Source organism: Lentzea xinjiangensis, from assembly GCF_900110955.1.
Lineage (GTDB): Bacteria > Actinomycetota > Actinomycetes > Mycobacteriales > Pseudonocardiaceae > Lentzea > Lentzea xinjiangensis.
In genome coordinates, this window is record NZ_FOFR01000009.1 from 1 (window position 1) to 57,671 (window position 57,671).

The 57,671-nt window shown below is 69.5% G+C and carries 53 protein-coding genes and 1 tRNA gene; 21 read left to right on the forward strand and 33 right to left on the reverse strand.

Features of this window, described 5'->3' with window-relative positions:
• Positions 1-305: integrase core domain-containing protein (locus BMW88_RS19935; protein ID WP_143116159.1), on the forward strand; the 305-nt coding region annotated here is incomplete at its 5' end.
• Between the two features lie 28 nt (positions 306-333).
• On the opposite strand, the gene BMW88_RS19940 is transcribed toward BMW88_RS19935, so the two are convergent.
• The 3 genes from BMW88_RS19940 to BMW88_RS19950 form a co-directional block, all read right to left on the reverse strand.
• Positions 334-1,032 (reverse strand): SDR family oxidoreductase, encoded by a 699-nt coding sequence (locus BMW88_RS19940; protein ID WP_089952743.1) that lies wholly within the window; start codon positions 1,030-1,032, stop codon positions 334-336.
• A 129-nt stretch (positions 1,033-1,161) separates the two neighbouring features.
• Positions 1,162-1,920 carry an enoyl-CoA hydratase-related protein gene (locus BMW88_RS19945; protein WP_089952745.1) on the reverse strand — a complete coding sequence of 253 codons (759 nt, stop codon included), beginning with the start codon at positions 1,918-1,920 and terminating at the stop codon, positions 1,162-1,164.
• 17 nt (positions 1,921-1,937) lie between these two features.
• On the reverse strand, positions 1,938-3,932 hold the full coding sequence (locus tag BMW88_RS19950) for a protein meaA (RefSeq protein ID WP_089952748.1): 1,995 nt from the start codon (positions 3,930-3,932) through the stop codon (positions 1,938-1,940).
• A 103-nt stretch (positions 3,933-4,035) separates the two neighbouring features.
• On the opposite strand from BMW88_RS19950, the gene BMW88_RS19955 reads away from it, so the two are divergent.
• The gene (locus BMW88_RS19955; RefSeq protein WP_089952750.1) at positions 4,036-4,323 is read left to right on the forward strand and encodes a hypothetical protein; all 288 of its coding nucleotides are present in this window, start codon (positions 4,036-4,038) and stop codon (positions 4,321-4,323) included.
• On the opposite strand, the gene murA is transcribed toward BMW88_RS19955, so the two are convergent.
• Positions 4,320-5,585, reverse strand: a complete 1,266-nt coding sequence (gene murA / locus BMW88_RS19960) for a UDP-N-acetylglucosamine 1-carboxyvinyltransferase (protein WP_089952753.1) — start codon at positions 5,583-5,585, stop codon at positions 4,320-4,322. The genes BMW88_RS19955 and murA overlap by 4 nt on opposite strands.
• Positions 5,586-5,620: 35 nt before the next feature.
• Here murA and BMW88_RS19965 point away from each other — a divergent pair, with 35 nt between their 5' ends.
• A complete protein-coding gene (locus tag BMW88_RS19965; protein WP_089952755.1) occupies positions 5,621-6,193 on the forward strand; it encodes a cob(I)yrinic acid a,c-diamide adenosyltransferase in 573 nt (190 codons plus the stop codon).
• A 49-nt stretch (positions 6,194-6,242) separates the two neighbouring features.
• Here the strand turns inward: BMW88_RS19965 and BMW88_RS19970 are convergent, their stop codons facing one another.
• Positions 6,243-6,674 carry a DUF2550 domain-containing protein gene (locus tag BMW88_RS19970; RefSeq protein ID WP_089952757.1) on the reverse strand — a complete coding sequence of 144 codons (432 nt, stop codon included), beginning with the start codon at positions 6,672-6,674 and terminating at the stop codon, positions 6,243-6,245.
• Between the two features lie 22 nt (positions 6,675-6,696).
• The gene (locus BMW88_RS19975; RefSeq protein ID WP_089952760.1) at positions 6,697-7,062 is read right to left on the reverse strand and encodes a F0F1 ATP synthase subunit epsilon; all 366 of its coding nucleotides are present in this window, start codon (positions 7,060-7,062) and stop codon (positions 6,697-6,699) included.
• 107 nt (positions 7,063-7,169) lie between these two features.
• Between BMW88_RS19975 and BMW88_RS19980 the strand changes: the two genes are divergently transcribed.
• Positions 7,170-7,658, forward strand: coding sequence for a SigE family RNA polymerase sigma factor (locus BMW88_RS19980; RefSeq protein WP_089952762.1), 489 nt, complete (start codon positions 7,170-7,172; stop codon positions 7,656-7,658).
• Positions 7,649-8,869: a hypothetical protein gene (locus BMW88_RS19985; protein WP_089952764.1), complete on the forward strand. Its 1,221-nt coding sequence runs from the start codon at positions 7,649-7,651 to the stop codon at positions 8,867-8,869. The genes BMW88_RS19980 and BMW88_RS19985 overlap by 10 nt, the downstream gene beginning before the upstream one ends.
• Here BMW88_RS19985 and BMW88_RS19990 read toward each other — a convergent pair.
• The 13 genes from BMW88_RS19990 to BMW88_RS20050 form a co-directional block, all read right to left on the reverse strand.
• A complete protein-coding gene (locus BMW88_RS19990) occupies positions 8,866-10,596 on the reverse strand; it encodes an ABC transporter ATP-binding protein (RefSeq protein ID WP_089952766.1) in 1,731 nt (576 codons plus the stop codon). The genes BMW88_RS19985 and BMW88_RS19990 overlap by 4 nt on opposite strands.
• Positions 10,593-12,104 (reverse strand): ABC transporter transmembrane domain-containing protein, encoded by a 1,512-nt coding sequence (locus tag BMW88_RS19995; RefSeq protein WP_089952768.1) that lies wholly within the window; start codon positions 12,102-12,104, stop codon positions 10,593-10,595. Before BMW88_RS19995 ends, BMW88_RS19990 begins: the two co-directional genes overlap by 4 nt.
• A gap of 15 nt (positions 12,105-12,119) precedes the next feature.
• Positions 12,120-13,286 (reverse strand): MFS transporter, encoded by a 1,167-nt coding sequence (locus BMW88_RS20000; protein ID WP_089952770.1) that lies wholly within the window; start codon positions 13,284-13,286, stop codon positions 12,120-12,122.
• Positions 13,287-13,516: 230 nt separating this feature from the next.
• The gene (gene atpD, locus BMW88_RS20005; RefSeq protein ID WP_218148147.1) at positions 13,517-14,953 is read right to left on the reverse strand and encodes a F0F1 ATP synthase subunit beta; all 1,437 of its coding nucleotides are present in this window, start codon (positions 14,951-14,953) and stop codon (positions 13,517-13,519) included.
• Complete coding sequence (locus BMW88_RS20010; protein ID WP_089952774.1) at positions 14,946-15,860, reverse strand: F0F1 ATP synthase subunit gamma; 915 nt, start codon at positions 15,858-15,860, stop codon at positions 14,946-14,948. Before BMW88_RS20010 ends, atpD begins: the two co-directional genes overlap by 8 nt.
• Positions 15,861-15,868: 8 nt before the next feature.
• Positions 15,869-17,515 carry a F0F1 ATP synthase subunit alpha gene (atpA, locus tag BMW88_RS20015; RefSeq protein ID WP_089952777.1) on the reverse strand — a complete coding sequence of 549 codons (1,647 nt, stop codon included), beginning with the start codon at positions 17,513-17,515 and terminating at the stop codon, positions 15,869-15,871.
• A gap of 38 nt (positions 17,516-17,553) precedes the next feature.
• Complete coding sequence (locus BMW88_RS20020; protein WP_089952779.1) at positions 17,554-18,381, reverse strand: F0F1 ATP synthase subunit delta; 828 nt, start codon at positions 18,379-18,381, stop codon at positions 17,554-17,556.
• A 9-nt stretch (positions 18,382-18,390) separates the two neighbouring features.
• Entirely contained in the window at positions 18,391-18,936 is a 546-nt protein-coding gene (locus BMW88_RS20025) for a F0F1 ATP synthase subunit B (protein WP_425434671.1), read from the reverse strand.
• A gap of 30 nt (positions 18,937-18,966) precedes the next feature.
• Positions 18,967-19,209, reverse strand: coding sequence for an ATP synthase subunit c family protein (locus BMW88_RS20030; protein ID WP_089952781.1), 243 nt, complete (start codon positions 19,207-19,209; stop codon positions 18,967-18,969).
• Between the two features lie 64 nt (positions 19,210-19,273).
• Entirely contained in the window at positions 19,274-20,056 is a 783-nt protein-coding gene (atpB, locus tag BMW88_RS20035) for a F0F1 ATP synthase subunit A (protein WP_089952783.1), read from the reverse strand.
• Between the two features lie 150 nt (positions 20,057-20,206).
• Positions 20,207-20,653, reverse strand: a complete 447-nt coding sequence (locus tag BMW88_RS20040; RefSeq protein ID WP_089952785.1) for a Cg1360 family ATP-synthase-associated protein — start codon at positions 20,651-20,653, stop codon at positions 20,207-20,209.
• 184 nt (positions 20,654-20,837) lie between these two features.
• Complete coding sequence (locus BMW88_RS20045; RefSeq protein WP_089952787.1) at positions 20,838-21,977, reverse strand: glycosyltransferase family 4 protein; 1,140 nt, start codon at positions 21,975-21,977, stop codon at positions 20,838-20,840.
• Between the two features lie 80 nt (positions 21,978-22,057).
• The gene (locus tag BMW88_RS20050; RefSeq protein WP_089952788.1) at positions 22,058-22,708 is read right to left on the reverse strand and encodes an L-threonylcarbamoyladenylate synthase; all 651 of its coding nucleotides are present in this window, start codon (positions 22,706-22,708) and stop codon (positions 22,058-22,060) included.
• 279 nt (positions 22,709-22,987) lie between these two features.
• Between BMW88_RS20050 and BMW88_RS20055 the strand changes: the two genes are divergently transcribed.
• From BMW88_RS20055 to BMW88_RS20090, 8 genes are read left to right on the forward strand one after another with little or no spacing between them, the layout of a single operon-like run.
• On the forward strand, positions 22,988-23,371 hold the full coding sequence (locus tag BMW88_RS20055; RefSeq protein ID WP_143116160.1) for a hypothetical protein: 384 nt from the start codon (positions 22,988-22,990) through the stop codon (positions 23,369-23,371).
• Positions 23,368-23,901 carry a DUF3558 family protein gene (locus tag BMW88_RS20060; RefSeq protein ID WP_089952792.1) on the forward strand — a complete coding sequence of 178 codons (534 nt, stop codon included), beginning with the start codon at positions 23,368-23,370 and terminating at the stop codon, positions 23,899-23,901. Before BMW88_RS20055 ends, BMW88_RS20060 begins: the two co-directional genes overlap by 4 nt.
• A gap of 22 nt (positions 23,902-23,923) precedes the next feature.
• Positions 23,924-25,153: a hypothetical protein gene (locus BMW88_RS20065; protein ID WP_089952794.1), complete on the forward strand. Its 1,230-nt coding sequence runs from the start codon at positions 23,924-23,926 to the stop codon at positions 25,151-25,153.
• On the forward strand, positions 25,150-25,896 hold the full coding sequence (locus BMW88_RS20070) for an ESX secretion-associated protein EspG (protein WP_089952796.1): 747 nt from the start codon (positions 25,150-25,152) through the stop codon (positions 25,894-25,896). Before BMW88_RS20065 ends, BMW88_RS20070 begins: the two co-directional genes overlap by 4 nt.
• Positions 25,893-26,384, forward strand: coding sequence for a YbaB/EbfC family nucleoid-associated protein (locus BMW88_RS20075; protein ID WP_089952797.1), 492 nt, complete (start codon positions 25,893-25,895; stop codon positions 26,382-26,384). The genes BMW88_RS20070 and BMW88_RS20075 overlap by 4 nt, the downstream gene beginning before the upstream one ends.
• Positions 26,381-26,689: a type VII secretion target gene (locus BMW88_RS20080; protein ID WP_089952799.1), complete on the forward strand. Its 309-nt coding sequence runs from the start codon at positions 26,381-26,383 to the stop codon at positions 26,687-26,689. The genes BMW88_RS20075 and BMW88_RS20080 overlap by 4 nt, the downstream gene beginning before the upstream one ends.
• Positions 26,686-27,927 (forward strand): hypothetical protein, encoded by a 1,242-nt coding sequence (locus BMW88_RS20085; RefSeq protein WP_143116161.1) that lies wholly within the window; start codon positions 26,686-26,688, stop codon positions 27,925-27,927. The genes BMW88_RS20080 and BMW88_RS20085 overlap by 4 nt, the downstream gene beginning before the upstream one ends.
• A complete protein-coding gene (locus BMW88_RS20090) occupies positions 27,924-28,529 on the forward strand; it encodes a hypothetical protein (RefSeq protein ID WP_089952803.1) in 606 nt (201 codons plus the stop codon). The genes BMW88_RS20085 and BMW88_RS20090 overlap by 4 nt, the downstream gene beginning before the upstream one ends.
• Before the next feature lie 107 nt (positions 28,530-28,636).
• On the opposite strand, the gene BMW88_RS20095 is transcribed toward BMW88_RS20090, so the two are convergent.
• Positions 28,637-29,593 (reverse strand): TIR domain-containing protein, encoded by a 957-nt coding sequence (locus tag BMW88_RS20095; protein WP_089952805.1) that lies wholly within the window; start codon positions 29,591-29,593, stop codon positions 28,637-28,639.
• Between the two features lie 218 nt (positions 29,594-29,811).
• On the opposite strand from BMW88_RS20095, the gene BMW88_RS20100 reads away from it, so the two are divergent.
• Positions 29,812-31,488, forward strand: coding sequence for a hypothetical protein (locus BMW88_RS20100; RefSeq protein WP_089952807.1), 1,677 nt, complete (start codon positions 29,812-29,814; stop codon positions 31,486-31,488).
• Complete coding sequence (locus BMW88_RS20105) at positions 31,485-31,808, forward strand: hypothetical protein (RefSeq protein ID WP_089952809.1); 324 nt, start codon at positions 31,485-31,487, stop codon at positions 31,806-31,808. Before BMW88_RS20100 ends, BMW88_RS20105 begins: the two co-directional genes overlap by 4 nt.
• Here the strand turns inward: BMW88_RS20105 and prmC are convergent.
• The 5 genes from prmC to rpmE form a co-directional block, all read right to left on the reverse strand.
• Complete coding sequence (prmC, locus tag BMW88_RS20110) at positions 31,805-32,674, reverse strand: peptide chain release factor N(5)-glutamine methyltransferase (RefSeq protein ID WP_089953199.1); 870 nt, start codon at positions 32,672-32,674, stop codon at positions 31,805-31,807. The two genes, BMW88_RS20105 and prmC, sit on opposite strands and share 4 nt — an antisense overlap.
• A gap of 20 nt (positions 32,675-32,694) precedes the next feature.
• Positions 32,695-34,080 carry a dihydrolipoyl dehydrogenase gene (gene lpdA / locus BMW88_RS20115; RefSeq protein ID WP_089952812.1) on the reverse strand — a complete coding sequence of 462 codons (1,386 nt, stop codon included), beginning with the start codon at positions 34,078-34,080 and terminating at the stop codon, positions 32,695-32,697.
• A gap of 9 nt (positions 34,081-34,089) precedes the next feature.
• Positions 34,090-35,298: an acyl-CoA thioester hydrolase/BAAT C-terminal domain-containing protein gene (locus BMW88_RS20120; protein ID WP_089952813.1), complete on the reverse strand. Its 1,209-nt coding sequence runs from the start codon at positions 35,296-35,298 to the stop codon at positions 34,090-34,092.
• 23 nt (positions 35,299-35,321) lie between these two features.
• Positions 35,322-36,386, reverse strand: coding sequence for a peptide chain release factor 1 (gene prfA / locus BMW88_RS20125; RefSeq protein WP_089952815.1), 1,065 nt, complete (start codon positions 36,384-36,386; stop codon positions 35,322-35,324).
• Between the two features lie 89 nt (positions 36,387-36,475).
• Entirely contained in the window at positions 36,476-36,688 is a 213-nt protein-coding gene (gene rpmE, locus BMW88_RS20130; RefSeq protein ID WP_089952817.1) for a 50S ribosomal protein L31, read from the reverse strand.
• 255 nt (positions 36,689-36,943) lie between these two features.
• Here rpmE and BMW88_RS20135 point away from each other — a divergent pair, with 255 nt between their 5' ends.
• Positions 36,944-37,408 (forward strand): hypothetical protein, encoded by a 465-nt coding sequence (locus BMW88_RS20135; RefSeq protein WP_143116162.1) that lies wholly within the window; start codon positions 36,944-36,946, stop codon positions 37,406-37,408.
• Positions 37,409-37,976: 568 nt separating this feature from the next.
• On the opposite strand, the gene rho is transcribed toward BMW88_RS20135, so the two are convergent.
• From rho to argS, 6 genes are all read right to left on the reverse strand, one after another.
• Positions 37,977-39,977, reverse strand: coding sequence for a transcription termination factor Rho (rho, locus tag BMW88_RS20140; RefSeq protein WP_089952820.1), 2,001 nt, complete (start codon positions 39,975-39,977; stop codon positions 37,977-37,979).
• 321 nt (positions 39,978-40,298) lie between these two features.
• Positions 40,299-41,156, reverse strand: coding sequence for a homoserine kinase (thrB, locus tag BMW88_RS20145; protein ID WP_089952822.1), 858 nt, complete (start codon positions 41,154-41,156; stop codon positions 40,299-40,301).
• On the reverse strand, positions 41,153-42,220 hold the full coding sequence (gene thrC, locus BMW88_RS20150) for a threonine synthase (RefSeq protein WP_089952824.1): 1,068 nt from the start codon (positions 42,218-42,220) through the stop codon (positions 41,153-41,155). Before thrC ends, thrB begins: the two co-directional genes overlap by 4 nt.
• Before the next feature lie 26 nt (positions 42,221-42,246).
• Positions 42,247-43,539, reverse strand: coding sequence for a homoserine dehydrogenase (locus tag BMW88_RS20155; RefSeq protein ID WP_245777925.1), 1,293 nt, complete (start codon positions 43,537-43,539; stop codon positions 42,247-42,249).
• A gap of 31 nt (positions 43,540-43,570) precedes the next feature.
• Positions 43,571-44,989 (reverse strand): diaminopimelate decarboxylase, encoded by a 1,419-nt coding sequence (gene lysA, locus BMW88_RS20160; protein ID WP_089953201.1) that lies wholly within the window; start codon positions 44,987-44,989, stop codon positions 43,571-43,573.
• Positions 44,989-46,617 (reverse strand): arginine--tRNA ligase, encoded by a 1,629-nt coding sequence (gene argS, locus BMW88_RS20165; protein WP_089952828.1) that lies wholly within the window; start codon positions 46,615-46,617, stop codon positions 44,989-44,991. The genes lysA and argS overlap by 1 nt, the downstream gene beginning before the upstream one ends.
• A gap of 169 nt (positions 46,618-46,786) precedes the next feature.
• Between argS and BMW88_RS20170 the strand changes: the two genes are divergently transcribed.
• From BMW88_RS20170 to BMW88_RS20185, 4 genes are all read left to right on the forward strand, one after another.
• Positions 46,787-47,614 carry a thioredoxin-like domain-containing protein gene (locus BMW88_RS20170; protein ID WP_089952830.1) on the forward strand — a complete coding sequence of 276 codons (828 nt, stop codon included), beginning with the start codon at positions 46,787-46,789 and terminating at the stop codon, positions 47,612-47,614.
• Positions 47,614-48,306 (forward strand): DUF305 domain-containing protein, encoded by a 693-nt coding sequence (locus tag BMW88_RS20175; protein WP_089952832.1) that lies wholly within the window; start codon positions 47,614-47,616, stop codon positions 48,304-48,306. Before BMW88_RS20170 ends, BMW88_RS20175 begins: the two co-directional genes overlap by 1 nt.
• A 165-nt stretch (positions 48,307-48,471) precedes the next feature.
• Complete coding sequence (locus BMW88_RS20180; RefSeq protein WP_089952834.1) at positions 48,472-50,346, forward strand: acyl-CoA dehydrogenase family protein; 1,875 nt, start codon at positions 48,472-48,474, stop codon at positions 50,344-50,346.
• Positions 50,347-50,805: 459 nt separating this feature from the next.
• Positions 50,806-55,038 carry a GH92 family glycosyl hydrolase gene (locus tag BMW88_RS20185; RefSeq protein WP_089952836.1) on the forward strand — a complete coding sequence of 1,411 codons (4,233 nt, stop codon included), beginning with the start codon at positions 50,806-50,808 and terminating at the stop codon, positions 55,036-55,038.
• Between the two features lie 262 nt (positions 55,039-55,300).
• Here the strand turns inward: BMW88_RS20185 and BMW88_RS20190 are convergent, their stop codons facing one another.
• Together BMW88_RS20190 and BMW88_RS20195 are read right to left on the reverse strand one after the other, a co-directional pair.
• Positions 55,301-56,209, reverse strand: a complete 909-nt coding sequence (locus BMW88_RS20190) for a cation diffusion facilitator family transporter (protein WP_089953203.1) — start codon at positions 56,207-56,209, stop codon at positions 55,301-55,303.
• A 104-nt stretch (positions 56,210-56,313) separates the two neighbouring features.
• Positions 56,314-57,156, reverse strand: coding sequence for an alpha/beta fold hydrolase (locus tag BMW88_RS20195; protein ID WP_089952838.1), 843 nt, complete (start codon positions 57,154-57,156; stop codon positions 56,314-56,316).
• Positions 57,157-57,371: 215 nt separating this feature from the next.
• On the opposite strand from BMW88_RS20195, the gene BMW88_RS20200 reads away from it, so the two are divergent.
• A tRNA-Arg gene (locus BMW88_RS20200) sits at positions 57,372-57,446 on the forward strand.
• Positions 57,447-57,671 lie beyond the last annotated feature (225 nt).

A 57,671-nucleotide genomic window follows, 5' to 3' on the forward strand; every position in this document is an offset into this window, starting at 1 on the left:
ACGGAGTCACAGTGCTGCGGGTGCTCACCGACAACGCCAAGGTCTATCGCGTCGGCAGCACCTGGCGAGCGGTCTGCGTCGCACTGGGCGTCCGCCGCCGCTTCACCAAACCCCGCTGCCCCTGGACCAACGGCAAAGCCGAACGCTTCAACCGCACCCTGCAAACCGAGTTCGCCTACGCCCACGCCTGGACCGGCAACACCCACCGCCTGGCCGCCCTGCCCGGCTGGGTCCACAACTACAACACCCAACGCGCCCACACCGCCCTCGGCGGCCAGCCACCCATCACCCGACTGACCGCCTAGACGTCAACAACGTCACGAGTCAGTACACCTAGCGCTGCGAGACCGGCCGCACCACGATCTCGTTGACGTCGACCTCCGCGGGCTGCGAGATCGCGTACGCGATGGCGTCACCGATCGCCGAGGCGGGCAGCGCGAGCTTGCGGTAGTCCCGCATCAACGACGCCGCGTAGTCCTCGGTGATGGTGTCCGCCAGCTCGGACTGCGTGACACCGGGCGAGATCACGGTGACCCGCAGGTCTTCGCGCTCCTGCCGCAGCCCTTCGGACAACGCCCACACCGCGTGCTTGGTCGCGCAGTAGACCGCGGCGGTGGGCATGACCATGTGCGCACCGATCGAGGCGACGTTCACGACGTGCCCGCCGTCGGTGAAACGAGGCAGCACGGCGGCAAGACCGTTCAGCACGCCCTTGATGTTCACGTCCACCATGCGATCCCACTCGTCGACCTTGAGGGAGTCCATGAGTGACAACGGCATCACGCCCGCGTTGTTCACCAGCACGTCGACGCGTCCGAACCGGTCGACGGCCGCGTCGGCGAAGGACTGGAACGACTCCCGCGAGGTCACGTCCAACGGCGCGTAGGCGCCACCGACCTCCTCGGCCAGCGCGGCCAGCCGGTCCTCCCGCCGGGCACCGAGGAACACCCGGTGCCCTGCCGCGGCCAGCACCCTGGCCGTGGCCTCACCGATACCGCTCGAAGCTCCACTGATCAGCACCACTTTGCTCATGGCTACGACGATCGTCCGTGAGGACGCCGCCAACCAGGACACCCTTCCCCCGGGTGTGCCGCACCCAGGTACAAGACGCCGCACGGGAACAGCGTGGAAACCGTGATCGGCGAGTTCCTGGAAGCTCACCTAGTCCGGCCACACGGGCGGCCGCTTCTCCAGGAACGACGCCCGGCCCTCCTTCGCGGACGGGGACTGCGAGGTCTGGGCCATGACGGCCAGCGCGATCTCGTACGCCTCGGCCTCCGGCCGGTCGAGCTGCGCGTAGATCGTCTGCTTGCCCACCGCCTTCGACGCCCTGCTCCCGCGCGTCGCCCGCGCCAGCAGGTCGTCGGTGGCGGTGTCCAGCTCGTCGAGCGGCACCGCGCGGTTGACCAGCCCCCACTCGACCGCCGTCGCCGCGTCGATCACGTCACCGGTGAGCACCAGCTCCATCAGCCGCTTGCGTCCGATCGACCGCGCCACGGGCACCGCGGGCGTGTGGCAGAACCACCCCGCCTTGCCACCCGGCAACGAGAACCCGGCCGTGTCCGCGGCGACCGCGAGGTCGCACGACGCCACGAGCTGGCAGCCGGCCGCCGTCGCCAGCCCCTGCACTCGCGCGATCACCACCTGGGGCACGGCCTGGATGGTTTTCATCAGCACCGTGCACAGCTCCAGCAGCAGCCGCACGCCCTCTTCGTCACGGGCGTGCACGTCCGCGAAGTCGTGCCCCGCCGAGAAAACCGGTCCCTCGGCGGCCAGCACGATGCCGGCCGCGTCCGACGAACCGGCCTCGCGGAACGCTTCCAGCAACTCCGCGAGGTGCTCCGCGGACAGGGCGTTGCGCCGGGCCACCCGGTTCATCGTGATCCGGACCACCGAGCCGGCACGCGTGACATCGACCATCCCGCGAATCTAGAGCCCTACCGCAGCGAGTGCACCTCGCGGATCACGGTGACGATCTCGTCCATGATCTCCGTCAGCTCGTAGTCCTTCGGCGTGAACACCCGTGCGACGCCACGATCGCGCAGCTTCCGGGCGTCGTCCGGCGGGATGATGCCGCCGACGATCACCGGGATGTCCCCGGCACCGGCCGCGCGCAGCCCGTCGACCACCGCGGGCACGACCTCGAGGTGCGAGCCGGACAGGATCGAGAGGCCGACGACGTGCACGTCCTCCTGCACGGCCGCGGCCACGATCTGCGACGGCGTCAGGCGGATGCCCTGGTAGACGACCTCGAAGCCGACGTCGCGGGCCCGCACGGCGACCTGCTCGGCGCCGTTGGAGTGCCCGTCGAGGCCCGGCTTGCCGACCAGCATCCGCAGCCGCTCGCCGATCTCCTCGCCGGTGCCGCGCACCCGGTCGCGCACGCGGGCGATCTCCGAGCCGGCCTCGCCGGTGGCCGAGGCGCCGGAGACCCCGGTCGGCGCACGGTATTCGCCGAACGTCTCGCGCAACGCCTGCGACCACTCGCCCGTCGTCACACCAGCGCGCGCACACGCCAGCGTCACCTCGACGAGGTTCTGGCCGGTCTTCGCCGCTTCGCGCAAAGCGTCCAAGGACGCCTCCACCGCGGCGTTGTCCCGGGAAGCGCGCCACTGCTGGATCGCCTCGACGGCGTGCATCTCGACGATCGGGTCGATGGTCTCGATCGCGTTCGCGCCCTCGGCCTGCAACGGCGACGGCTCGGTGGTGTCGAACTTGTTGACGCCGACCACGACCTCCTCGCCGGACTCGACGCGACGACGCCGTTCGGCGAGCGACGAGACGAGCTGCGACTTCATGTAGCCGGACTCGACGGCCGCGACGGCACCGCCCATCGCCTGCACGCGGTCGATCTCCTCCCGCGCACCGGCGAGGATCTCGTCCACCTTCGCCTCGATCACCGGCGAGCCGTCGAAGATGTCCTCGTACTCCAGCAAGTCCGTCTCGTAGGCAAGCACCTGCTGCATGCGCAACGCCCACTGCTGGTCCCACGGACGCGGCAGGCCGAGTGCCTCGTTCCACGCCGGGAGCTGGATGGCGCGCGCACGAGCGTTGCGGGACAACGACACCGCGAGCATCTCCAGCACGATGCGCTGGACGTTGTTCTCCGGCTGCGCCTCGGTGAGCCCGAGCGAGTTGACCTGCACGCCGTAGCGGAACCGGCGGTGCTTCGGGTCTTCGACGCCGTAGCGCTCGCGCGTGATCTCGTCCCACAACTGGGCGAACGCCCGCATCTTGCACATCTCTTCGATGAACCGCACACCGGCGTTCACGAAGAAGGAGATCCGCGCGACCACGTCACCGAACTTCTCGGCCGGCACCTGACCGCTGTCGCGCACCGAGTCCAGCACGGCGATCGCCGTGCACATCGCGTACGCGACCTCCTGCGCCGGCGTCGCGCCGACCTCCTGGAGGTGGTAGCTGCAGATGTTGATCGGGTTCCACTTCGGCACGTTCGACACGGTCCACGCGACCATGTCGGTGATCAGCCGCAGCGACGGTCCCGGCGGGAACACGTACGTGCCGCGGGACAGGTACTCCTTGATGATGTCGTTCTGCGTCGTGCCGGCCAGCGCCGACGGGTCCGCGCCCTGCTCCTCGGCCACCGTGACGTAGAGCGCGAGCAGCCACATGGCCGTCGCGTTGATCGTCATCGAGGTGTTGGCGCCGGCGAGCGGGATCTGGTCGAAGAGCTGCCGCATGTCGCCGATGTGGCTGATCGGCACGCCGACCTTGCCGACCTCGCCCTTCGCGAGCTCGTCGTCGGGGTCGTAGCCGGTCTGCGTCGGCAGGTCGAAAGCGACGGACAGGCCGGTCTGCCCCTTCGCGAGGTTCCGGCGGTAGAGGGCGTTGGAAGCCGCGGCCGAGGAGTGACCCGCGTACGTGCGCATCACCCAGGGGCGGTCGCGTTCCCGGTCAGCTGGGTACGGCACAGCAACCTCCCACATCGTCGTTCATCGGAGCGTACTGGCCGGTAACCCGTGCTGCGCGTGCGCTTGCTCACTGAATCGAGACCAGAAAGAGCATGATGAGGAGGTGACGGGGATCTACCAGACCGTGGTCGTCTTCGGCGTGCTCGGCCTGCTGGCGCTGTTGTTGCGGTACTTCGTGGGCAACGACAAGCGGCCTGTGCCGGATCTGGACGGCACCGACTTCGGGTTGCTCAGCGAGGTCGCGCTCGTGCCCACCGAGGAGGCGGCGAACGTGCTGGTGCGGAAGTTGAGGGCGAACGGGGTCCGGGCCACGCGTTCGCGGAACGCGCCTTACCGGGTGATGGTGTTCCCGGGGGACGTCGCGAACGCGCGGCTGGTGCTCAAGACCTAGGAGCTGACGCGCTCCACGTCGGCGCCGAGCTTGCGGAGGTTTTCCACGAACCCAGGGTAACCGCGCTCGATGTGGAAGATCTCGTAGACCTCGGTGGCCCCGTCGGCGCACAGACCGGCCAGGACCAGCCCGGCCCCGGCGCGGATGTCCGAAGCCCAGACCGGCGCGCTGGACAGCTTCTCGACGCCGCGGATCACCGCGTGGTGACCGTCCGTGCGCGCGTCGGCGCCCAGCCTGATCATCTCGTCGATGAAGCGGAACCGCGCCTCGAACAGGTTCTCGGTGATCATCGAGGTGCCCTCGGAGACCGCGGACAGCGCGATCGCGAACGGCTGGTTGTCCGTGGCGAAGCCGGGGTACGGCAGCGTCACGAAGTCGACGGCCTTCGGGCGGCCCTCCATGACGACCCGGAAGCCCTCGTCCTCGCCCTCGTAGACGGTCACCTCGGCGCCCGCCATCCGCAGCTTCTCGAGCACCAGGTCGAGGTGGTGCGGGTTCACGCCGCGCACCCGCACGTCGCCGCGCGTCATGGCGGCCGCGAAGCCCCACGTGGCGCCGACGATCCGGTCGCCGATGACGCGGTGCTCGGTGGGCTTGAGCTCCTCGACGCCGTGCACGGTGAGCGTGGACGTGCCCGCGCCCTCGACCTTCGCGCCCATCTGGGTCAGCATCAGGCAGAGGTCGATGATCTCGGGCTCACGCGCGGCGTTGTCGATGACCGTGGTGCCGTTGGCCAGCACGGCCGCCATCAGGATGTTCTCGGTGGCGCCCATGCTCGGGAAGTCGAGCCAGATCTGCGCGCCGTGCAGGCCCTCGGCCTCGGCGACGATGCAGCCGTGCTCGATCCAGGTCTTGGCGCCGAGCTTCTCCAGCCCGCTCTGGTGCATGTCCAGCGGCCGCGAGCCGATCGCGTCACCGCCCGGCAGCGCCACGACCGCGCGCTTGCAGCGGCCGACCAGCGGCCCCAGCACGCAGATCGACGCGCGCAGCTTGCCCATCGCCTCGGAGTCGGCGTGGTAGCTCAGCTCGGCGGGAGTGGTGATCCGCGCCACGTCACCGTCGAGCTCGACCTCACACCCGAGACTGCGCAACGCGTCCGCCATCAGCGGCACGTCGAGGATGTCCGGGCAGTTGGTGATGGTCGTGGTGCCCTCAGCGAGCAGGGCCGCCGCCATCAGCTTCAGGACGCTGTTCTTCGCACCGACGACATCGACCTCGCCGACCAGACGTGCGCCACCGTGTACCCGGAAATGCTCGCTCACGCGGCAATCCTACGTACGGGCCATAAAGTGCACGCATGGCGGTGCATCTCACCAAGATCTACACACGGGTCGGCGACGACGGCACGACCGGGCTCGGCGACTTCTCCCGCGTCCCGAAGACCGATCCCCGCATCGAGGCGTACGCGGACGTCGACGAGACCAACGCGTCGCTCGGCGTGGCACTGGCGCTGGGAGAGCTGGCCCCGGACGTCCACGACGTCGTGCGCAAGGTGCAGAACGACCTCTTCGACGTCGGGGCCGACCTCTGCACGCCGATCGTGCCGGACCCGAAGTACCCGCCGCTGCGCGTGACCCAGGCGTACGTCGACCGGCTCGAGGGCTACTGCGACTCGTTCAACGAGCGGCTGGGCAAGCTCGACTCGTTCATCCTCAACGGCGGCACGCCCGGCGCCGCCCTGCTGCACCAGGCGCGCACGATCGCCCGGCGCGCGGAACGGCGGGCGTGGGCGTTGGTCGAGGCCGACGCCGAGCGGACGAACGCGCTCACGGCGAAGTACCTGAACAGGCTCTCGGACCTGCTGTTCATCCTCGCCCGCGTCGCGAACCCGGACGGCGACGTGCTCTGGCAGCCGGGCGAGAACGCCTGAGCCGAGCGCGAAGGGCGCGTTCCCGTCGGGAACGCGCCCTTCGTCGTGCTCAGGAAGCCCAGGGGATGGAGCGGCCGGGAGGCGCCGACTCCAGCCAGGACAGGAAGCCCGTCAGCGCGTCGGGGCCCATCGCCATCTCGACCTCGCCCGACGGGATGCGGCACCGCAGCACCGTGGCTCCGGCCGGCATGGCGTACGCCTCCGGCCCCGTCGGCTCACGGCGCGCGTCGATCTCGAGCCCGTCCCGCGAGATGAGCTGGTCGGGCCCCGACCCGAGCGAGAGCACCCGGAACCAGGCGAACGAGTCGCCCCGGTAGTGCCCCACGCCCAGGTGCCAGCCACGACCACGATCGTCGAACTGACTGCGCAGCGCGACGTGCACGCCACCCTCACGCAGCAGCCGGATGCGGCGCCAGGCGAAGCAGGCGATGACGATCGCCACCACGAGAAGGATCAGGCCGGCGGTTTCGGTGATCCCCACGACTGCGCCCTCGCGCCCGGTCTCAGGCCGACTGTTCCACGGCCCGCACGCGCGCTGCCGCACGTGCGCGCTCGGCGTCGTCCGAGTCCTGCAGCGCCGACCGCGCCTCGTTCACGTCGATCTCGCCGGCGAGCTCCGCGTCCTCGGCGAGGATCGAGACCCCCGTGCCGGTCACGGAGAGGAAGCCACCGTGCACCGCGGCGGTGACGAGGTCACCGTCCGTCGTGCGGACCCGCACCACACCGCCTTCGACCAGCTGGCCGAGAACGGGCTCGTGACCGGGCAGGATGCCGATCTCGCCCTCGGTCGTCTGCGCCGAAACAGAGGTGGCCTTCCCGGACCACAGGCGGCGTTCAACGGCGACCAGTTCAACGGTCATCTCGGCCACGCGTATCTCCCTCGTCGTCTGGAGTCGAACTGAGTCTAAACGGTCGCCTGACAACCTTGCCGCCCCGCCCGGTGTCAGTACCTTTCGACAACCGCCGAAGGGGGGACATGCAGGACTTCGAGGACTTCGTGGCGTTGCGCTCGCAGGCGTTGCTGCGCACCGCCTACCTGCTGTGCGGCGGCGACAAAGGCGCCGCTGAGGACATTCTGCAGGACGTCCTCATGAACATGTACGGCAAGTGGCGCCGCATCAGAACCTCTCCTGAAGCGTACGCCCGCGCAGCGCTGGCCAACGCGGCGGCGAACCGCTGGCGACGGCGTTCCCGCAAGCCGGAGGCGCCGATGGGCGACGTGGAGGTACCGACGACGAAAGGTCACGAGCAACAGGTCGTGGACGCCGACAGCGTGGTGCGCGCGTTGGCGCTGCTGCCGAAGAAGATGCGGGCCGTTCTGGTGCTGAGGTTCTTCGACGACCTCAGCGAGGCCGAGACCGCCCGCGCGCTCGGCTGCGGCGTCGGCACGGTGAAGAGCCAGACCTCGCGCGGCCTCGCCCGCATGCGGGAGCTGATGGGTGAGCAGGTGCTGACGTGGAACTGAAGCAGGCGATGGAGACCGCCACGGCGGAGCTCGACGTGCGACCGGGATTCGTGGGGGACGTGATGGCGGGGGCACGACGACGGCACACGCGCAAGCTGGTGGTGGTCACCGCCGCGGTGGCGCTGCTCGGAGGAGTGACGACAGGCGTGGTGCTGACGCCCACCGCCGCCGGCCCACCGGACACGGGCGACCACCGGCTGACCGCCGCGCCGACCGGTGACCTGGCTGGCGACCGGGACTTCCTCGCGCAGGCACTGGCCACGTGGAACAACGGGCAGCGGCAGGCCTGGCGGTGGACCGAGCAGGTGACCGACTTCACCGCTCCGGCGAACGTCTTCTGGGCCGCGAACACGCCGAACGGCCCGGCCGCGCTGGTGGCGCAGGCGGTGCGGATGAACGGCGCGCCGGAAGCGCGCACCGTGGTCGGCCTCGTGTCCGGCGGCAACGTGGTGGAGCGCGAGGTCGACCACGGCCGGGAGGTCGGGCTCTTCCAGCTCGGGAAGGAGAGGTCGACCCACGTCGTGCTGGGCCTGGGCGAGGAGGTGTACTGGTCGGTGAACCCGGTCCGGGGTCCCGGGAACCGCCTGACGCGCACCTGGCAGCGGGCCGAGATGGAGCCCGGCGGGGCCGCGGTGGTCGTCGCGAAGCAGTCCGAGCTGCCGGTGTTCGTCCGCGGCGGCACACCTCCGGCGTCCGATGACTTCACGCGGGAACCGTTGCGCGCCAGGGGTGATCAGCGGCCGGACACCGCGTACGTGGCCCATCCCGGCCTCGGCTGGTCGACTCGGCAGTGCGCGTCGGACCCCCCTCCCGGGGTGCGGTGGCCGCCGGAACGGCCACCGTCGCCGGAGGACGACCTGCGGCGGCTCGCGCTGCTGGACTACGGGGTCGCCTGGAGCGCGGTCGGCGAGTGGCGCGTGTGCGCGTGGTTGCCCGACGGCCGGTACGCCGAGGTGTTCGAGTCGTCCGGCGAGCTGTACGGCGCGCTCTACCAGCCCAGCGGCGCGTTCAGCGCACCCCTGCGCGGCGGCGGGCTCTCGCGGGGCACACCGGTGGTGGTGCCGCTGCCGGACGGCCAGGGCACGATCGTCGTGTACTTCGGGGCCGTCATCGGCCCGCAGGAACGCCCCCACGCGTGGCTGGCTCCCGCGGGCACCAGGGAGGTGGCGGTGCGGCAGGGCGACTCGTCCACCGTCGTGCCACTGCCCTAACCGCCGTGCCAGGAGCGCCAGAGCGTCGCGTAGGTGCCGTTCCTGGCCACCAGGTCGTCGTGGGGTCCCAGCTCCACGACGCGGCCCGCGTCGACGACCGCGATCCGGTCAGCGTCACGCGCGGTCTGCAACCGGTGCGCGATCGCGATCACCGTGCGACTCCCCCGCACGGCCGCGATCGCGCGCTCGGCGTGCCTGGCCGTGGCGGGGTCCAGCGAGGACGTCGCCTCGTCCAGCACCAGCGTGTGCGGGTCGGCGACCTCGACCCTGGCGAGCGCGAGCTGTTGCGCCTGCGCGGGATCGAGCTCCAGGCCGCCCGCGCCGAGCCGGGTGTCCAGCCCGTCCGCCAGGTCGTCGAACCAGTGCGCGTCCACGGTGCGCAGCGCTTCGACGAGCCGCTGGTCCGGGGCGTCCGGCGCGGCCAGCGCCAGGTTCTCCCGCAGCGTGCCGATGAACACGTGGTGCTCCTGCGTCACCAGCACGATCCGCCGGTCGCCCGCCGCCGCGAGCTCCGCCACCGGCACACCGCCGACGCACACCGATCCCGACGACGGCCGGTCGACGCCCGCGATCAGCCTGCCCAGCGTCGACTTGCCCGCACCGGACACCCCGACGACCGCGAGCCGTTCTCCCGGCTGCACCACGAGGTCGACGCCGTGCAGCACCTCATGTCCGTCCACGTAGGAGTAGCGGACTCCGCGCACCTCGATGCGGTCGTCCTCCGGCTCACGTGCGGCGGGGACGGGTTCGACATCGGCACCGATGCCTTCGACCCGCGCAAACGACGCGGCACCACGTTGCAGGAACTCAACCCACAGCATGATGCGTTCCAACGGCTCGATGAGCCGCCACACGTAGAGGCTGCCGGTGACGACGACCTCGACCCGAGCGCCGTCGGTCGCGTAGATCAGCCCGCCGGCGAGCAGCACCAGCGCGGTCGGCACCGCGCTGACGAAGCTGACGACCGGGAACAGGACGCTCCTCAGCCGCAACGTCCGCACCCGCGCCCCGTACAACCGCGCGATCGAGGCGTGCGCGGTCGCCACCAGCCGGTCCCGCAACCCGTACGTCTCGATCGTCCGGCTGCCCTCGCCGACGGCGGCGGAGATCTCCGCGACGTCGCCGTTGGCCGCGCTCTCGGCCAGGTACGCGTCGCGCGCCCGCGCGAGGTACCAGCGGAGGACCCACGCGACGAACGGCATCCCGGCGAGTGCGGCCAGGCCGAGCACCGGGTCCAGCAGGAACGTGGCGGCCAGCACGACCACGAGGTGCACCACGCCCGTGAGCACCTCCGGCACGCTGTCCCGCAGCGCCTGACCGACGACGCCCACGTCGCCGGTGACGCGGGTGAGCAGGTCGCCGGTGCTCAGCCGATCCACCACCCTGGCGGGCAACGCGAGCGACCGGCTCACTGCCTGTTCGCGCAACGACGCCAGGAACCGTTCGCCGAGCCGCGCGGTCTGCAAGGCGCTGTAGCGCACCAACAGCAGATGCGCTACCGCGGCGCCGAGCACGCCCAGCGCGAACAAGTCCACAGTGGACACGGTCAGGGTGCCGCCCTGCACCCCGCTGACGATCTTGCCGAGCAGGTACGGCCCGACCAGCCCCGCCAGCGCCGTCAGCGCGGTGAGCAGCAGGACCACGGCGAGCGCGCGTCGTTCGCCGCGCAGGAGCCGCCCGGCCGCCTGCCGCACCGCGCGCCGGTCCGCGATCGGCAGCCGGTTCACCGGTTCTCCTCCAGGTGCACGACCTGGTCCGCCTGCCCCGCCCACAGCGGCGACGAGGACACGACCACCGTGGTCCGCCCCAGCCGGGCCCGCTTCACCCGCCCGGCCACGGCCGCCTCGGTCACCGCGTCGAGCGCCGACGTCGGTTCCACGAGCACCAGCACCTCCGGATCGCTCAGCAACGCCCTGACGAGCCGGAGCCGTTGCCGCTGGCCGCCGGACACGTTGCGGCCCTGCGACTCCAGGTGCGAGTCCAGCCCGTCCGGCAGCGCCTCCACGACGTCGGCCGCGGCGGCCGCCCGGATCGCCCGGTCCAGCGCGGCGTCGTCGTGCTCGGCGACCGACACGGCGTCGCGCACCGAACCGGCGAACAGGTAGTCGTCGTTGTCGGCCACGACCACCTGCCCCGGCACCCGTTCCACCGCTTCGCGCGCCCGCGCCGTGCTCGAGCAGACCACCACCGTCAGCGCGCCGCTCTTGACGTCCAAGGGCTCGGCGCCGGTGTCGCCCCGGTCCGGTTGCAGCCGGAGGAGGTCCACGACCCGTCGTGCCGACACCAACGCGCGCGGGATCGCGTCCGCGCCCTCCATGAAGAAGCTGACGGGCACCACCAGCGTCGTGACGTACAGGTAGACCGCGATCATCTCCTCGATCGAGATGGCACCGCTCACCGCCAGCCGCGCCACGATCCACGTGACGACCGCGAGGAACAACGCCGGCAGTCCCCACGTCAGCGCCTGCACCCAGCTCAGCCAGACCGACACCCGGTAACCGTCGTGCAGCACCTCGCGCGACTGCACGCGGAAGCGCTCCTCGAACGCGGGCTTGCCGCCGATGCCCGACAGCACCTTCAGCCCGGCCACGACGTCCCCCGCCCGCGAGCTCAGCTCGCCCTGACCGCGCCGGTAGCCGGCCTCCACGGCGTGCAGCCGGCGCATCACCGGCCCGGTGACCACCGCCAGCACCGGGACGCCGAGCAGCACCACCGAGGCGACGAGCGGCGAGATCCGCACCAGCAACACCGCCGTCACCGCGTACGCGATCACCGCCCCGACCCCGGGACCGGCGCTGGTGAGCGCGTGCGCGAGGCGCTGGGTGTCCCCGTTCTGCAGGTAGGTCAGCTCCCCGGTGGACAGCTTGCGCCGCACCACCCCACCGAGCCGCGTGACGTGCTCGATCACCACCTGCGCCGTCCGCAGCGCGGCGTCCGTCCGCACCAGCGTCATCGTGCGGTGCCGCGCGACCCCCAGGAGCGCCAGCAGCCCCACCACCACGACCAGCGCGGCGCACCACCACACCAGCGCCCCGCGGTCCCCGCCCCGCAGACCGTCCTCGACGGCCCTGGCGATGAGGTACGGCGGCAGGACCAGCCCGCACATCCACAGCGATCCCCACCACGCCCCGGCGAGGACCCGGCGGCGCTGCACGCTCACCAGCCACCACAGGTACCGCCAGGGCGATCGGAGGTCAGGCGTTCCCGGATCGTCGTACGGCGCATGTCGGGACATGACCCGACAGTGCCATCACCCGGTGTGCGGCACGACTGATTTCGCGCGCGGCCCGACAGCGGTCACCGCGACCGCTCCCAGCGCCGCCACCACGGCGAACGCGTAGAACCCCCACGGATGCGCGAGCCCGGCCGTCAGCAGCGCCCCACCGAGCAAGGGCCCGCTGATGGCGCCCAGCCGCCCGATACCCGCGGCCCACCCGATGCCCGTGGCGCGGTTCTCCTCGTAGACGCGCCCCGCGTACGCGTAGACCAGCACCTGCGCGCTGAAGACGAAACAGCCGGCGAGGAACACGGCCACGTAGACGCCGGCCCCCGGCAGCTTGACGCTGAGCAGCGCCAGGAACACCACCGCCCCCGCGAACCACCCGATGCCCGCCGGCCTGATGCCGATCCGGTCCGCCACCGCGCCGGCGATCAGCAGCCCGGCCACGGCACCGATGTTGAGCGTCAGCAGGAGCGCGAGCGCGGTGCCGAGCTCGTACCCGGCGCTGCGCATGATCTGCGGCAACCACGTGTTGAGCCCGTACACGAGCAGCAGCCCCATGAACGACGCCACCCAGAACGCGAGGGTGGCCCTGCGCAGCCCGGGCTTGAACAGCGACCCGACCGCCTCCCGCGCGGGAGCCCTGCGCGCCACCGTCTCCGGCAGGTGCTTGACCATCAGCGGCACCAGCACCAGCGCGGGCAACGCCCCGGCCACGAACAACGACCGCCACCCGAGGTCCGGGATCAGCACGATCCCGAGCAACGCCGTGATGACCGCGCCGACGTGGTACCCGGTCATGATCAGCGTGGTGGCCCGCCCGCCCTGCCGCGGCCGCGCCTCGTTGACCAGGGCGATGGCCGTGGGCAGGCACCCGCCGAGCCCCAGCCCGGCGAGGAACCGCAGGACTCCGAACACCGCCGCGTCCTGCGCGAACGCACAGGCCAGCGTGAACGCCGAGAACCCGGCCACCGCGAAGATCATCACCTTGCGCCGCCCGATGACGTCGGTGATGGTCCCGATGACCAGCGCCCCGAGCATCATCCCGACCAGACCGGCGGTGGACACCGCACTGGCGCTCGCCGTGGTGAGCACCCGCTCCTGCAACAGCACGGGGATCACCGTGCCGAGCACCACGAGGTCGAACCCGTCGAGCAGGACCGCGGTCCAGCACAGCGGCAACACCCATTTGTTCACGCGCGCTCTCCTCCTCGGCGAGGGGACGGTTGCCGAGCATGGTGAGGCGTGAGGCCGCACACCGGGGAGGCCGGTTTCCGCTGAACGGAAGACCGAGCTGGCTCCTGCCGCGGCGCGGGGCGAGCCCGCTCAGGCTCGGTTCACGGGGCGGGAGGTGCCGGAACAACCCGGAAAACCGGAGGGCCGTCCCTCCACAAAGGAGGAACGGCCCTCGGAGAACAGCAGTGGACTCAGTTGCCGGCCAGCTTCTTGGCGTTGGCCTCGACGTCGTCCAACCCGCCGCAGGAGAAGAACGCCTGCTCCGGGTAGTGGTCGAACTCGCCCTTGCAGACGCGGTCGAACGCCTCGATCGTGTCCTTGATCGGCACGAACGAACCGGGCTGACCGGTGAACTTCTCGGCCACGATGAAGTTCTGGCCGAGGAAGCGCTCGAGACGGCGCGCGCGACCGACGAGGACCTTGTCCTCCTCGGAGAGCTCGTCCATACCGAGGATGGCGATGATGTCCTGCAGCTCCTTGTACTTCTGCAGGATTCGCTTCACCTCCTGGGCGACCCGGTAGTGCTCCTCGCCGACGATCGACGGCTCGAGGATCCGAGACGACGACGACAGCGGGTCGACGGCCGGGTAGATGCCCTTCTGGGAGATCGGACGGGAGAGCTCCGTCGTCGCGTCCAGGTGGGCGAAGGTGGTCGCCGGGGCGGGGTCGGTGTAGTCGTCCGCGGGCACGTAGATGGCCTGCAGCGAGGTGATCGACTTACCGCGCGTCGAGGTGATGCGCTCCTGGAGCTCACCCATCTCGTCGGCCAGCGTCGGCTGGTAACCCACGGCGGAAGGCATGCGGCCCAGCAGGGTCGACACCTCGGAACCGGCCTGGGTGAAGCGGAAGATGTTGTCGATGAAGAGCAGCACGTCCTGGTTCTGCACGTCGCGGAAGTACTCCGCCATCGTGAGAGCGGACAGCGCGACGCGCATGCGCGTGCCGGGCGGCTCGTCCATCTGACCGAAGACGAGAGCGGTGTCCCCGAGAACACCCATCTCTTCCATCTCGAGCAGCAGGTCGGTGCCCTCACGGGTGCGCTCACCGACGCCGGCGAACACCGACGTGCCGGAGAACTCACGCGCGATACGGGTGATCATCTCCTGGATGAGCACCGTCTTGCCGACACCCGCGCCGCCGAACAGGCCGATCTTGCCGCCCTTGACGTACGGGGTGAGCAGGTCGATGACCTTGATGCCGGTCTCGAGGATCTCGGTCTTGCCCTCGAGCTGGTCGAAGGCGGGCGCCTTGCGGTGGATGCCCCACTGCTCGCCGTCGCGGCCGAGGCCGGGCGAGTCGAGGCAGTCACCGAGGGCGTTGAAGACGTGGCCCTTGACGACGTCGCCGACCGGCACCGAGATCGCGGCACCGGTGTCGGTGACGGTGGCGCCGCGGACGAGGCCGTCGGTCGGCTGCATCGAGATGCAGCGGACCAGGTTGTCGCCGAGGTGCTGCGCGACCTCGAGGGTCAGCGTCTTGGCGACCGCCTCGAAGGTGATCTCCGTGTGGCAAGCGTTGAACAGCTCCGGCACGGCGTCGCGCGGGAACTCCACGTCGACGACCGCACCGATCACCCGGACCACACGGCCGGTGCGGGTGGTGGTGGCAGTAGCACTCATGTCACTCATCACTTCCTGCGCCACCGGTAAGCGCGGAGGCGCCACCGACGATCTCGCTGATCTCCTGGGTGATCTGGGCCTGACGGGCCGAGTTCGCCGCCCGGCTGAGGTTCCGGACCAGCTCCGTCGCGTTGTCCGTCGCGGCCTTCATGGCCGTACGACGAGCCGCCGACTCCGAAGCCGCCGCCTCCAGCATGGCGGAGAACAGGCGGGTCTTCACGTACTTGGGCAGCATCGCGCCGAGCAGCGCCTCGGCGCTGGGCTCGAAGTCGTACACCGCACGCGGGCCCTGGGGGGCCTCACCGGTGTACTCGACGTCCATCGGCGCGATCCGCCTGGCGGTCGGCGTCTGGCTCAGCATGGACTTGAACTCGGTGTACACGACGTGGATCTCGTCCACGCCCTGCGCACCGTTCTCCGTGCCCTCCAGGAACGCCTCCACCAGCGCGTCGCCCGCCTCGACGGCGTTGACGTAGTGGGGAGTCTGGGAGAACCCGCTCCACGAGGCGGTGACCTCGCGGCGGCGGAAGTTGTAGTACCCGATCGCCTTGCGGCCGGTCGCGTACAGCACCGGCTCCTTGCCCTCGGACTTGAGCAGCTCGATGAGCTGCTCTGCGGCCTTGAGCACGTTGGCGTTGTAGCCACCGCACATGCCCTTGTCGCTGGTCACGACCAGGACAGCGGCGCGCTTCGGGTTCTTGCGAACCGTGAGCAGCGGGTGGTCGAGGTTCGCCGAGGCCTCGGCCAACGCGGAGAGCACGTTCGTGATCTCGTCCGCGTAGGGGCGCGAGGCCGCGACCCTGGTCTGCGCCTTGGCGAGGCGAGACGTGGCGATGAGCTCGTAGGCCTTCGTGATCTTCTTGGTCGAGTTGACCGTTCGGATCCGCTGGCGGAGCTCCCGAATCTGTGCGCCCATGGCTCAGATCACTTCTTGGTGGGCTCGGGCTTGTGGAGCTTCACCGATTCCTGGGCGACCTTGTCGGCGTCCATCGCCTTCTCGGGCGCCTCGTTGACGATCGTCGTGCCGTCCGAAGCGGTGAACTGCTTCTTGAACTCGGTCACGGCGGCGGCAACGCGGTTCTGCGCGTCCTCCGGGAACTTCTTGGTCTCGACGATGCTGCTCAGCAGGTCCGCGTGGTTGCGGCGCAGCGAGTCCTTGAAGTCCGCGACGAAGCGGCGGATGTCGGCGACGGGCACGTCGTCCAGGTGACCCTTGGTCGCGGCGAAGATCTCGACGACCTGCTCCTCGACGGGGACCGGCGAGTACTGGCCCTGCTTGAGCAGCTCGACCAGACGGGCACCGCGGTCGAGCTGGGCGCGCGAGGCGGCGTCGAGGTCGGACGCGAACGCGGAGAAGGCCTCCAGCTCGCGGAACTGCGACAGGTCGAGACGCAGCGAGCCCGCGACGTCCTTCATCGCCTTGATCTGCGCGGCGCCACCGACGCGGGAGACGGAGATACCCACGTTGACGGCCGGGCGGACACCGGCGTTGAACAGGTCGGACTCGAGGAAGCACTGACCGTCGGTGATCGAGATGACGTTGGTCGGGATGTAGGCCGACACGTCGTTCGCCTTGGTCTCGATGATCGGCAGACCCGTCATCGAACCGCCGCCGAGCTCGTCCGACAGCTTCGCGCAACGCTCGAGGAGGCGCGAGTGCAAGTAGAAGACGTCGCCGGGGTAGGCCTCGCGGCCCGGCGGGCGGCGCAGCAGCAGCGAGATGGCGCGGTACGCCTCCGCCTGCTTGGTCAGGTCGTCGAAGATGATCAGGACGTGCTTGCCCTGGTACATCCAGTGCTGGCCGATGGCGGAGCCGGTGTAGGGCGCCAGCCACTTGAAGCCGGCCGAGTCAGAAGCGGGGGCGGCGACGATCGTGGTGTACTCGAGTGCGCCCGCCTCCTCCAGCGCGGTCTTGACGCCCGCGATGGTGGAGCCCTTCTGGCCGATGGCGACGTAGACGCAGCGGACCTGCTGCTTCGGGTCGCCCGACTCCCAGGCCTTCTTCTGGTTGATGATCGTGTCGATGCAGACCGCGGTCTTGCCGGTCTTGCGGTCGCCGATGATCAGCTGACGCTGACCGCGACCGATCGGGGTCATCGCGTCGATGGCCTTGATGCCGGTCTGCATCGGCTCGGACACCGGCTGGCGCTCCAGCACGGAGGCGGCCTGCAGCTCCAGGGCGCGGGTGTCGTCCGCGACGATGTCACCGAGACCGTCGATGGGCTGGCCCAGCGGGTTGACGACGCGACCGAGGAAGCCGTCGCCGACCGGAACGGAGAGGACCTTGCCCGTCCGGCGGACCTCCTGGCCCTCTTCGATCTTGTCGAAGTCACCGAGGATGACCGCACCGATGTTGCGGACCTCGAGGTTCAGCGCGACGCCGAGGACGCCGCCGGGGAACTCGAGCAGCTCGTTGGTCATCACGCCCGGAAGGCCCTCGACGATGGCGATGCCGTCGTAGGTCTCGGAGACGGTACCGACCTCTTCCCGGCTGACCTCCGGGGAGTAGCTCGAGACGTACTTCTCGATCGCACTGCGGATCTCGTCCGACGAGATCGTCAGCTCCGCCATGTCGTTCCTGCTCTCACTTCTTCGTTCTTGGGAAAGGGCTAGGTGGCGAGATTGCGGCGCAGCGCCGCCAACCGGCCGGCGATGCTTCCGTCGATGACCTCGTCGCCGATCTTGATCTGGAGACCGCCGCCGAGCGAGGCGTCCACCTCGACGTGCAGCGCGATCGGGCGCGAGTAGATCGTGGTCAGCGTCGCGGTCAAGCGGTCGACCTGCTCCGCGGTCAGCGCCACCGCAGATCGAACGTGCGCGACCGAACGCTGCCGGCGCTTGGCCGCCAGGTCGGCGAGCTCGGCAAGTCCATCCGCCAGTCGCACTCCCCGCGGGTTGCGCACCAGCTGGTCGACCAGCGTCTTGGTGACCGTGCTGACCTTTCCCCGGATCAGGGAGTCGACCAGCGCGACCTTGCCGTCGATGGCACCAGCGGGGTCGGCCAGCAGGAGCTCGAGCTCGTGCGAACCCGCCACGATGCGGCCGAGCCGGAACAGCTCGTCCTCCACCGAGTCGAGCTGGCCGGCACCTTCCGCTCGCACCAGCAGCGCGGTGCGGGCGAGCGACTCAACGCCGTCCACGAGCTCGCGCGGGCTGGACCAGCGCGCGGTCGCGACGGCGGCCAGTACCTGCAGGGTCGCGTCGCTCACCTTGCCCGCGAACAGCCCGTTGAGCAGCTGCTCACGACCAGCTGCCTCGGACGAGGCGTCGGCCAGCGCGCCGCGAAGCGTCCGCTGCTCGATCAGCAGACCGAGCACGGCGAAGAGCTCCTCGCCGAGCTTGGCGAGCTCGTCCGTGGACGCGGTGGCGTCGGCCAGCTCCAGCAGCCGCAGTTCCGCGGCTGCCAGAGCTTCACGACTAGCGGCATGCAACGTCATCGGCTACCTCTACTTGCTCGCCGGCGCCGCGACGGCGTCCAGCTCGTTGAGGAAGCGGTCGACGGTGCCGCGACGACGGGTCTCGTCCTCCAGGGACTCGCCCACCACCTTGCTCGCCAGCTCCACCGCGGTACGACCGAGGTCGGCACGCAGCTCCGCGACGATCTGGGCGCGCTGCGCGTCCAGCTGATGCTGGCCCTGCGCGACGATGCGCGCGGACTCGGCCTGTGCCTGCTCGCGCAGTTCCTCGATGATCTGCAGGCCCTCGGCCCGCGCGTCGTCACGGATGCGCGCGGCCTCGGCGCGAGCCTCGGCCAGCTGCTCCTTGTACTGCTCGAGCAACTTCTGAGCTTGGGCCTGAGCCTGTTCCGCCTTCTCGATGCCGCCCTCGATCTTGGCGGTCCGCTCCGCGTACAGCGCCTCGAAGCGTGGTGCGACGAACTTCGAGATGATGAAGAGCAGGATCAGGAAGGCGACCAGGCCGAGGATGATCTCCGAGGTGTGTGGGAGAACAGGACTCGGCCCACCCTCCGCGCTCAAGATCAGGGTATTCACCACGACGGCTCCCTAAACGACTGAAGAACGTCAGCCGACCATGAAGAAGAGGACGAACCCGAGCAGAGCCAGGACCTCGACGATGGCGAACGTGGTCCACGCGAGACCGAGCAGGACGCCACGGGCCTCCGGCTGACGCGCGGTGCCGTTGATGACGGCCGCGAAGATCATCGCCACACCGAGGCCCGGACCGATCGCCGCGAGGCCGTAGCCGATTGCGGCAAGACCCGGGTTGATGCTCTCGGAGTTCTGCGCAAGAACGATAGCGCTCACTTGTGCTGTTCCCTTTCCAAATCGGTCCGCGAACTCTCGCGGATCGGAGGCTTTGTGAAATCCCTCAGTGCTCTTCCGCCAGCGCCATGCCGATGTAGTTGGCGGACAGCAGCGTGAAGATGTACGCCTGCAGCACCATGATCAGTGCCTCCAGGAAGGTCAGCGCGATCGCGAACAGGAACGCCACCGGCGAGACCAACTTGAGCAGGAAGTTTTCCTGCATGAGCAGGAACTCGCCACCCAGGGTGAAGACCAGCAGCAACAGGTGTCCTGCGAACATCGCGGCGAAGACTCGAATCGCCAGCGTCAGCGGGTTCATCACGAACTTCTGGGCGAACTCGATGGGGATCATCAGCGGCATCACGAACCACGGCGTGCCGGGCGGCAGCGTCTGGTGCTTCAGGTAGCCCACGAAGCCGTGCTTCTTGAAGCCGACGAAGTGGTAGACCGGGTAGACCACGAACAGGGAGATCGCCAGCGCGAATCCGATGTGGGACATCGTCGGGAACTGAATGATCGGCACGATGCCGAAAATGTTGTTCACGAGGATGAAGCAGAAGATCGTCAGCAGCAACGGGACGAACGGCTTGAAGTCCTTGCTGCCGATCTGCTCGCGCGCGATGGTGTTGCGGCCGAAGTCGTAAATCGACTCCGCGATGAACTGGAACTTGCCCGGTACGGTGCTCAGCTTGCGCGTAGCGGCCAGGAAGAAGGCGGCAATGATGAGCACGGACAGGACCACGAGCACCATCGGCTTCGTGACCTCGCCGAAGATCGGCGGGAGGAAGAAGTCCTTCACACCGGGTGCGACGAACTCGCCCTCGGCTGCCAGCACCAGGTTGGTCACTGTGTTCCTTCCGGTTCTCCCGGCCGGCGTTCACTCCACCGGGGGAATCGTCACGATCTGGACTTAACGTACCTTACGGTTCGCAAGCGACTACCAGAGGCACCCCAACGATCGGGTGTCCCTGGTCTGAGCGGACCATATCAGCAGGTATCAGGCGTCACCCGAGGCGGGCACCACCATCTGACTACGGCTGTGCCTCGACGCCCTCGCCTCGAGGAACGACGTGACGACCGCCGTCGCCGCCAGAGTGATTCCGAGCGCCTTGGGTTCGAGCCACGTCTGCCCTTGCAACAAGATCACCACGCCCAGCAGCGCGATCAGCTTGCCCATGAATCCGCCGAGCGCGGCGATCATCACGAACATCGGGTCGAGCGCCGCGGTCTTGCGCATCAGCAACAGCGTGGCGAAGCTCGAACCGACGGCGATGACGCCACCGATCAATGACCCGAAGAGACCAGCGGTCCCCCAGATCACAGTCGACACGACGACACCGACGGCAAACGTGCCGAGCGCGGCCCAGGCGGCCGCACGGAACATTTCCCCGGCGAGCCGCTGAACGGTCAGCTCGTGCGTGACGGCCTTGTCCGCGTCGCTCATGCCCCGAAGTCTAGGAACCGGCTTTCCGGCGCCTGCGGGCAGCCCCTAGTCAACGGCGGTTAAGCGGACCCAAACAAGACGGAGCGCCGATTTCCCGAGCGCTCACGATCTCCCGGCGAACATCCGGTGAACAGCGCGGTACGCATCGGCGCGGGCGGGCGGAATGCCCAACCCGGCCGTTTCGTCACGACTTCCGGGCTTCCCTGAGCCGAGGGATCACCGACACCACGAACGTCACGATCAGCCCAATGACGAAGCACGTGGCCACGATGACGGGGTCGAACAACGTGAGCGCCACCGCGCCGAACGCCAGCACGCCCGCCCACAGGTAGATGAGCAGCACCGCGCGCCGCTGCGAGTGCCCGATCTCCAGCAACCGGTGGTGCAGGTGCATCTTGTCCGGCGAGAAGGGGCTCTCCCCGCGCCGCGTGCGCCGGATGATGGCCATCAGCAGGTCGAGCAGCGGCACGAACAGCACGGCGGCGACGACGATCAGCGGCGAGAGCAGACCGAGCAGGTCCACGGCGCTGCCGGTGGCCTGGTTGATCTTGCCGGAGGCGCTGGTCGTGGCGGCGGCGAGCATGAGGCCGATGAGCATCGAGCCCGAGTCGCCCATGAAGATGCGCGCGGGGTTGAAGTTGTGCGGCAGGAAGCCCAGGCACGCGCCGGCGAGCGCGGCGGCGATCAGCGCCGGCGGGTAGGCCTCGACCGCGCCCTGCCGCTCGACCAGCAGACCGATCGAGAACGCGCACGTGGCCGCGGCGGCGATGAGGCCGATACCGGCGGCCAGCCCGTCGAGCCCGTCGACGAAGTTCATCGCGTTGATCATGGTGACTGCGAGCAGCACGGTCAGCAACGCGCCCTGGTTCTGGTCGAGCGAGATGGTCGCGCCGCCGTCCCACGGCACCCACGCGATCATCCACTGCAGACCGAACAGCACGAGGATGCCCGCCGCCGTGACCTGCCCGGCGAGCTTGGTGAGCGAGTCGAGCTCGAACCTGTCGTCGATCGCACCCACGAGCACGATGACGCCGCCCGCGACGATGACACCCCACGGATCGTTGGAGAAGTCGAACGCCGCCCGCAGCACCGGTAGCTGGTGCGCCACGAACATGCCGCACAGCACACCGCCGTAGATGGCGACACCACCCATGCGCGGCATCGGCTGCACGTGCACGTCACGTTGCCGCGGATAAGCCACGGCCCCGAGCCGGAACGCCATCGCGCGCACCAGACCGACGAGCAGGAACGTCACGACGGCAGCGATCAACGCGACGAGCAGGTACTCGCGCACGGGAAGGACGAACGAGGATGCGGGCCCCACGGGCCTACCAATCAATCGGAGGTGTTCGGGGTGCACGCCACGGTACCCGCGGCGCCATGATCAATTCTGGCAGCCACGCCCTACCGCGCGACGTCCACCTCGATGCCGAGCACCTCGTCGACCTCCTCCTTGCTGACCGCGCCTTCCCGCAGGATCAGCGCGTCGGGCCCGGTGAGGTCGACGATGGTCGAGGCGATGTTCTCCCCGCTCAACCCGCCGTCGAGGTACACGGGCACCGCGTCGCCGAGCTGGTCGCGCGCCTCCTGCGCACTGGCGGCCGGCGCGTGCCCCGTCTTGTTGGCGCTGGACACGGCCATCGGCCCGACATCGCGCAACAGCTCGAGCGCGACCGGGTGCAACGGCATGCGCAGCATCACCGTCCCCCGCGTCCGCCCGAGGTCCCAGGCGAGGCTCGGCGCGTGCGGCAGCACGATGCTCAGCCCACCGGGCCAGAACGCCTCGATGAGCGCCCGCGCCTGCCGGGGAACGCTGAGGACCAGCCCGTCGACGGTCGTCCAGGACCCGACCAGCACGGGCACGGGCATGTCGGGCCCGCGCCCCTTGGCGTCGAGAAGACTCCGGACCGCCTCGGCGTCGAACGCGTCGCAGCCGATCCCGTAAACCGTGTCGGTGGGCATGACGACGAGGCGCCCGCTCCGCACCGCCCCGGCGGCAGCGGCAAGTCCCGCCGCGCGATCGTCCGGTTCGCTGCAGTCGTAGACCGTGCTCACCTCGATGAGCCTAGCCAGCGTCCTCGACCGGGTGACGCAAGCCCCGCCGCCAACCGCCGCACAGCCGGGCCGCGGTTCTCACCCAGCGCGTTCACATGCGGCCTGACCAGGGGATGTTTCGACCCGAACAGGTTTGAGTAGTTCAACTCATCCTCCGAATGGGCGCGCAACTGTAAGGTCATGGGCCGACCACAGAGCGCAATCGGGGAGGGTCGAGCTCCTGTGTCAGAAGAAGTCACATCGTGGGGGAAGCCCGCACGCGGCATGACCAGCAGGTCGGTGCAGGCCGTGCTGGGCACCGGCGTCGCGGACATCGCGGCAGCGAGCGCGGCGGTGGCGACGGCCACCGGATCCGGAACGTTCTCCGTCGATCCGGCCGTCGTCGACAGCATGGTCAGGAAGCTTCGCGACATGAAGGACGCGCTGACCGCGATCATGATCGCGAAGCAGGAGCTGACCGCCGACACCAAGCTCGGCGGCGGCTACGCGCAGACCATGAGCCAGCTCAACAAGCAGTTCGGCGAGTCCGCCACGGCGCAGCTGGTCGACATCGCCAAAGCCATCCAATCGCTGATCGACCAGGTGGAGAAGAGTCGCGTCTCCTACCAGCGCATCGATCAATCACACGCCGACTCGCTCGAGAAGCTGAACGGGAAACAATGAAGCGCACTTCACTCGCCGCTGTCATCGGCCTCGCCGCGCTGACCGCCGGGTGCACCGGAACGGCCGGCACTCCGCAACCCGGGCCGACCAGCGGCGGCACCGCCACCAACACCTCCACCGCGGCCTCCGGCCTCGGGTCCCTCAAGCCGTGCGACCTCCTCACCCAGGCCGAGGTGACAGCGCTCGGCCTCGAGTTCCCGGGTGAGGCGCAGAAGCTCGGTGCCGCCGACACCTGCTACTGGAAGGTCAGCGGCAACGGCGGCCTCAGCGCCGGCATCCGCACCGAAGCCGGGCTCAAGGACCTGAGCATCACGGGTGACAAGAAGTCGGATGTCAAGGTCGGCAAGTTCGACGCGGTCAAGGCCGAGGGTTTCGAGGGCGCCAAGAACAGCTGCGCCCTTTGGATCGCCGTCACCGGCAACTCGACCATCTCCGTGATCTCGGGGCTGGACCTGACGTCCGAAGACACGGCCGCGGCGTGTGACCGTGCCGCGAAGGCCGCAGACGACATCGTGGCCAAACTGCCGTAAGGCCGCACGAGGGGGAAATCTCATGGCGCCCGTCAAACCCACCGTCCAGCCGTCGACGGAGAACTACCCGGCTCAAGAGCACGACCACATGAAGAACCTGGTCGACCAGAACTACGACCCCAGAGCCGCGACGACCGTGATCGACGCGTGGACGAAGTTCGGCACCAAGTTCAGGGAGCTCGCCGCAGACTTCAACAAGATCGTCAACGACTCCCAGGCCGGGTGGAACGGCAAGGCCGCCGAGGGGGTCCGGCAGGCGCTGGCCAAGGTCGGCGCGTTCGCGGACGAGACGGGGAGCGCGTTCCACGCCACGGCCGGAGCCATCGCGGTCCAGCGGGACGCGGCGGTGCAGGCGCACAACGCGATGCCGACGCCGGTCGAGTTCAGCCCGTGGAAGATCGCCGGGAAGTGGGCGGGCGCCGCCATCATCGCGCCGCCGGCCATGGTGGGTGGCGCCGTCGAGATGTTCACCACCCACAACGAGAAGCAGGAAGCCAAGCAAGAGGCCGTGCGCGTCATGCAGCAGCGTGACACCACGATGATGTCCGCGGCGCAGTCCATGCCAGCCCTGGACACCACGCCCACGGTGACCAGGGACCAGGGCGTCCCGCAGCCGAGCAGCACCACGCACACGCAGAGCCTCAGCAACGTCAGCACGTTCCGGCCGCCGGCCAGCACCGGCATGCCCACCGTCCCGCCCGGCAGCGGCACCAGCACGACGAACCCGGCGTGGGTCGCCCCCAAGCTGACCGAACCGGGTCCCGGCACCGGCTTCACCCCGAACCCCCCTCCCGGTGGCACCCAGAACCGGCCGCCCATCGGACCTCCCGGCGTGCTCCCTCCCGGCATGCGCCCGCCGGGAGGCGGTCAGGGCAGGCCGCCCGGCGGCGCGCCGGGGATGCGCACCGGCGGCCCAGGTGGCGCAGGTGGCAGCGCCGGTGCGGGTGGTCGCGGCATGGGCGCCGGTGGCTTCGGCGGCATGGCCTCCGGCCGGGGCATGGGCAGCTTCGGCCCCTCCAACCCCGGCGGCAACGCCGGCGTCATGTCCCCGGTCAACGGCCCAGCCGGAGCCGGCGCCGGAGCCGCGGCAGGCCGCCAGGGCACCGCGGGCACCCCCGGCGCGGGCGCTGCCGGTGCCGGTCAGGGCGGCCAGGGCGCGGAGGACAAGGAGCACAAGTCGAACTACCTCGTCCCCACGGACGACTTCTTCGACGACGATCGCATGGTCGCTCCGCCGGTGATCGGCGGATGAGGCGGATCGCGCAGCTCTCCCTGCCCGCGTTCGACGTCCTCTGGGAGGACCTGCGGGCCGGAGGCGTCCCCTACCCCCTCGACGTGCGCCAGCACGGCGACACGCTCGACGAACGCGCCCGGATCAGGGCGGCCGTGCACGCCGACCTCGAACGCAGGGGTCTGGCCAGGCGCGGCAGGCCGGAGCCGGACCTCGAGGACGCGCTGAACCTGGTGGCGCGCCCCGAGCTCCGCGTCATCGCCCTGTGCCTGCCGGACATGAGCCAGGAGAAGCTGGTCCGCGCCTGCGTGGTGGCCCGCGGCGGCTACGCGGTGCTGGTGACCCAGGAGGACACCACCGTCACGTTGAACGCGGTGCGCCCCAACGAGATCGCCACCAGCCTGGCCAACGCCATGCCGCCGGGGCGACCGGGTCCCGGCAGGCCGGTGACGGTGCCGGGTGAGGCGTTCGAGAACCGGCAGCAGGAAGGGTTCCGCCAGGCGGTGCGCACGGCCGAGACCGACGACGTCCGCCTCGCCAAGAGGATGCTGACCGGGCCGGCCATCGGCAACGGCCACTTCCTCGTGCAGACGGGGCAGGGCCGCGCCAAGCGGGACCTCCCGCCCGTCACCTGGATCGACACGAGCCAGGGGCGCTACGCCAACGTCCCGGCCCGCGCGGGCTGGTTCACCATCAGCCCGGCCGACAACGCGGGCCTGGCACGACACCTCGGACAGGTACTGGCCATGACGAGTGAGCGATGAACCCGGAACAGATGATCGCGGACCTCGAGTCCAGGGCGCGGCAGCTCCAGCAGCGCTCGCAGCAGATGCAGGAGCAGATCCAGAACGCCGGCAGCACCGTCACCTCCCCCAACGAGGCGGTGACGGTCCGCGTGGCACCGAACGGCGCGTTGCAGCACATCGAGTTCTCGCCGGTGGCGATGCGTCTGACGCACATCCAGCTGAGCCAGCTCGTGATGCAGACCGTGCAGAAGGCCCACGTCCAGTCGGCCGAACAGGTCGCGTCCATTGTGGAGCCCGAGTTCGGCGGCACCGAGGCGATGGACTTCCTGCGCAGCTTCATCCCCCAGCAGGAGGAAGAGGAAGCTCCGCCACCGCCGGAGGACGGCTCGATCATGCGCGAGGCGTCGTGGGACGCCCCGGCACCGAAGCCGGTGCCACCGCCACCGCCGCGGCCTCAGCGCCCCGCGGAGGACGACGACGACGGCTTCGGGAGCGTGCTGCGATGACCGGCCCCGGCTTCGAGGTCGACGCGGCCGAGCTCCACGAGTTCGCCAAGGGCCAGCGCGCCCGGCAGGACGCCCTGGACGCCGCCGCCTCCAAGGCGGCGGGAGTCGACCTCGGCGGTGACACCTTCGGCCAGCTGCTGTCCTTCTTCGCGATCGGTGCGCAGCAGTTCGCGCAGGAGACCACGGCCGCCATCCGGGAACTCGCCGCGGCCGCGGGCAACGCCTCCGACGACACCACGGCGACTGCCCGGACCTACGAGTCCTACGAGGACGCGAACCGAAACCGGTTTGGAGGCCCGCGATGACCATGACCGGCTTCGGCGACAACGTCATGCACACCGACAACTACGCGGGGGGCGGCGTTTTCGAGTCGTTGGCGCAGACCCTGGACTCGGGAAAGCGCCTCGATGAAGGTGACTTCGCCGAGTTCGGGATGAACCTCGCGGCAACAGGTCTCGACGGGCTGGGTTTCGCGATGGATCCCGTCGGTGCGCTGGCCACCGCGGGAATCGGCTGGCTGATCGAGCACCTGAGCTTCCTGCGCGAGCCGCTGGACTGGCTCGCCGGCAACGGCGACAAGATCAAGGCAGCCGTCGGCACCTGGAACCAGGTCGCGACCGATCTGCACGGCATCGCCGAACAGCAGGACAAGGCGGTCAAGAGCGAGCTGCCGTGCTGGGAGCAGGGCACCGCCGCCGAGAAGTTCCGGCAGAGCCAGGGCGATTTCGCCAAGGAGGTCGAAGCCGTCTCCGGGTCCTGCTTCTTCGTGGCCGCGGAGATCGCCAAGGCCGGCACGATCACCGCGGCGGTTCGCGGCATGATCCGCGACCTCGTCGCCCTGTTCATCTGGGAGGTGATCCGCAACGCCGCCATCGCGCTCGCCTCGTCCTGGGTGTCGCTCGGCAGTTCGATCGCGGCGTTCGGAGCGTGGGCCGTCGGCCGGGGTGCCGTGGTGCTCGGCAAGATCACCCAGCAGCTTGCCAAGCTGGTCAAGCTCGTCATGCGGATCATGGGACGATTGAAGGGGCTCTTCAGCCAGCTCGGTGACGTGCTCAAGGGCCTCGGCCGGTTCGGCAGGGGTGGAGGTGCCGGCGCACCGCGGGCCCCGCAGGTCCCGTCAACCCGCGGAGACGGACTGGCGGACGCGGGCAAGCGCCTGGAGGACTGGGGCAACACCCGGCCGAGCCTCGGCGACGTCGGCGACAAGGCCAAACAGGCCGGTCGCGAGTTCAAAGAGGGGTACGGGGACGCGGGCAACGTCTGGAAGAACAAGTACGAGGAGCCGTACAGCAAAAAGGTCGATTGGCTACCTCAACAGGCCCAAGACGCGGCCGGCGCGTACACGCCCTACAAGCCGCACACGCGCCCGGACGGCACGGTCACACCGCACTCGATGCCAAGCGTCATGGACGGCGGTTGGGTCACCAAGGCCACGGCTGACCACCTCCGTGAGTGGTCGAAGTACGACGAGCTGAACAACGAGGGTGTGACCACGGTCGAGAAACCGAAGTTCCCGAGGTGGCAGGGGTCGTTGAACGAATGACCGAGCACAGGCCCGAAGTCCAGTCGAAGAGGCTCGTTCGTGCGAGTGTGCTCGCTCTGGCGATCGCTGCGGGCAGCTTCCTTATCCTGACCGTCGGCAAGGCGGTGATCGTCGTGGCCTTCGCGATCGCCATCTGCTGGATCTTCTACGTGATCACGCTGGCGAACTACCGGCCGGGACCGTCGAAGTGGGCGGGTGTCACCGCGATGGTGATCGGCATCGCGACCCTCTTCCCGGCGCACATCGGCGGCCACTCGCTGTGGCTCGCGACTTTCGGCGAGACCCTCCACTGCGACGTCGTCAGCGTCGAAAGCCACACCCATCGAACGAGCCCCACGACGTACAGCAACAAGCTGCAGTGCGGCGACCGGCAGTTGAGCTACCACCCCAGCATGTACCGCTCGACTCAGCAGCCCGGCACCAAGATGGACATCGTCGTGGACAGGACGGACGTGGTCCCCTACCTCGAACCGGACAAGGTCACCTTGGGGCACAGCCTGCTCTTCGTGCTCGCCCTGCTGATGAACGGCGTGTTCATCTTCCTGGTCGCCTGGCTGCCGGTTCGCGAACCCGTGCCGGCGGCGGAAGAGCAAGCGGAGTAGGCGCACACGCGGTCACGCGCGAGGCGGCGGTTCCTCGAGCGCGTGACCGCGTGCCCTCCCCACCGAGAACATACGACCATTCGGCCGCAACGCGGCTGCACGTCGCGTTATTGGCCAGGATTTGGCAAGTCCGCCCAGGACTCCACGACGCGCAGGCCGCTGCGCAAGGCGATGAGCCCCTCCCGGAACACCACCATGGCCCGGCGGATCGGCACGTCGGACGCTTCCAGCCGGTGCGTGCTCGTCAACAGCGCCTCCACGCCCGGCACCAGGTCGTGCAGCTCCGAGGTGAAGGGCGCGGTGAACGGCTCACCGGTGGTGCGCAGCGCGCGGTCCACCTCGAAGGCGCGGCGCTCGAACGAGCGGCCGGCATCGCGCAGGCGCGTGGCGCTCGGCCCCAGAGCGGACCAGTCGGCGCCCAGCAGGGTCTGGAACTCGCTCATGACGGTGCCGGTCACCCGGACCACCGCACGGACGTCCGCCGCGAACCGGTCCAGCTCGGCGGGGACGTCGGCCTCCACCGCGGGCACGCCGAGGAGCAACGCGCGTTCGGCTTCCTCGACGCGGTCGACGATCTCCGCGGCGAGTGCCAGCACCGTGCGCCGCCAGACCGCCGAGGAAGGTCCCTCGAGCCATGCCTCGCGGACGCTGCGGTACTGGCGCTCGACGACGAGCTGCACGGCCAGGTCCGGGTTGTCCTCGGTCAGGTGGCCCGCGCCCAGCAGGACGACGGGCAGGAACAGGCCGCGCACGCCGTCGACGAAGGCCTGGTTGTAGAAGAGGAACAGCTCCTCGCGGCAGTACGGCCGGTCGAAGTAGCGGCGGGTCAGCACGGGCAGGAAGACGGTCGTGCCGCGGACCGCGGCACGCAGGGTCGGCTGGACCAGGTCTCCCCAGCCGATGGACGTGCGGTCCAGGAAGATCTCCAGCGAGCGGCCGCGGTCGGCGTAGGCGTAGTGGCGCAATGACGACACAAAAGGCGACACGAAGTCCATGACCACGTCGTCCTGGCGGGCGTAGCTCAGGAAGCAACGGATCGGCGGGGCGTCCGGGAAGTGCGTCATCTGCCCTCGTTCGGCGCATTGACAATTCGCAATTTCAGCAACCTCCGCCAGGTTTCGATCAGATACGACTATTGTGCCAGCAACACGGCAGGAATTGCGTTGTTCGTCGTTTCACCACGGCCCTGACCAGCAGAAACGACCGGTGTTAGATTCAATGACAGAAAGTGGACAGGACAATGTCATCTCCGGCGGCGACGACGGGAAGCGATTCTCCGAAGTTGCGCGACGACACCACCCGCTTCCTCTGCGGAGCCGCTCACCGCGACGAGGACTTCGCGGACTCGGCCATTCGCGAGTACCTCGTGGAGGCCACCAGGTCGATTCCCCGCTCGCCCGGCGTCAACGCCGGCGCGGTGTTGCGGGAGGCCGTCGCCGCGCGCACCAGGCGCAAGGTGCGCGACAGCTTGCTGCTGGTGCTGGCGCTCGCGGTGCTGTTCGCCGCGAGCGGGACGCTGCTCGCGACGTGGCTGTTCATCGCCGTGGTCGTCGCGGTCGCGACCGGGGCGCGGCTGGCGCTCGCACGCCCGCGGCGCGTCTCGCAGCGCGGGCCGCTGGTGCTGGGCTCGCTCGCCGGCGGGATCGCGATCTTCTTCGTGCTGTACAAGCTCATCGAGTATCTCGACGCCGCCAGCACCTATTCGAGGTACAGGTACGACGAGTACGAGCAGGAGAGCAGCGGCGCCGGGGCCGCGATCGTGATCATCGCGATAGCGCTGGTCTTCGCGGTGCTGCTCGCGGACCGGGTCATCACCTGGCTGCTGGTCACGAAGAGCTTCCGGCGCACCGGTTTCCGCACCAGCCCCGGCGGGGAGGAGCTGTGGCGCAACGAGTGGACGATCCGGCGGCTCGGGCACTCGGGCTACGCGGAGGCGCTCGGCCTCTACCCGACGGAGGAGGACGGCACGCCTGACGACCCCGGCTCGGCGCAGGTGATCGTCTACCACGGCTACCGGCCGTTCGTGGGGTCGGGGACGATGTTCGAGCCCTGGTCGATGGCGTTGCCCCTCAAGCCAGCCGAGGGCAGGGCGCCCGACGTGCCGCTGCCCGGCTTCGCCCTGCCGGAGCTGTACGAGCACCTCACGAACGAGCTGCTCAAGACCGGCCGCTCGCCGTCGCTCTCACCCGGCCACCGGCTGCGCGAGCTGAGAGCCGGCGACCGGGTCGTCATCTCGTCGGTCGAGCTGATCGACCACATCGAGGACGCCGAGGCGCGGATCATCCTGCCGGACAACGACCACTCGCCGCAGCCGGCGGTCGACAGGTCCGTTGTGGACGATCTGATCGCCAGGCCGCTGGAGTGGATGCGGTACTTCCGCTCGTTCCAGGTCGAGACGTGGGACAGGGACGTCGTCGTGTCCACGTACCTGACGTTCGGGCTCGACGAGGAGATGCTCTACGTCGAGTGGACGCCGTGCATCCTGCACCCGATCGACCCGCGCTACCGCGAGATCGACGTCCTGCCGGAGCAGTCGCTGCGGCCGTTCGCCGAAGCGGTCGTCGACCTGCTGAAGTTCCCGGCGTCACTGCCGAAGCGCTTCGCCACGGCCGTGGGCTGGATGACCCCGATCCACCAGGCGGAGGGCACGTTCGTCGCGGAGCGCTACGGCGCCAGGACCAGCCTGCGCGAGCTCGCCGGCACGAGCGAGGTGGACAACTACTTCCAGCTCACCGACGTCGAGCGCTACATCAAGGTGCTGGAGTCGCGGCTGCTGCGCACGATGGGTGAGTTCCTGCAGGGCAAGGGCATCTCGGTCACCGAGTTCATGGAACAGGCCATGCAGGTGACGAACAACAACGTGCACATCACCGGCCCGGTCATCTCCAGCAACATCGGCACGGCCGGGAAGGCGCGCACCGGTACTGCCAAGGTCAGCACGGGCAGGGAAAGCTCATGAAGGAACGCGACTTCGAGATCCGCGGACCGGTGATCGGCAGCAACGTCGGCACCAGCGGACGCGCGCGCACCGGCGACGTCCACATCGGACGTATCCAGGACGTGAGCGCGGTGCTGCGGCTGCTCGACGAGCTCCGCGAGGACCTCAGCGCGGCCGAGGCGCCGGCCTCGACCATCGAGGCGGTCGACGACCTGCGGGCCGAGGCCCGCAAACCGAAGCCCAGCAGGGACGTCACCGGGCACCTGATCGACAAGCTCGCCGGCCGCGGCCTCGGCGAGCAGATGCAGGACCTGGCGAAGGCCTTCGACGCGTTGTTCTAGGAGACGATCCTGCGGGCGGTCGCGAACCGCGGCCGCCCGGCCAGGTCGGTGTGGTCGGTGACGTCGGTGAGCACCCGGCGCGCGGCCAGCAGCGCCGGCACCGACTCGCCCTGCGTGTCGTCGTGCTCGATCCCCACCGCCCCACCGGGTTTCAGCCACCGCGCGGCGGCCGACACCACGTGCCGGATCACGTCCAGCCCGTCCGCGCCGGAGAACACCGCGTGATGCGGGTCGTGCACGCCGACCTCGGGCTGCACGGGCGTCCCCTCCGGCACATAAGGCGGGTTGCACACCACGAGGTCCACCTGACCGTCCAGATCGGACAGCAGCGAGGGGTCCGTGGCGTCACCGGAGTGCAGCTTGATGGGCGTGTCCCCGGCGGCGACCCGCGCGTCGGCGTTGCGCCGGGTCCACGAGAGCGCCCGCGGGTCGATCTCGACGGCGTGCACCACCGCGTCGGGCCGGGCGGCGGCGATCGACAACGCCAGCGCGCCCGTTCCCGTGCACAGGTCCACGACCACCGGCGCGGACACGCCGGCGAGCGCCTTCAGACCCCACTCCACCAGCAGCTCGGTCTCCGGCCGGGGCACGAACACACCGGGTCCGACCTCGACCGTGATGTCCCCCATCGGCGCCCAGCCGAGGATGTGCTGCAACGGGATGCGCGCGGCCCTCCTGCGGACCAGCTCACGCAGCCGCTCGACCACCGGCGGGTCGACCAGCGGGATGAGCGGCAGCCGTCCCCGCGACACCCCGAGCACGTGCGCGGCCAGGAACTCCGCGTCGACGCGCGGGCTGTCCACGCCCGCGGCGGCGAGGGTCTCGGCCGCCTCGGAGAGCACGGGGCGGAGCGGCTGCCGGTCCATCATCGGAAGGGGAACCCGTCTCAGAAGTTGATCATGTGCCCGGCCAGGCCGTGCACCGCTTCCTTGACGGCCTCGCTCAGCGTCGGGTGCGCGTGGACGTTGCGGGCGACCTCGTGCACCGTGAGGTCCCACTGCTGCGCCAGCGTGAGCTCGGGCAGCAGCTCGGTCGCCTCGGGGCCGATGATGTGGCCGCCGAGCAGCTCGCCGTGCTTGCCGTCGCTGATCAGCTTCACGAAGCCGCCGGGCTCGGCGAGGCCGTGGGCCTTGCCGTTCGCGGTGAACGGGAACTTCGCGACCTGGACGTCGAAGCCCTTCTCGCGGGCCTGCTCCTCGGTGTAGCCGAAGGAGGCGATCTGCGGCTGGCAGAACGTCGCCCGCGGGATCATCACGTAGTCGAGCTCCATCGTCTCGGCACCCGCGATGGTCTCCGCGGCGATGATGCCCATCGACTCGGCGGTGTGCGCGAGCATCAGCTTCGCGGTGACGTCGCCGATGGCGAAGATGTGCGGCACGGAGGTGCGGCCGCGGCCGTCGATGTCGATCGCGCCGCGCTCGGTCAGCTTCACGCCGGTGTTCTCGAGGCCGTAGCCCTCGACCCGCGGCACGAAACCGATGGCCTGCATGACCTTGTCGGCTTCGAGCACCTCCTGCGCGCCGTTCTTCGACACGGTGACGCGGACCTTCGGGCCCGACTCGTCGATCGACTCGACGCGGGTGCCGACGCGCACGTCGACGCCCATCTTCTTGTAGCGCTTGAGCAGCTCGGCGGACACCTCGGCGTCCTCGAGCGGCACCATCCGGTCGAGGAACTCGACGATGGTGACCTTCACGCCGTAGTTGTGCATGACGTAGGCGAACTCGACGCCGATCGCGCCCGCACCGGCGATGATGATCGACTCGGGCAGGTCCTCGGTCATGATCTGCTCTTCGTAGGTCACGACGCGGTCGGACTTCTGCGTGTTCGGCAGCATCCTGGTCGTCGCGCCCACGGCGATGATCGCGTGACCGAACGTGATCGTCTCGTCCCCGACGGTCAGCGTGTGGTCGTCGGTGAAGTTGGCCCACCCGTTGTACTCGGTGATGCCGTTCTTCTTCATGAGGAAGTGCACGCCCTTGACGCGCCCGTCCGCGACCTTGCGGCTGCGCTGCCACGCCTGGCCGTAGTCGAAGGTGACCTTGCCCTCGACCTTGATGCCGAACGTCTTCTGCTCGTGCGTGAAGAGGTGCGCGAGCTCAGCGTTGCGCAGCAGTGCCTTCGACGGGATGCAGCCGACGTTCAGGCAGACGCCGCCCCAGTACTTCTCCTCGACGATGGCGGTCTTCAGCCCGAGCTGAGCCGCACGGATCGCGGCGACGTACCCGCCGGGACCCGCACCCACGACGACGACATCAAAGTGTGCGCTCATAAGCACACCCTAGGTCCCGAGCTGCTCCCGCAAGAACTCAACCGTCCGTTTCCAGGCGTTCGCCTGAGCGTGCGCGGTGGCCTGCGGAACACCACCACCCGAGAAGGTGACACCCGGTCCCGGGTAGGTCACGTCGGTCGCCGGCCGGTTCGGCGGGCCCGCGATCAGGTGTCCTGCCTCGGGATACACGACGTGCTCGTACGGGAACGGGTGGTCGTGGTCCTTCAGCCGCCGCAGCGCGACCTCGCTCAGCTCGGTGCTCGGCCACCCGTCGTCGCCGCCGGACGAGATGAGCAACACACCCCCGGCGATGTCCTCGACGCGGATCTCGGCCTCCTCGGGGATGCCGTCGGCCAGGTCGAACGCGAGCCGCAGCGGCACCGGCTCGCCGTTCACGATCGCGGCGCGGAGGTCCTCGCCGACGTAGTACGGCAGGTACGGCAGCGGCTCGCCCTTGAACGTCCACGAGGCGGCCTCGTGCTGCAGCTTCTGCAACAGGTTGGCGCCGGGCCCGATCGCCTGCGTCACCACACCGCTGCCGACGACGCTGACCACGGCCTCGACCCGCGGGAACTTCGAGCCGACCAGCAACGCCAGCTCGCCGCCGCGCGAGCCGCCGACGACACCGATCCGACCCGCGCGCTCGGCCAGGTGGTCGATCGCCGTGCCGAAGTACTCCAGCGGGACGTCCTCGAGGTGCTCGGGCAGACCGGCCATGCCGAAGTAGCCGAGCGCGAGCGTGACGAACCCGTGCCCGGCCAGGAGAGCCGCGTCGGTCTCGTGCAGGCCGCCCTCCGAGCCCCCCAGCACGATGACGCCCGGCAGGTCGCCTCCGCCGTCCTCAGGGGCGAACAGGGTGCCCACCAGTCCGCCCTCGCGGACCTCCTGCCGCTCCACGCCCTCGGGCACGCCGAGGCGCTCGATCTCGACCTCGCCGGCGCCGTCGACGGACAGGCACGCCGGCCCCGGCTTGCCGCCGGTGCGTTCGAGCGACCAGAACAGCCCCATCGGGTCGACACCGGAGTAGGTGCCTTCCTTCGGGGCGTGCCTGGTGAGGTCCACGACACCGCGTTCGTCGGCGATGAAGACGCCGTGGGACGCGCGGTCTCCTGTGGACAGTTGGACGGTGACCTCGCCGCCGGGCGGGAGCCCGGTCACGACGACGTCGACCTGCCGGTCGAGGGGCGCGGACTTCGGGTTCACCAGGATCTCGGCCACAACGCGCCCCTTCTCACGTCGGTCTACCCGCCAGCGAGCCGTTCTGCCCGGTCAGCGGCGGCCAGCGCGTCCACCACCGCGTCCAGGTCACCGTCGAGGACCTGGTCCAGGTTATGCGCTTTGTACCCAACCCGGTGATCGGAAATACGTGATTCGGGGAAGTTGTAGGTCCTCACCCGTTCACTGCGGTCGACCGTCCGGATCTGGACGCGCCGAGCGTCGCTCTGCTCCTGCGCCTTCTGCTCCTCCGCGAGCGCGGCGAGCCTCGACTGCAGGACCTGCATCGCGCGGGCCTTGTTCTGCAGCTGGCTGCGCTCGTTCTGGCAGGAGACGACGATGCCGGTGGGCAGGTGCGTGATGCGGACCGCGGAGTCGGTGGTGTTGACCGACTGCCCGCCCTTGCCGCTCGACCGGTAGACGTCGATGCGCAGGTCGTTCTCGTTGATCTCGACCTCGGCGGTCTCCTCGGTCTCCGGGAAGACGAGAACACCGGCGGCGGAGGTGTGGATGCGCCCCTGCGACTCCGTGACGGGCACGCGCTGGACGCGGTGCACGCCGCCCTCCCACTTCAGCCGGCTCCACACACCGTCGGGCGTGGTGGTCTTGGCCTTGATGGCGACCGTGACGTCCTTGAAGCCACCGAGGTCGGAGTCGGTGCCGTCGAGCATCTCGACCTTCCACCCCTGCCGCTCCGCGTACCGCGTGTACATGCGGAGCAGGTCCCCGGCGAACAGCGCGGACTCCTCGCCACCCTCACCGGACTTGATCTCCAGCAGCACGTCGTCCCCGTCGTGCGGGTCACGCGGCAGCAGCAGCTCGGTGAGCTGCTGCTCCAGCTTGGGGAGCTGCTGCTCGATCTGCTCGACCTCGTCCTGGAAGGACCGGTCCTCCGCGGCGAGCTCCCTGGCCGCCTCCAGGTCGTTCCTGACCTGCTCGATCTCCCGAGCCGTCTTCACGATGGGCCCGAGCGCGGCGTACCGCTTCCCGAGCTTGCGCGCGCCGGCCTGGTCAGCGTGCACGCTGGGGTCGGCGAGCTTCTTCTCGAGCTCGTCGTACTCGGCGAGCAGGCTGTCCAGCGACTGCGACACGGTTCTTCGACTCCCTGGTTGTGGGTCGTGCAAACGGCAACGGCGCCTGACCTCGGCGTGAAAGCCGAGGTCAGGCGCCGTGGAAGCAGCTACTTGTTGCGCTTGCCGTACCGCGCCTCGAAGCGCGCGACGCGACCGCCGGTGTCGAGGATGCGCTGCTTGCCCGTGTAGAACGGGTGGCAGTTCGAGCACATCTCGACCCGGACCTCGGAGGCCGAGGTGGTGCTGCGGGTCGTGAAGCTGTTGCCGCAGCTGCACGTCACCTCGGTAGAGGTGTACTCCGGGTGGATTCCAGTCTTCAAGATCTTGTCCCTTTCAAGGATGGCCGCCGGGTCCCAGTTGGTGAACGGGTGAACCGGAGCCGGACTCGACCGTTTAGTTTGCCAGACCGTTCAACACGTGCAAAAACGCGGTTGTTCCCGAGGACCGCCCATACCCCATGAGGTGGCTGAAGTCACAACCGCTTAACCCCCCTGATACGCCGTTCGGCGCAAGGTAGGCCCGTTCGACCAGATACGGCTCCATGTTGTTGGTGCGCGTCCACCAGACTATGTGCCGTGTTCTGCGCCGCCGATCGGCCAACGAGCTTCGGGACATGGCTCGCAGTGCCGTTCCTGTTCGCTGCCGCCGTGTTCGGCCTGATGGGGTCAGCAGGGCTGATCACCGCGTCCTGGACCACCGTGGCCCTGTCCCCGGTGGTCACCGGCGCGGGCGTCGCGGTGGCCGCGGCGGTGTCCGGCAACGTGCGCTGGCCCCGAGCCTGGCACCGCACCTGGCTGCGCTGGCCGTACCTGGCAACGGTGCTCACCCTCGGCGTGGTCGTCGGCGCGGTGGAGATCCCCGCCCTGCTCACGACGGTGGTGGGCGTGCCGGTGCTGCTGGCGCTGGTGTTCCAGTGCCTGATGCAGACCGACGAGGGCCGACCGGCCTCGGACTGCCGCTGGCCAGGCTTTTCGCAGGCTTCCGCAGGGGTCCCCTCGGATTCGGAGTCCCCCGCGACCCAACGTACCGAGCGGGTCTGACAGTTCCGCGGGGTTGACCGCGCAGGTCGACCCCCACAGCTGAGCCCACCACATTCATCGAGGTAAACCGACCGCGACGGCGAAGCCGAGCCGTCCGCGAAGCCGCAGGCGAGCCCAGCGAAGGCGAAGCCGAGCCGTCTTCCCTCACACACGAGGCGGGTGGCGTGGTCCCGGCACGAGTCGTGCCGAAGCCTTTGCCGCGCCCGAGGGGTCAGGTCAAGTCGACACGCTTCTCGTCGACTTGACCTGACCCCTCGGGTGTGGCTGCCTCTGGTGCGACTCGTGCCGGGACCACGCCACACCCCAAGCACCCACGCAACAGCAAGCCGCCCAAACCAACAGGCGTGCCACCAACCCGCCAACGGCGCCGGCCGGTCCTGGATCAGATTGCGGGGTCCGGGGCGGAGCCCCGAAGCCCTAAAACCGCAGCCCAACCAGCGCAACGCAACCCTCGGACACCCCCCGGACACCCCCGAACCCCACAGCTACGACATTCGAGTGAAGAAAGCGAAAAAGCCCCCGCTGACCAGCAGCGGAGGCAATTTCACGTGAAACTGACAAGCCCAGCTCAGTCCTGCTCGGCCCCAGGCGTCGTCTTGGCCACCTGCATCAAGAACTCGATGTTGGTGCGAGACTTCCGCAGCCGGTCGAGCAGCAGGTCGATGGCCTGCTGACCGTCCAGGGCGTGCAGCACCCGGCGCAGCTTGTGCGTGACGGCCATCTCGTCCGGCGACAGCAGCAGCTCTTCCTTGCGGGTACCGGAGGAGTCGACGTCGACGGCGGGGAAGGTCCGCTTGTCCGCGATCTTGCGGTCGAGCTTTAGCTCGGCGTTGCCCGTGCCCTTGAACTCTTCGAAGATCACCGAGTCGCCCGCGGAACCGGTCTCCACCAGCGCGGTGGCGATGACGGTCAGCGAACCGCCGCTCTCGATGTTCCGGGCGGCGCCCAGGAACCTCTTCGGCGGGTACAGCGCCGTGGAGTCGACACCACCGGACAGGATCCGGCCGGACGCCGGAGCCGCCAGGTTGTACGCACGGCCCAGACGCGTGATCGAGTCCAGCAGCACGACGACGTCGTGGCCCATCTCGACCAGGCGCTTCGCCCGCTCGATCGCGAGCTCGGAGATGGTCGTGTGGTCCGACGGCGGCCGGTCGAAGGTCGAGGCGATGACCTCGCCCTTCACCGAGCGCTGCATGTCGGTGACCTCTTCGGGCCGCTCGTCCACGAGCACGACCATCAGGTGGCACTCGGGGTTGTTCTTCGTGATCGCGTTGGCGATCGACTGCAGCACCGAGGTCTTGCCGGCCTTCGGCGGAGACACGATCAGGGCGCGCTGGCCCTTGCCGATCGGCATCACCAGGTCGATGACGCGGGTGGTGAGGATGTGCGGCTCGGTCTCCAGGCGCAGGCGCTCGTTCGGGTAGAGCGGCGTCAGCTTGGTGAAGTCCGGGCGGTTGCGCGCCTCTTCCGGGTCCAGGCCGTTGATCTTGTCGACGCGGACCAGCGGGTTGAACTTCTGGCGCTGCTGCTCGCCGTCGCGCGGCTGGCGGACGGCACCGGTGATGGCGTCGCCGCGGCGCAGGCCGTACTTGCGGACGAGCGAGAGCGAGACGTAGACGTCGTTCGAGCCCGCCAGGTAACCCGACGTGCGGACGAACGCGTAGTTCTCCAGCACGTCCAGGATGCCCGCGACCGGGAGCAGGACGTCGTCGTCGCGCACCTCGGTCTCGCGGTCCGGGCGCTCGCCGGCCTCACCGCGGCCACCGCGGCGGCGGCGGTCGCGGAAGCGGCCACGACGGCCGTCGCCGTCGTCGTCGTTCTGCTGGCCACCGCCCTGGCGGTCGCCGCGGTCGCCGCGCTCACCGCGGTCGCGGTTGCGGTCACGGCCGCTCCGCTCACCGCGGTCCGAACGCTCGGAACGGTCCGAACGCTCACCGCGGTCGGAACGCTCGGAACGGTCCGAACGCTCACCGCGGTCGGAACGCTCGGAGCGCTCGCCGCGGTCGGAACGCTCGGAGCGGTCCTGGCGGTCGGAACGCTCGCCGCGCTCGGCGCGGTCGGGACGCTCGGAGCGCTGCTCCTGCTGCTGGCCCTCGCCCGCCTCGGCGTTGCCGCCACCACGGCCGGAACGGCGGCGACGGTTGCCCCGGCGTCCGCCCTCCTCGGCAGCGGAGCCGGTCTCGGCAGGGGCAGCCGCCACGGGCTTCTCCGCTACCTCGAGCTGCTGCTGAACAGGCTTTTCGGCGGTCTTCTCGACCACCTTCTCAGCAGGGGTCTCGGCGGGGGCCTCGGCCTTGGCGGCGGCCTTCGCGGGCTTCTCCGCCTTGGCGGGGGCGCCGGAGCCCTGCTTCTCCTTGATGGCCGCGATCAGGTCGCCCTTGCGCAGGCCAGCGGTTCCGGTGATGCCAAGCTGGCCGGCGAGCTCACGGAGCTCAGCGAGGACCATGCCGGACAGACCCGCGCGGCGGCGCGGCGTCGTGCCGTTCGAAGGGGTGGACAGAGCGGTCTCCTCGGCTCCAGAACCAGAAGCAGCTGCGACATCGCTGCTCAGCAAATCGGTGTTGCTCACACATGTCCTTCCTGACCAGGCCCCGCCTCCTACGCGACCCAGCGGACCCGCCTTCCCGCTTCAACTGGGGAACGGCGGTCAGTCCGATGCAGACGGAAGCACACACCGCTTCCGGCAAGCACGGGACTTTTCTCAGGTCACACGGCGATCGGGTGCCTCTTTTGCGTCCGCCCCGCCCGCACGGCACAGGGCCGGAACACAAAAGGATTGCGACCCGGAACGAATGTCCGGGCGCGACACCGGCGCCCGTGCGCGCGGTGACTGATCGCCCCCGAGGGTAGACGCCGGTCCCCCGGCATGCAACAACCGGGGTCGGGCGTGTCAGTCCAATGGCCGAATGCGCACGCCGGCCCTGTCGACGTCGAGTCTCCGCACGTCGAAGCCGTGCACGTCCACCTCGGCCGGGATCTCCCCGAACGCGATCACGGTGGGTCCCGCTCCGGACACGCAGGCGGGAACACCGAGCTTGCGAAGATCGTTGATCACCCGAACGGTGTCGGGCCACGCGGGCTCGCGGTAGTTCTGGTGGAGGCGATCCTCAGTAGCGGCAAGGAGAACGGACGGATCGGACGTGAGCGCGTGCACCGCCAGGGCCGCTCGCCCCGCGGCGTGCGCGGCGTCGGCGTGCGGCACCTCGGCCGGAAGCAGGCCCCGCGTCGTCCTGGTGGACGACTCCTGCGACGGGATCAGCACGATCGGGCGCACGCGTGCGTCGGCGTCCATCCGGACCGCGCGGTAACGCTCCCCTTCGGACCACGCGACGACGACGCCCCCGAACAGCGAGGCGGCGGCGTTGTCCGCGTGCCCCTCGAACTCGGCGGCGATTTGCAACGCCTCCGTGTCCAGCTCGCGACCCGTCAGGGTGAACCCGGCTGCGACGCCCGCCACGATCGCGGCGGCCGACGAGCCCAGCCCGCGTGCGTGCGGGATGGTGTTCCGGCACCTCAGCGCCAGTCCTCCGGTGTAACCGGTGGCGCGGACGGCCCGCACGACGAGATGGGTCTCGTCGAGCGGGACCTCACCGGCCCCCGCGCCGTCCACGGCGATGGAGAGGCCGCCGGAGCCGTCCTCCGGGACGGCCACCTCGACGTCGTCGTACATGCCGAGCGCCATGCCCAGCGCGTCGAACCCCGAACCGAGGTTCGCGGTCGACGCGGGAACGGAGACGAGGAACTTCACGCGAGCTCCAGCGCGTGCGCGACGGCACCGGGGTCGACCGGGACCGGCTCGACCTCGGTCGTGCCGAGCAACGCGGTGTCGGGGTCCTTCAGGCCGTGGCCGGTGACCGTGCACACGACCGTCGAGCCCTTGGGCAGCCGGCCGTCCTCGGCGGTCATCAGCAGGCCGGCGATGGACGCGGCCGACGCGGGCTCGACGAAGATGCCCTCGCTGGAGGCCAGCAGCCGGTAGGCGGCGAGGATCTGCTCGTCGGTGACGGCGTCGATCAGGCCACCGGACTCGTCCCGCGCGGTGACGGCCCCCGTCCACGACGCCGGGCTGCCGATCCGGATCGCGGTCGCGATGGTCTCCGGTTTCGGCACCGGCTGCCCGCTGACCAGCGGTGCCGCGCCCGCGGCCTGGAAGCCGAACATCCTGGGCAGGCCCTGGTCGTAGGACGTGTAGCCCTTCCAGTACGCGGTGATGTTGCCCGCGTTGCCGACCGGCAGGCAGTGCACGTCCGGCGCCCGGCCGAGCACGTCGCACACCTCCCAGGCAGCGGTCTGCTGGCCGACCAGCCGCACCGGGTTGACCGAGTTCACCAGCGTGACCGGGTACTCGGCCGCGGTCTTGGACGCGAGCTCCAGGCAGTCGTCGAAGTTGCCGTCGATCTGGAGGATCTTCGCGCCGTGCATGACGGCCTGGGCGAGCTTGCCCATCGCGATCTTGCCGCTGGGCACCAGCACGGCCGCCGTCAGCCCCGCCTTGGCCGCGTAGGCCGCGGCGGACGCCGACGTGTTGCCGGTGGAGGCGCAGATCACAGCCTTGAGGCCGGACGCGAGCGCGTACGTCATCGCGACGGTCATGCCGCGGTCCTTGAACGAGCCGGTCGGGTTCGCGCCCTCGACCTTGACCCAGACGTCGCAGCCGGTGGCCGCGGACAGCCGCCCGGCGTGCACCAGCGGCGTGCCGCCCTCGTGCAGCGTCACGACCTCGGCGCCCCGCGGGATCTCGATGCGATCCCGGTAGGCGTTGATGAGTCCGGGCCAGCCGGCTCTCGCCGGGTTCGTTCCTCCTGGGCTCATTCCTCCTGGGCTCATTCCTCCTGGGCTCATTCCTCGCCCTCCACCCTCATCACGCTCACGACGTCCCGCACCACCGGGAGCCCGCCGATCTTGTCCACAGTGGACCGCAGCGCGGCGTCGGTCGCCGCGTGCGTGACGATCACCAGGCTGGCGTCCTCGACGCGGCCTTCCTGGCGGACCGCGGCGATGCTCACGTCGTGCTCGGCGAACACGGCGGCGACCTGCGAGAGGACACCGGCCTTGTCCGCCACGTCGAGGCTGATGTGGTAGCGCGTCGGCGTGTGCCCCATGGGCTGCGCGGGAAGCGCGGCGTAGGCGGACTCGCGCGGACCGCGTCCGCCCGCCACCTGGTTGCGCGCCACGGCGACCAGGTCGCCGAGCACCGCGCTCGCCGTCGGGGCGCCACCGGCGCCCTGTCCGTAGAACATCATCTCCCCCGCCGCGTCTGCCTCGACGAACACCGCGTTGAACGCACCGTTGACGCTCGCCAGCGGATGCGTCCTGGGGATCATGGCCGGGTGAACTCGAACGGCGACTGACTCCTGGCCTGACGGCGCGGTGACGCGCTCGCAGATCGCGAGCAGCTTCACCGTGCGGCCGAGGCCCCTGGCCGCCGCGATGTCGGCCGCGGACACCGCGCGGATGCCCTCGCGGTAGACGTCCGCGGCCGTCACCCTGGTGTGGAAGGCGAGGGACGCGAGGATCGCGGCCTTCGACGCGGCGTCGAAGCCGTCGACGTCGGCGGTCGGGTCGGCCTCGGCGTAACCGAGGCGCGAGGCCTCCTCGAGCGTCTCGGCGTAGCCCGCGCCCGTGGCGTCCATCGCGGACAGGATGAAGTTCGTCGTGCCGTTGACGATGCCCATGACGCGCGTGATCCGGTCTCCCGCGAGGGACTCCCGCAGCGGGCGCAGCAACGGGATCGCGCCGGCGACGGCCGCCTCGAAGTAGAGGTCGGCACCGGAGGCGTCGGCGGCCTCGAAGAGGTCCGGGCCGTGCTCGGCGAGCAGCGCCTTGTTCGCGGTGACGACGGACTTGCCCGCCCGCAACGCGTCCAGCAGCAGCCCGCGCGTCGGGTCGATGCCGCCGATGACCTCGACGACCACGTCGACGTCGGCGGAGGTGACGAGCGCGGCGGCGTCCGTGGTGAGCAGGTGCTCGGGCACCTCTCGGTGCTTGTTCGGCCTGCGCACGGCGATGCCCGCGAGCTCGACCGGCGCGCCGATCCGCTGGGTGAGGTCGTCGGCCTGGTCCGTCAGCAGCCGGACCACCTCCGTGCCGACCGTGCCGCAACCGAGCAGGGCAACGCGAATAGGTTTCACAGCGTTTGGCCCCTCTTTGCCAGGCACCGTCCTACACCTCCAGGCGGAACAGGTCGTCCTCGGTTTCGCGGCGCAGCACGAGCCGCGCCTCGCCGTCGGTCACCGCGACGAGCGCGGGCCTCGGAAGTCGGTTGTACCCGCTCGCCATCGAGTAGCAGTAGGCCCCGGTCGCAGCGACCGCCACCAGGTCTCCCGGCGCGAGGTCGTCCGGCAGCCAGCAGTCGCGGACCACGATGTCACCGGACTCGCAGTGCTTGCCCACGACGCGGCACAGCACGGCCGCCGCGTCGGGCGCCGCGGCCCGCGAGACGAGCTTGCAGTCGTAGACGGCGTCGTAGAGCGCCGTGCGGATGTTGTCGCTCATCCCGCCGTCGACGCTGACGTACCGGCGGCGGGCGCCGCCGTCCAGCTCGATGTCCTTGATGGTGCCGACCTCGTACACGGTGACCGTGCCGGGCCCGACGATCGCGCGGCCCGGCTCGACCGCGATGCGAGGCATCTCGAGGCCGTTGTGCTCGCACTCCTTGCGCACGATGTTGTGCAACTGCCGCGCGAGCTCGGCGGGCGGGGGCGGGTCGTCGTCCGGCGTGTAGGCGATGCCCAGACCACCGCCGAGGTCGACGACGCCCAGCGACGGGATGTCGCCGTGCTCGGAGCGGATCTCGGCGAGCAGGCCGATCACGCGGCGGGCGGCGACCTCGAAGCCGGACGCGTCGAAGATCTGCGAGCCGATGTGGCTGTGCAGGCCGACGAGCTCGAGGCCGGTCGCCTTGAGCACGCGGCGCACCGCCTCGGCCGCGTCGCCCGACGACAGCGAGAAGCCGAACTTCTGGTCCTCGTGTGCGGTCGCGATGAACTCGTGGGTGTGCGCCTCGACGCCGACCGTCACGCGGATCAGCACCGGCTGCACCACCCCGCGTTCGCGCGCGATGTGGTCGAGCCGCGCGATCTCGTGGTACGAGTCGACCACGATCCCGCCGACGCCCGCCTCGACGGCCGCCGTCAGCTCGGCGACGCTCTTGTTGTTGCCGTGCAGGGCGATCCGCTCGGCCGGGAAGTCCGCCCGCAGCGCGATGGCGAGCTCGCCGCCGCTGCAGACGTCGATCGAGAGGCCTTCCTCGGCCACCCACCTCGCCACCTGGACGCTCAGGAACGCCTTCGAGGCGTAGTGCACGAGCGTCGGGTCGCCGAACGCCTCGGCGTGCTCGCGGCAGCGTGCGCGGAAGTCCTGCTCGTCCATGACGAACAACGGGGTGCCGTACTGCTCGGCGAGCCCGCGCACGTCCACGCCGGCCAGTTCCACGACGCCCGCGTCGCCGCGCCGGGCGTTGCGCGGCCACACGTTCGGGTGCAGGTGGTCGAGCTGCTGGGCGGTGGAGGGGCGGTCGCCGGCGGTGTTGCCGGGGATCATGACGTCGGCGTGCCGGGGTCCGGCCGGGTGCGCGCGCATCACATGCGCTCCGGGGCGGTCACGCCGAGCAGGCCGAGGCCCGCGGCGAAGACGCGCCTGGTGGCGTTGACGAGCTGAAGCCTGACCTGGTGCAACGGAGTCGTCTCCTCGTCGCCGCGGGGGAGGACGCGGCAGTCCTGCTGGAAGCGGTGGTACGTGCCCGCGAGCTCCTCGAGGTAGCGGGCGACGCGGTGCGGTTCCCGCAGCTCGGCGGCGGTGGCCACCACTCGCGGGAACTCGCCGATGGTGCGGATGAGGTCGCCCTCGCGCTCGTGGGTGAGCAGCGCGAAGTCCTCGCCAGGGGTGATGCCGAGGTCGGCGGCGTTGCGCAGGATCGACGACGTGCGCGCGTGGGCGTATTGCACGTAGTAGACCGGGTTGTCGTTGCTGTGCTTGCGCAGCAGGTCGAGGTCGATGTCCAGGCCGGAGTCGACGCTCGACCGGACCATCGCGTACCTCGCGGCGTCCACGCCGACCGCGTCGACCAGGTCCTCCATCGTGATGACGGTGCCGGCGCGCTTGCTCATCCGGACGGGCTGGCCGCCGCTCACGAGGTTGACGAGCTGGCCGATCAGCACCTCGACGCTGTCCGGGTCGTCGCCCAGGGCGGCCGCGGCGGCCTTGAGGCGCGCGATGTAGCCGTGGTGGTCCGCGCCGAGCATGTAGATGCACAGGTCGAAGCCGCGGCCGCGCTTGTCGACGAGGTAGGCGATGTCGCCCGCGATGTAGGCCGGGTTGCCGTCGCTCTTGATGACGACGCGGTCCTTGTCGTCGCCGAAGTCGGTGGACCGCAGCCACCAGGCGCCGTCCTGCTCGTACAGCGAGCCGTTGGCCTTGAGCTTCGCCACCGCCTCGCCGACGCGGCCGCTGCGGTGCAGCGAGTCCTCGTGGAAGAAGACGTCGAAGTCGGTGCCGAAGTCGTGCAGGCTGCGCTTGATCTCCTCGAACATCAGCCCGACGCCGATCCTGCGGACGGTCTCGGGGTCGCCCAGCGCCCCCGGCTCGCGGCGCAGCACCTCGGCGGCGATGTCGCTCACGTACGTGCCCGCGTAGCCGTCCTCCGGCACTGGCTCGCCCTTGGCGGCGGCGATCAGCGACCGGACGAACCTGTCGATCTGCGCGCCCGCGTCGTTGAAGTAGTACTCGCGGGTGACCTCGGCGCCACGGGCGCTCAGGACCCTGCCGAGCGCGTCGCCGACGGCCGCCCAGCGCGCACCGCCCAGGTGGATGGGGCCGGTCGGGTTCGCGGAGACGAACTCCAGGTTGATCCTCTTGCCGCTCAGCTCGGCGCCGGTGCCGTAGCCGTCCTCCAGCGCCGCGCGGACGATCGCGCCCTGGGCCTCGGTGGCGATCGTGAGGTTCAGGAAACCCGGGCCCGCGACGTCGGCCCTGGCGATCGCGTCCTGGCCCTGCAACGCCTCGGCGAGCCACGTGGCGAACTCGCGCGGCGCGACCCCCGCCTTCTTCGCGAGCTGGAGCGCCACGTTGGTGGCGTAGTCGCCGTGCTCGGGGTTCCTCGGTCGCTCGACCGTCACCTGCTCGGGGAGCGCGGTGGTGTCCAGACGCCGGTCGGCCAGCAACTGCGCAACCGTGGTCCGGACGAGATCGGCGAGCACTTCAGGGGTCACGGGAGATGAGTTTAGAGAAGCGTTGTCGCAGGTCTCGACCGGGTTACCGGGTCTCGGAGGGTGAGACGGCAAGTGTTAACGCGCACGTGGTATCGCCCTGCGCTGACAGCGATCCGACACGGAGTCCCTACACTGGCGCCGGTTGACCAGGACGACATCTGAGGCGGACATGGTAAGCGGCAAGAAGACGAAGGCGACGCGCAACAGCGTGGCCGCGGCCCGTTCCTCGGTGGTGGCGAGCAAGCCCAAGCCGTGGGGCACGATCATCGCGGTCATCGCGGTGCTGGGCCTCGCGGGCGGTGTTTTCGGATACGCGTACTCGCAGATCCACGCGAACAACGTCAAAGAGGCCGCCCTGGCCAAGTGGAAGCCCTCCGACACGAACAAGGACCCGTCGGCGCAGCTCGCGGGCATCGTGATCAAGGAGTACAAGGGCTCCCGCCACGTCGAGCCGACCCAGCGCGTCGCCTACGACCAGACCCCCGCGTTCGGCGGCCCGCACGACGCCCAGTGGGCCGACTGCACCGGCGTCGTCTACGACAAGGCCGTGCGCACGGAGAACATGGTCCACGGCCTGGAGCACGGCGCCGTGTGGATCGCGTACAACCCGGACCAGGTCAAGGACGACGCCCTCACGAAGCTCAAGACGCGGGTCGAGGGCATCCCGTACATGATGCTGTCGCCGTTCCCCGGTCTCGACAAGCCGATCTCGCTGCAGTCCTGGGGCCACCAGCTGAAGGTCGACAACGCCGACGACGAGCGCATCGACCAGTTCATCTCGTCGCTGCTGCGCAACGCGAACACCTACCCCGAGGTCGGCGCGTCCTGCGAGAACCCGCAGTTCCTGTCGAACCCGGCCCCGTTCGTGGCCGAGAAGCCGGGCGCCGACGCCGTGCCGATGGACGGCGGCAAGGACGACTCCGTGACCGAGGGCCAGCCGCAGAACCCCAGCACGCCGCCCGCGTCGGGCTCCGCCTCGACGCCGCCGTCGAGCTGATGAGCTCTCCTTCCGCCGACGAGGCCGAGCGCCCCTCCGGGGTCGCTCGGTACCTCGTGATCGGTGCCGCCGTGCTGGCGGTCCTGCTGCTCGGCGCGGCGGTCGGCCTCCTGGTGAAGCTGCCCGGTTCGACCTCCTCGGCCACGGCGCCGGCCTCCGGTTCCGCGGACGTCGGGTTCTGCCAGGACATGTCCGTGCACCACCTGCAGGGCATCCAGATGGCCAACACGGCGCGCGACCGCTCCACGGACCCGGAGATCCGCCAGCTCGCGTTCGACATCGCCTCCACCCAGCTCGAGCAGGTCGGGCGGATGAAGGGGTGGCTGATGATGTGGAACGAGCACGAGCAGAACATCTCCGGCGTCTACATGGCGTGGATGAACGACTCGGGCGTGCACGGCCACGGCGCCACCACGCCCGAGGCCGGCAAGCCGCTGATGCCCGGCATGGCCACGACCGACGAGCTGACGAAGCTGCGGACGATGCCGCCCGGCCGCGACTTCGACGTGTACTTCCTCCAGCTCATGCTCCGCCACCACGTGGGCGGGGCGCCGATGGCGGAGTACGCCGCGACGCGGGCGGGGCAGCCGTTCGTCCGGACGCTGGCCGACAACATGCTGAAGTCGCAGTCTTCCGAGACCGAGCTGATGAAGGACTACCTGGCCAAGCGCGGAGCCGCACCGCTGCCGTAGCCGGAAGCGATTCCGCAGGGCCGTCCCGCACGCCGGGGCGGCCCTGTCGCTTTTTGCGCGTCACGACCGGACCGGTGTGGCGGGCCGTGCGGGTTCACTCCGCGAGCCGGTGGACATCGGCCTACCCCTGAGTAACGTGGGTCACACCCCTACTCGGAGGTAACCATGACCGTCGACGAGCGCGCGGCCAGACAGGTCGCCGAACAGGCCCGGGAAACCCGCTGGCAGCGACCGAGCTTCGGCAAGGAGCTCTTCCTCGGCCACTTCCGCCTCGACCTCATCCACCCGCACCCGAGCGGCAGCGCGGAGGACCGCGCGCGTGGCGAGGCGTTCCTCGAGAAGCTCCGCGAGTTCACCGAGTCCCGCATCGACAACACCGTCATCGAACGGGACGCGCAGATCCCCGACGACGTGCTGAAGGGCCTCAAGGACCTCGGCGCGTTCGGCATGAAGATCAAGCCCGAGTACGGCGGCGTCGGCCTCACCCAGGTCTACTACAACAAAGCCCTCATGCTGGTCGGCAGCGCGAACCCCGCGGTCGGCGCGATGCTCTCGGCGCACCAGTCGATCGGCGTCCCGCAGCCGATCGCGATGTTCGGCAGCCCCGAGCAGAAGCAGGAGTTCCTGCCGAGGTGCGCCAAGGGCGAGATCACCGCGTTCCTGCTCACCGAACCGGACGTCGGCAGCGACCCGGCGAGGCTCGGCACCACGGCCGTCCCGGACGGCGACGACTACGTCCTCAACGGCGTCAAGCTCTGGACCACCAACGGTGTCGTGGCCGACCTCCTCGTCGTCATGGCCCAGGTGCCGGAACGGGGCATCACCGCGTTCGTCGTGGAGGCCGGCGCCGAGGGCATCACGGTCGAGAACCGCAACGCGTTCATGGGCCTGCGCGGCCTGGAGAACGGCGTCACGAGGTTCCACGACGTCCGCGTCCCGAAGAAGAACGTCATCGGCAAGGAGGGCGCGGGCCTCAAGATCGCGCTCGCCACGCTCAACACCGGCCGCCTCAGCCTCCCCGCGCTGTGCGCCGGCAGCGCCAAGTGGTGCCTGAAGGTCGCCCGCGAGTGGAGCACCGAACGCGTCCAGTGGGGTCTGCCGGTCGGCAGGCACGAGGCCATCGCCGGCAAGATCGCCTACATCGCCGCGACCGCGTACGCGCTGGAAGCCGTGCTGGACCTGAGCTCCGAGCTCGCGGACGCCGGCGAGCACGACATCCGCATCGAGGCCGCGCTCGCCAAGCTCTACGCGAGCGAGAAGGCCTGGCTGGTGGCCGACGAGCTGGTCCAGGTCCGCGGCGGGCGCGGCTACGAGACCGCGCAGTCCCAGGCCGCGCGCGGGGAACGCGGCGTCGCGGCCGAGCAGGTCCTCCGCGACCTGCGGATCAACCGGATCTTCGAGGGCTCCACCGAGATCATGCACCTGCTGATCGCCAGGGAGGCCGTCGACGCCCACCTGTCCGTGGCGGGCGACATCATCGACCCGGACGCCGACCGGCAGGCCAAGATCAGGGCCGCGGCCAAGGCGGGCGGGTTCTACGCCAAGTGGTTCCCGACCCTCATCGTCGGCAAGGGGCAGAGCCCGGCCGGGTACACCGAGTTCGGCCCGCTCGCGAGGCACCTGCGGTTCGTCGAGCGGTCGGCCCGCAAGCTGGCGCGGCAGACGTTCTACGCCATGTCGCGGTGGCAGGGGAAGATGGAGCGCAAGCAGCGGTTCCTCAGCCGGATCGTGGACATCGGCGCCGAGCTGTTCGCCATCAGCGCCGCCTGTGTGCGGGCCGTGCAGGACCGGAACCCGAACTCGCAGCAGCTCGCGGACGCGTTCGCGAAGCAGGCGCGGATCAGGGTCGACGAGCTGTTCGAGAAGCTCTGGAAGAACACCGACGACAGCGACCAGGTGGTCGCGAGGCAGGTCCTCGACGGCAACTACGCGTGGCTGGAGGACGGCGTCGTCGACGTGTCGATCCCGGGACCGTGGATCGCCGACTCCACCCACCGCGCGTCGACGGCGGCGAACGTCCACCGGCCGACACCGCGTTAGCCCGTTGCTGCACTGGGCAGGCTGATGGTGGTGCGGCGCGGCACCTGCCCAGTGCACGGCCGGTAGGGGCTACGTCCCCCGCATCCCCTACCGGCTCCCCTTGCAACGGAAGGACACAACTTCCTCCAGGTGGAGGTTCCGTAACGCTATGCCACAAAACACCGTTAACAGTTACGACAATTGAGTGAATGAGCAGGTAGGAGGCACTCAACTACTCTCAGAGAGTAACTCCTCACACTGCCATCAGAATGCGGCCGCGCCCTCTCGACACAGCTCTCCCGCCGTCCACTTCGGACGCCTACCCCGCGGCCGAGCGGCAGCCCCCGGACGGCGCAACCGGACCACGCGGGCAACCGCGGAGAGGACAGGTTCCGCGACAACTTTGACCCGGTCTCTTGACAACGATGTCAGGTGCAGAAACGCTCCCTCGCAAATGGGGCAGGCGGCGGAAGGGTTGCAATGAGGCAACTGCGGAAGAGACGACCAACAACTCTGTTGAGCGTTGCGATCACTGCGACACTGGTGTGCGGCATCACCAACGGCTTCGCGGCCGCCGCACCAGAGGAGTCAGGCGTGGGCTTTTCGTCGTCCTTTGAGGACGGTCAACCGCAACCATCGTGGTCCAACGCGGTCGAGACCGACGCGGCGGGCAAGCCGAAGTCGGCGGGTGTGATCGGCTCGGACGGCACCGGCATCCCCGGCAACGTCTCCGACAAGGTGCTCGAGGTGAGGGCCAACGGTGAGAACGCCGACTCGGGCGAGGTGAAGGAGAACCTCGTCGACGGCAGCGTCAACACCAAGTGGCTGGTCTTCGCCACGACCGGCTGGGCGACGTTCCGCTTCGGCGAGGCCCAGACCATCAGGAGGTACGCGCTCTCGTCGGCGAACGACTCGCCCGAGCGCGACCCGAAGAACTGGACCCTGCAGGGGTCGAACAACGGCACCGACTGGACCGTCGTCGACACCCGCACCGGCGAGGCGTTCGCCGAGCGCTTCCAGACCAAGACCTACGACATCGCCTCGCCGGCGGCGTTCACCCACTACAAGCTCGACGTGACGCTGAACAACGGCTCCACGAACATCGTGCAGCTCGCCGAGGTCCAGCTCTCCGACGGCTCCACGACTCCCCCGCCGCCGAACATGCGCAGCGTCACCGGCAACGGCCCCACGGGCGGCTACACGGCCAAGGCGCGGGTCGGCTGGACGGGTGTGAAGGCGTTCCGCACGCAGGGCCGCCACACGACCGAGGGCCGCGCGTACAGCTACAACAAGGTCTTCGACGTCGACGTCAAGGTCGGCGCCAAGACCGAGCTGTCGTACATGATCTTCCCGGACTTCGTGACCGACAACCTGAACTACCCGAGCACGTACTCGTCGGTGGACCTGGCGTTCTCCGACGGCACGTACCTGAGCGACCTCAAGGCGGTGGACCAGCACGGCGCGGTGCTGTCGCCGCAGGGCCAGGGCGCGGGCAAGTTCCTGTACGCCAACCAGTGGAACAAGGTGGCGGCCACGATCGGCGCGGTCGCGGCCGGCAAGACGATCAAGCGGATCCTCGTCGCCTACGACGGCCCCAAGGGCCCGACGGAGTTCGGCGCCTGGTTCGACGACATCCGGATCGGCGACGTCGTCACGAAGCAGTACGCCAAGCCGTCGGACTACGTGCTGACCACGCGCGGCACGAACTCGAACGGCTCGTTCTCGCGGGGCAACAACTTCCCGGCGACCGCGGTGCCGCACGGCTTCAACTTCTGGTCCCCGATGACCAACGCGGGCTCGATCTCCTGGTTGTACGAGTACCAGCAGCGCAACAACGCGCAGAACCTGCCGACGTTGCAGGCGTTCACCGCCTCCCACGAGCCCAGCCCGTGGATGGGTGACCGCCAGACGTTCCAGGTCATGCCCTCGGACAAGGCGCCCACCCAGGACCGCGCGCTGCGGTCGCTGCCGTTCAAGCACGACAACGAGGTCGCGAAGGCGCACTACTACGGCGTGACCTTCGAGAACGGCATGAAGACCGAGATCGCGCCGACCGACCACGCGGCGGTCTTCCGGTTCACGTTCGCCGACAGGGGCGAGAAGAACCTGGTGTTCGACAACGTCAGCAACCTCGGTGGTCTCACCCTGGACGCGGCCAGCGGCGTCGTCACGGGCTACTCGGACGTCAAGAGCGGCCTCTCGACCGGCGCGACCCGCCTGTTCGTCTACGGCAAGGTCGACAAGGCCGTCACGGCGAGCGGCAGGCTGACCGGCGCGGGCCGTGACAACGTGGGCGGCTACTTCTCGTTCGCCGACAAGACCGTCGAGCTGCGGATCGCCACCTCGCTCATCTCGGTGGACCAGGCTCGGGCCAACCTCGAGCAGGAGGTCAGCGGCTCGGACACGTTCGACTCGGTGCGCGACCGCGCGCAGGCGGCGTGGGACGAGGTCCTCGGCATCATCACCGTCGAGGGTGCGTCCGAAGAGCAGCTCATCACGCTCTACTCCAACATGTACCGGCTCTACCTCTACCCGAACTCGGGCTTCGAGAAGGTCGGCGACAAGATCCAGTACGCGTCCCCGGTGGCGCCCGCGGTCGGTGAGAACACGCCGACCAGGACCGGCGCGAAGATCGTCGACGGGAAGATCTACGTCAACAACGGCTTCTGGGACACCTACCGCACGACCTGGCCCGCCTACAGCCTCTTCACCCCGTCCAAGGCGGGTGAGATGGCCGACGGCTTCGTCCAGCAGTACAAGGACGGCGGCTGGATCTCGCGCTGGTCCTCCCCCGGCTACGCGGACCTGATGACCGGCACGAGCTCCGACGTGGCGTTCGCCGACGCCTACCTCAAGGGCGTGTCGAACTTCGACATCAAGGCGGCCTACGACGCCGCGGTGAAGAACGCGTCCGTCGTGCCGCCGAGCAACAACGTCGGCCGCAAGGGCATGGACCGGTCGATCTTCCTCGGCTGGACCGGCAACGACCAGCTCCACGAGGCGTGGTCGTGGGCGATCGAGGGCTACCTCAACGACTTCGGCATCGCGTCGATGGCGAAGGCGCTGCACGAGAAGACGGGCGAGAAGCGGTACGCCGAGGAGCACGAGTACTTCCTCAACCGCGCCCAGAACTACGTGCTGACCTTCGACAAGCGGATCGACTTCTTCCAGGGCCGCAACGTCGACGGCTCGTGGCGCGTCGAGGACCCGGCGAAGTACAACCCGCAGGACTGGCGCTACGACTACACCGAGACCAACGGCTGGAACATGGCCTTCACGGTGCCGCACGACGGGCAGGGTCTCGCGAACCTGTACGGCGGGCGGGACAAGCTGGCGCAGAAGCTCGACCAGTTCTTCACGCTGCCCGAGACGGCCAAGTTCCCCGGCGGCTACGGCGGCGTGATCCACGAGATGATCGAGGCGCGGGACGTGCGGATGGGCCAGTACGGCCACTCCAACCAGCCGTCGCACCACATCGCCTACATGTACAACTACGCGGGCCAGCCCGCGCGGACGGCCGAGAAGGTGCGCGAGATCCTCTCGCGCCTGTACGTGGGCAGCGAGCAGGGCCAGGGCTACGCCGGTGACGAGGACAACGGCGAGATGTCCGCGTGGCACCTGTTCTCGTCGCTGGGCTTCTACCCGCTGCAGATGGGCAAGCCGGCCTACGCGATCGGCTCGCCGCTGTTCACCAAGGCGACCGTGAAGCTGGAGAACGGCAAGAAGCTGGTGGTCAACGCGCCCAAGAACAGCGCGAAGAACATCTACGTGCAGGGTGTGAAGGTCAACGGCAAGACGTGGAACAAGACGTCGCTGCCGCACGACGTGCTCGCGGCCGGCGCCACGATCGACTTCGACATGGGCCCGAAGCCCTCCGCGTGGGGCACCGGCGCGAACGACGTGCCGGACTCGATCACCACCGGCGACGCGGTCCCGGCGCCGTTGCGCGACGTCTCCTCCGGCGTTGCCACCGGTGCGCTGGTGGACAACAACTCCGGCACCTCCGCGGTGGTGAGGTCGTTCGACTTCAAGGCCGCCGACGCCAAGGAGAAGGCGGAGTTCTACACGCTGACCAACGCGAAGACGGGCACGTCCCCGTCGGCGTGGGAGCTCAAGGCCTCCTACGACGGCAAGACGTGGGCGACGGTCGACAAGCGCTCCGGTGAGAACTTCCAGTGGCAGCAGTACACCCGGTCGTTCAAGATCGCCTCACCGGGTCGCTACAACTTCTACCGGCTGGAGTTCTCCGGCGACGTGGCACTGGCCGAGTTCGAGCTGATGGCGAAGCCGCTGCCCGCGCCGGCCACCACGGTGACCGGCACCGTCAACGGTCCGCTGCAGGTCAAGGGCGTGACCTATGTGGACGGTGCCACGGTGAGCGGTCCGGTGACGGTCGCGCGCGGCGCCACGCTGTACGTCTTCGGTGGCGAGATCAAGGGCCCGCTGTCGGCGGCGGACGCGGCCTCGGTGGTGCTCGTGGGCACCCGCGTGGCCGGTCCGGTGACCGTGCACGGCTCTTCGACCGAGGTCGCGCTGGAGAACACGTCGGTCAGTGGCCCTGTGTCGCTGACGTCGAACAAGACCCGGTCGGTCGTGGCGTTCTCCACGGTCGGGGGCCCGCTGTCCTGCACGGGCAACACCCCCGAGCCGTCCGGCAACGGCTTCACCAACGACGTGAAGGGGCCGAAGGCAGGACAGTGCGCTGGGCTGTAACGCCCAACTGATCCTCTCGCGGACAGGAAAAGCCGCGTTCCGTCACGGAACGCGGCTTTTCCCATTCACCTGAAAGGATCTATCCCCTTCGGACATACTCCGATGAGATCTTGACGAATCACGTTGTGGTGACCGGGAGGCTCTAGTGGTGCCGTTCGAACGAGGCCGTGTCCGAGTCGCGGTGCCACACCCGCGGACCCCGGTCGTTCCGTCACGAACGGGAGCGCCGTCGACGAAGGACGGGATCCGCGACCTGCCCGCCTCACCACGAAAGCTCGCGGCACCGCTGCGCTGACGAACCGCCCTCGACCTGCAACGTCGCGTGCTCGATGTGGTACTTGCTCGCCAGCAACGCCTGCGCGGCCTTGAGCACGGCCTCGTGATCGGCGTCCGGCGCGGTCGTGAGGTGAGCGGAAGCCACCTCCATGCCGCTGGTGAGCGTCCACACGTGCAGGTCGTGCGCCTCGGTGACCCCGGGGATCAGCGCGAGGCTCTTCTGCATCTCGGTGACGTCCAGCCGCTCCGGCGCGTGCTGGAAGAGGATGTGCAGCGCGTTCCTGGCGAGGCCGTACGTCCGCGGCAGCACCCACAGGCCGATCAGCACACCCATGATCGGGTCCGCGTACTTCCAGCCGGTGGTGATGGTGACCAGCGCGGAGACGAGCACGCCCACCGACCCGATCAGGTCGGCCAAGACCTCGAGGTACGCGCCCTTGACGTTGATGCTGTCCTTGGCGCCCTCCTTGAGGACGCCGAAGCTGACGAGGTTGGCCACGAGCCCCAGCACCGCGGCCACCAGGACGGGCCACCCTGGCACGCTGGGCGGGTCCTGGAACCGCCCCACCGCCTCGTAGACCACGTACCCGGCCACCCCGAAGAGCAGCACCGCGTTGGCGAGCGCAGCGAGGACCTCGGCCCGGTAGAACCCGAACGTGCGGTTCCGGCCGGCCTTGGCCCGGCGGGCCACCATGATCGCCGCCAGCGCCATGCCGACCCCGAGCACGTCGGTGAGCATGTGGGCGGCGTCCGAGATCAGCGCAAGCGAGGACGTGGCGAACCCGACCGCGAACTCCACCACCATGAAGACCGCGCCGATGCCGAACGCGATCCACAACTTGCCGGTGTGCTGCCCGCCGGCGGACGCCGCTCCGTGTCCATGGCCGTGACCCATGCTCCGGAACATATAGCGACATGCGCATGAGTGCAATCCGGGATATTCCCCACCACGCGTTGTCGTGACGCAGGCCACCCGCGGGACGGGTGGCCTGCGACGACTCACCTGCGTGACGCCTGAGCGACCACGCGCTGCACCGCCTGCACGGCGACCTCGGGCTCGTCCAGGTAGACGTAGTGGCCACTACCGGCCGCGGTGCCGAGCGCGGCGCGGCAGGACAACCCGAGCCAAGCGCGCTGCCCGCGCCCCCACGCCTGCTCCAGAGCGGCCCCGTACTCCGGCACCTCCGCGAGGTACGGCTGACCGTGCTGCACAACCTCGACGGGAATGTTCCCCGCGGACCGCACCGGTCCGTCATCGATGACGAGCCGCTCGGGGTTCTCCCCGCGGAACACGGCCAACGACTGCGCCCGCAGCTCCGCTCCGACTCCGGTGGCGTTCTCGGGAACCGCCCGCTGGAGATCGGCGATCATCGTCGGCGAAGTGGCGTCCATCAACACGACCCCGGCGACCTCCCGCCGGTGGTCCGGCGCGTAACGCGCGGCGATCAACCCGCCCAGCGAGTGACCGGCCAGCACGACCGGCCTGCCACCGGACACCTCCCGGATCACCTTGGTCAACACCGCACCGGCGCTACCGAAGGTCTGCGGCCCGTCCGGCTGGTCGCTGCGCCCCTCCCCGAGCCGGTCGTAGGAACACACCCGGTTCGACCCGCTCAACGCCTCCTGCAACCCCGCCATCCGCTCCAGCCCGTCACCGAGGCCCGCCATCAGCAGCACGACCGGCTTGCCCTTCTGCCGCACCCCGGAGCACGAAACGTGCACCGACCGCCCGCCGACGCTGACCTGCGCGCTGGACGGCTCCTGGCCGGCCATCGCGACCCCGCCGGAAGCGGCGGTGGCGAGCAGGGCGATCACGGCGGACTTCTTGAGGTGGCGGAACATCGGGTCTCCCAGCGGGTCTGCGACTTGTGTTCTCTGACGCCGCCAACGCTATGGACTTCCCTGCTCCGGATCATCACCGCGCAGTGGACACCTGGCGGTAGCTCTTACGGGGGACATGTGCCGCTTTCGACCTCGCTACCAGCGCAAACGCCTTCGTGGGGGGTGCGTGCGCAAATGCTTCGCGCGGATGCGCTAGGATCTTCCACGTAGCTACGGCCCCCGTAGCTCAGGGGATAGAGCACCGCCCTCCGGAGGCGGGTGCGCAGGTTCGAATCCTGCCGGGGGCACCACGCTTGAACAGCACGAGCAGAGCTTTGCTTCGAAAGGGCCGCGACCGCCTCGGTTGCGGCCCTTTCTGCTGCCCCGACCCTGTCTCCGGTCAGGGTGATGCGGCGTTCGCAGTCGTAGTGGATCGCGTTGCCGAACAGCCGCCGGTGGCAGTGCATGCAGGACGTGTGGCTGCACAGGCGGTAGACCCGTCAGATCGCGTCCAGCGGAGAAGGCTCGCAGCCGCC

Bases quoted from the DNA above. Each gene is read 5' to 3' on its own strand.
- BMW88_RS20190 (WP_089953203.1), bottom strand. From the start codon at position 56,209: ATGGGTCACGGCCATGGACACGGAGCGGCGTCCGCCGGCGGGCAGCAC.
- BMW88_RS19980 (WP_089952762.1), top strand. From the start codon at position 7,170: ATGCAGGACTTCGAGGACTTCGTGGCGTTGCGCTCGCAGGCGTTGCTG.
- BMW88_RS19940 (WP_089952743.1), bottom strand. From the start codon at position 1,032: ATGAGCAAAGTGGTGCTGATCAGTGGAGCTTCGAGCGGTATCGGTGAG.
- BMW88_RS19995 (WP_089952768.1), bottom strand. From the start codon at position 12,104: ATGTCCCGACATGCGCCGTACGACGATCCGGGAACGCCTGACCTCCGA.
- BMW88_RS20090 (WP_089952803.1), top strand. From the start codon at position 27,924: ATGACCGAGCACAGGCCCGAAGTCCAGTCGAAGAGGCTCGTTCGTGCG.
- BMW88_RS20180 (WP_089952834.1), top strand. From the start codon at position 48,472: ATGACCGTCGACGAGCGCGCGGCCAGACAGGTCGCCGAACAGGCCCGG.
- atpD (WP_218148147.1), bottom strand. From the start codon at position 14,953: ATGAGTGACATGAGTGCTACTGCCACCACCACCCGCACCGGCCGTGTG.
- BMW88_RS20080 (WP_089952799.1), top strand. From the start codon at position 26,381: ATGACCGGCCCCGGCTTCGAGGTCGACGCGGCCGAGCTCCACGAGTTC.
- BMW88_RS20010 (WP_089952774.1), bottom strand. From the start codon at position 15,860: ATGGGCGCACAGATTCGGGAGCTCCGCCAGCGGATCCGAACGGTCAAC.
- BMW88_RS19945 (WP_089952745.1), bottom strand. From the start codon at position 1,920: ATGGTCGATGTCACGCGTGCCGGCTCGGTGGTCCGGATCACGATGAAC.
- BMW88_RS20185 (WP_089952836.1), top strand. From the start codon at position 50,806: ATGAGGCAACTGCGGAAGAGACGACCAACAACTCTGTTGAGCGTTGCG.
- BMW88_RS20070 (WP_089952796.1), top strand. From the start codon at position 25,150: ATGAGGCGGATCGCGCAGCTCTCCCTGCCCGCGTTCGACGTCCTCTGG.
- BMW88_RS20195 (WP_089952838.1), bottom strand. From the start codon at position 57,156: ATGTTCCGCCACCTCAAGAAGTCCGCCGTGATCGCCCTGCTCGCCACC.
- BMW88_RS20060 (WP_089952792.1), top strand. From the start codon at position 23,368: ATGAAGCGCACTTCACTCGCCGCTGTCATCGGCCTCGCCGCGCTGACC.
- BMW88_RS20085 (WP_143116161.1), top strand. From the start codon at position 26,686: ATGACCATGACCGGCTTCGGCGACAACGTCATGCACACCGACAACTAC.
- prmC (WP_089953199.1), bottom strand. From the start codon at position 32,674: ATGGACCGGCAGCCGCTCCGCCCCGTGCTCTCCGAGGCGGCCGAGACC.
- BMW88_RS20095 (WP_089952805.1), bottom strand. From the start codon at position 29,593: ATGACGCACTTCCCGGACGCCCCGCCGATCCGTTGCTTCCTGAGCTAC.
- BMW88_RS20065 (WP_089952794.1), top strand. From the start codon at position 23,924: ATGGCGCCCGTCAAACCCACCGTCCAGCCGTCGACGGAGAACTACCCG.
- atpA (WP_089952777.1), bottom strand. From the start codon at position 17,515: ATGGCGGAGCTGACGATCTCGTCGGACGAGATCCGCAGTGCGATCGAG.
- BMW88_RS20175 (WP_089952832.1), top strand. From the start codon at position 47,614: ATGAGCTCTCCTTCCGCCGACGAGGCCGAGCGCCCCTCCGGGGTCGCT.
- thrC (WP_089952824.1), bottom strand. From the start codon at position 42,220: ATGAGCCCAGGAGGAACGAACCCGGCGAGAGCCGGCTGGCCCGGACTC.
- BMW88_RS20170 (WP_089952830.1), top strand. From the start codon at position 46,787: ATGGTAAGCGGCAAGAAGACGAAGGCGACGCGCAACAGCGTGGCCGCG.
- BMW88_RS20105 (WP_089952809.1), top strand. From the start codon at position 31,485: ATGAAGGAACGCGACTTCGAGATCCGCGGACCGGTGATCGGCAGCAAC.
- lysA (WP_089953201.1), bottom strand. From the start codon at position 44,989: ATGCGCGCGCACCCGGCCGGACCCCGGCACGCCGACGTCATGATCCCC.
- BMW88_RS20040 (WP_089952785.1), bottom strand. From the start codon at position 20,653: ATGAGCGACGCGGACAAGGCCGTCACGCACGAGCTGACCGTTCAGCGG.
- lpdA (WP_089952812.1), bottom strand. From the start codon at position 34,080: ATGAGCGCACACTTTGATGTCGTCGTCGTGGGTGCGGGTCCCGGCGGG.
- BMW88_RS19965 (WP_089952755.1), top strand. From the start codon at position 5,621: ATGGCGGTGCATCTCACCAAGATCTACACACGGGTCGGCGACGACGGC.
- BMW88_RS20075 (WP_089952797.1), top strand. From the start codon at position 25,893: ATGAACCCGGAACAGATGATCGCGGACCTCGAGTCCAGGGCGCGGCAG.
- BMW88_RS20020 (WP_089952779.1), bottom strand. From the start codon at position 18,381: ATGACGTTGCATGCCGCTAGTCGTGAAGCTCTGGCAGCCGCGGAACTG.